Here is a 42,562-nt window from a genome sequence, read left to right as displayed (position 1 = left end):
AGGCCGAACCGCGCCTCGACAGCGTCTACCGTGATATCGAACTGCCCAGCCGTGAAGTGCTGTTCAAGATGGAAAGAACGGGCGTACTGATCGATAGCGCCATGCTGGCCCGACAAAGCCATGAACTTGGCACGGCCATGGTGCAGCTGGAACAGGAAGCCTACGCGCTGGCCGGCCAGCCATTCAATCTCGGCTCGCCCAAACAGATCGGCGAGATCCTGTTCGACAAGCTCAAGCTGCCGGTAAAAAAGAAGACACCCAAGGGCGCGCCCAGTACCGATGAAGATGTGCTGACCGAGCTGGCGCAAGACTTTCCGCTGCCGGCCAAGCTGCTGCAACACCGCAGCCTGTCCAAGCTCAAATCCACCTACACCGACAAACTGCCCTTGATGATCAACCCGCGTACCGGCCGGGTGCATACCAATTATGCCCAGGCAGTCGCAGTAACCGGCCGCCTGTCCAGCAACGACCCCAATCTGCAGAATATTCCGGTGCGTACCAGCGAGGGCCGGCGCATCCGTGAGGCCTTTATTGCCCCACCTGGCTACACCATCGTCAGCGCCGACTATTCGCAGATCGAGCTGCGCATCATGGCCCACCTCAGCGAAGACGCCGGCATGCTGGCCGCGTTTGCTACCGGCATCGATATCCATCGCGCCACCGCGGCCGAAGTATTCGGCAGCGCGCCCGATAGCGTTACCAGCGAGCAGCGCCGCTACGCCAAGGCGATCAACTTTGGCCTGATCTATGGCATGAGCGCCTTCGGCCTTGCCGCCCAGCTGGGTATCGAGCGCAGTGCTGCGCAGCAGTTTGTCGAGCGCTACTTCCAGCGCTATCCCGGCGTGGCTGACTATATGCAACGCACGCGGGAGCAGGCCAAGGCACAGGGCTATGTGGAAACCTGGTTCGGGCGACGCCTGTGGCTGCCGGAAATCAAATCCAGCAACCAGGGCCGCCGCGCCGGCGCCGAGCGAGCCGCCATCAACGCGCCGATGCAGGGCACCGCTGCCGATCTGATCAAGTTGGCGATGATCGCCGTACAAAACTGGCTGGAAAGCGAATCGCTCAAGAGTCGCCTGATCATGCAAGTGCACGATGAACTGGTTCTTGAAGTAGCCGATGCCGAGCTGGCAACGATCAAGGTGACCATACCCGCGCTGATGGCCGGTGTGGCACAACTCAGAGTCCCGCTACTGGCAGAACTGGGGGCCGGGCCCAACTGGGAGGCTGCGCACTGAATGCACCAGCAGAGGCACCACCATGCGGGTTGCCGCGAGACGCTACGAATTCGCGCTGGAGCCCTCAGTTTCACCGGGCTTTGGCGCCTCGCTTCAGAATTCAAGCAATTGTCGCCCGCTTTCGAAGCAAGTCACTTCTATTCTCAGCCTCTGCCTGCACCGGAACTCATCCCTGGCGTTTCACCAAGCTGCATACCCTGCCAATGACCGCGCAACAAAATGGTCGCGCTGCAAGAATAAATGCGCCTATCAATGCAATAGGAGCAGAGCGTGATAGACAATCATGCTCTGGGCGGTGATGGCATGCAGGAATTCAAATACCGTCAGATGCTGCCGGGCTATTGCTTGACGATCTTGCCATCGACGATCTTGGGCTTGCCAAATGCCGGCATGGCAGGGCGAATCAAGGGGTCGCGGAAATCACGCAGCCAGCGGCCAGAATCCGGGTCACGATGCCATTCATAATGCATCAATAATGGCTGCCGCTTTACACCGGAAACCACGGATTGCTCCAATTCCATTTCAAGAGATACAGAAAAAGTGGTATCGGTCTTGAAGCTGATGTCATACAGCTTGATCGACTTGACTGGAATTGCGCCGCGCCAGTAGCCGACATAGAAGTCTTCCTTTACTGCCTTGCGGGTATCCTCATTCTCCAGCGAGTAACACTTGCGCCACTCCCGACGAATATAGGCTTTCCAGAACTCCGTCACAGCCGCTTTGGCATTGGCATATTCCGGATGATTCACCACCTCTGGCGCCGGCGTTTCCCAACGCAGCATTTCATCAACCTTGCTATCGGCGACTTCGATCGCCGTGTCGTCTCGACGCAAGATGGAACATGAACACACCGTACCCAGCAATAAAGCCGAGCAGAGCAAGTGAGCCAAGACTTTCATACGACCTCATCAATTTCAGTATTGATTGTTTCAGCAAAAAAGCTCAACAGGGCAAAAACCCTGTTGAGCCTTGGACTGCCAAAGCAAGAATAAGTGCTAGTTCAGGAATTGCAATGGCGACGGATAGAACACATAGCGACTACCGCCAGATGCGGGTCCGGAAATACCATCAGTCAGGTAGCCGGCAAACAGATCCACCTTCGCATCCTTGAAGAATTGGACCGGAATACCACCACCTGCGGGAATTGCCGCAATCGAAGGAATGGTTGTATTCAAGGGAGCCGAAGCACCTGCAAACGCAATGCCATTTGCCAATGGCGCCCAACCCTTTTTCACGTCAAACAGCCACAGGGAGCCACTGATATTCGCTACCAGAATGGGCGTGCCGGTCGTACATTTGTCAGCGCCATCCGGAGTAATGTCTACCGCCAAAGCCGTGACATTCTGCTTGCTGGCATCGAAGCTTGCCGTTGCCTTAGCCGAGAGGGGCGTCAGTGTGGGCGAACAAGCGGTCACCAGCAGATTCTGGATGTCGGTCTTGTTGCTGCCGGACGAATCAGTAGCCAGGTAATGGACATACAAATCCTTGGTGTTATCCACACCAGCCACCGGCGTCAAGGCTTGGGCTGCCACCAGGGAGGTAGTACCTGTCACCTTCAACTGGGTCCATTTACTATCAGTAATCGGCGTGGTAGGTGCTGCAGCGCTGTTATCCACCAAGGCATAGACGATCGCACTGGCGTTATTGACACCAACAGAGAAATTCACCGTGCTTGCGCGGGTATTGCGATCAGCCGATGCCGAGCCCAAAACCGGCGTGCAACGTGCCAAACCAGTGGCACCACTGCACACGACCGGCGTAGTGCCGATTGCCGTGAAATTCTTGCCCACGCCACTCGCGCCGAAATCGACAGCATAGTAGTGAATGTAATAGCTTTCACCGGTACTTGCAGCGGTTGGAGCCGCAATCAAGGTAGTGAAACTGAATGGTGCCTTGTCTCCAGCAACCAATGTGCCGTTGCCCCATACGGCATTGCCAATCGCTGGCGGTGTTTTATTGGAGCTCAGAATCGCGTACACCTTGGCCAGCTGATCACTGGTAAGGCTAAAGCTGACCTGGGTACCATCAGCGCTAAACGAACCACCCGAAACAGTCAATACCGGAGCATTGGTCGGCGTTGCAGTATTCGGCACTTCAACCGTATCAACGACCGAGAATGCCGCCTGCGTTGTATCTGCCGTGTAGTAGTGCATGTAATAACGCTGCCCAGTTACGCGTGGCGATGACAATGCCAACGACAACTGCGGAGCTGCACTTACGCTACTTTGAGCCCAACCCGCAGGATTGGGATTTTGCGCCGAAGGAACAATGACCGGATTGGACGGGCTGGTATCAACGGTGGCATAAACAATACCGATTTTATCCAGCGTTACCGTGGCATTGACCGAAGCACCATTGGTGCTGAAGCTCGGGCTTGGCCGGGCCGTTACGACCGGCGCCGTCGTGACCGGCGTTACACCACCGGATAGCGGATCGCCACTGGCATCATACGCAAGCGACTCGTATTCGGCCTGAAACATCGATTTAATGGCACTACCACCAATATCGACTTCAATCGACGGTCCACCATAAACATCGACATACACCCAATCACCCTTTGGATTGGCTTGAGTCGCAGAAACCACATCAGTCGAACTGAGGATCTGTAAAACACCGCTTCCTTCTGCGCCCGAAATGATTTCATCGCCAGCAATCAGCTTCTGCATACGCGAGAAACCGTTTGAAGGAATAATCGGAAATCTGGTCGAAAAATCATTCAACTCCGCCACCGTAGGCTGGGTCGCACGTGTGCTCGGTGTTCCTTTACGCATCACAGCCACCATCGGGTAGCTTTGATAGGTGAACATCGGAATGGTCAGTGATACCGTTCCGGCGGGCAGCCAGAATTTGAAAGAGGTCGGAAGAACTGATTCACCCGAAGATGTTGCCCACTGAGCGCCAGAAAATCCGAGTGTATTCTTTGGCTGGAATGCCGTTGCAACGCAAATCTGGTTCCATTCGATCTGCATCGTGCAGCGAATTACCGTTCTCTGAGTAAGGTCTGCAGCAAGATAATTATTGGTATCACGCCAGCCCTTTGTGCTGATTGTGGCAATCTGCCCATTAAGCAGATAGGACTGTGTCTGCGCACGTGGAAAATAGGAATGAATCGATGGATAAATAAGATTTGGCTTGGCCATAGCCAGAGTAGATAGCAGCGCCAGGCCGCCAGCCATTACCGGTGTCGTGTGGCGCAAACTGAATATATTTTTCAACAAGATAATCTTCTCCTAAAAAAAAGAGGACTTTGCAGTCCTCTTGATTTCTTGGCTACACGGCAAGATGCGCCAATAACAACAACGCAACTTGCCGCATTGCCTCAACCAGTCTTAATCGACTTAGTTGCCAGTGTTGGATGGGTAGAACCATTCGAAGCTGCTTACGCCCGAACCGGTCACATTCCAAACCATTTGAGTCACAACTGCAGGTACGCCACCAGCGAACGACAGGTTAGCCCAACCAGCAGTGAAAGCACCGGTCGAAGCGTTGTTCAGCAGACCAGCAAATGCGTTGCCAGTGTTGTCGTTGTTTGCAGCGGCCGACAAGGTCAGGAAACCGACTTCGTCGAACTTAGGAGCAAACGTTGGCTGAGGTGGCGAGGTAACTTGACCAGGCTGGCTGATAGCTTGCTCAGCATTGTCACGAACTACAACAGCACCGACCACTGGAGCATCGGAGGTGTTGTTGAACGGGTACACGCCAACGCCAGCAGCGCCGCCACGAGTCGGGCATTGCAGAGCTGCATTGTCACACTCGTAGGTACGACGGGTCGGGAAGGTTACCGAAGCAATCGACAGACCTTGGGCGCTGTCGTATGGCAGAACCCAGTTGTTACCCCAGATCAGGGTTTCCAGCTGAGCCGTGGTGGTCAGCGAGGACGAACCAGCTTCGCTACCGAAGCCAGTGAACACTTGCGGGCTCAGACGGGCAACGTTGTCGTAGTTAGCGATAGCAGTCATCGGCAGGGCAGCAGCAACGCCAGTAGCGTTGAATACCATGCGAGCCTTACCCGACAGGATGTTCGGGGTGTTGGCTTCAACGAAGTAGCCAGCAGCCAGACCATCGTAAGCAGCCTTCACGGCAGTCTTGGCCAGAGGAGCAGCGCCAGCATTGAAAGCAGCAGCTTCGAACACACCAACGTAGCCAACGGTCTGGTTACGAGCAAACGGGAAAGTTACCGATTCGCCAACCTTCGGGAAGGTGCCATCCGACTTCAGCCAGGAGTCATCGGTCGAAACCACACCAACGCTGCCGCAAGTTGCGTTCAAGCAGGTGGTGTTACCGGTCCAGACGTCGCCCGGGCTCAGATAGATCAAGAAGTCAAGCAATTCAGCGGAAGTCTTTTGGTCGTAATAAACAACCTTAGCAACCGTGGACAGAGTGGTCGAAGTATTGACCACCTTGATTTCGGTATTCCAGCCCTGGCCTGCATTGAACACTGGTGCCAGCAGCAAATCCCCAGTATTACCGATCAGCTCTGTAACAGGTTGTGTGGGCCCTGCAAAAGCACTGGTGGCTGCCAGCAAACTGAGAGCAATAAGGCTCTTTTTCATGGACGCTTTCCTCTTGGTATAAGCAAAAAACAAGTTGAAGTATTACACTCCCAGCCGGCTTCTGATGGTGACCGAATTTGCCGCTGAGGCCCTGCTGGCGCGCCTTTGCAGACGCTGCTGACCCCATCGACTTACAACCACCATCAAGCTCACATGCGGGCCGACAGACTGACTATATCAGCACGATTTGGCCGTTGCAAGCAAGCTCCGCCACTGAATGCGAGGCCCACCGCACTTCCGAGAGGAATCGAACTCGCCTCTTCACCCTCATGATGCGGTCGTACGGCGCTAAGGTAGTTGTGTTGTCGTTCAATGGCAAATTACTCTTTATTGACGGCGCATTAATGCAACAGTCTGATGGCGGGCACATCTATCACCCCGCATATTTCAGTCTGCGAGGCAATTGCCAGCGCCGTATTTTCGGCTTTGCGAGCAATTGGTTTTTCGGCTTGAAAAATTGCGCAGGCCTTTGATTTTTCAGGATGGAAATGACCCTCCCCAACCGGATCGGCGCTGGAAAATTGGGCTGCAACAGCTTCGATGCTAGGATGGCCGGCTGCCAACTGCCACCAGGGTCATAGGATGCTCGGCGACTGTTGTATCGAAGTCTTGCTTGCCACATTCAATGGCGAACGCTATCTGCCTGCGTTCTTGACCTCGCTGGCCCAACAACGTCATGCCAACTGGATACTGCGAGCCCGTGACGACGGCTCGAACGATCGCACCCTGGCCATCCTGGCGGACTTTGCCCGGCAGTTCCCCGACCGGGTCAACATAGACCGCACGATGAAGCAGGGCTCACGCGGTGCTTGCCAGAATTTTGCGACCTTGCTGCGCAATTCAACCGGCAACTACATCGCGCTGGCTGATCAGGATGACGTCTGGTTGCCCGGCAAGCTCGCAGACAGCCTTGCATTGCTGAGGCAAGCTGAACAGCATGCACCAGGGATCCCCATGCTTGTTCATAGTGATCTGACCGTTGTCGACGAACAGCTGGGCCCTCTGTGTGAGTCGTTCTGGAAATACCAAGGCCTGCGCCCTACCCCGGAGGCACTGTCATTCCAACGGCTCCTGGTCGAAAACTGTCTGACCGGATGCACCATGTTGATGAATCGCGAACTGGTCGACCGCGTTGGTACTATTCCACCTTCTGCCATCATGCATGATTGGTGGATCGCTCTGGTTGCCAGTGCTTTCGGCCAGATTCACACGATTGGCACCCCCACCGTCCTGTATCGCCAGCATGCCGGCAACACGATCGGGGCCCAGCCCCTCCATTTGCGTCGCATGGCCTCATTGCTTCGGACCATGCGGCAGTCAGTAGCCCGCAAACAGGGACAAGCCGAACAGTTTCACCGGCAATTTGCCGACTGCTCCCCGACGTTTGCACCGGACGAAGCGGCTGCGTTTTATCGGCTGGCTAGCCTGCCGCCGCTTATACGGCAGGTCGCAGCCATGTCGAGGCGTTATAGAATGTCGGGCTTTTTGAAGACTATCGGCTTGTATTGCGCGCTATAGGCAGCCTCGCCATATAGCCGGCCAGCACGCTCGAGACAGCAGCCGAGCCACTCAGCACCAGCCCTATTTTCCGTTCACAGCGTCGGAATGGTCCGACCCAGGAAAGCATTCGCCATATCACCATGCAAGAACAAGAATTGATGCCCTACCACGCCATTGAATGCCTGGCCGACGGCCCCGCCCTGGTACTCGCCCCCCATCCCGATGACGAAGTATTCGGCTGCGGCGGCGCCATTGCCGCCCATCGTGCGGCCGGGCATGACGTCACCGTGGTACTGATTACCGATGGCGCACCGACCGACGATGCCGCAGAGCGCCAGGCGCTGGCGGATACCCGGCTGGCCGAGAGTACCGAGGCGGCACGGATACTGGGTTGTGACGCACCGATCTGCTGGCACTGGCGCGATCGCGCGGTGGAATACGGCGAGCGCCTGATTGGCCAGATCGCCGCGCAGATCAAGGCGAGTGGCGCCCGGATAGTGTATGCGCCCTCCCTGTTTGAATTTCATCCTGATCATCGCGCCGTCGCCCTGGCTGCCGTCGAGGCGGTGCGGCGCATGGGCGGTGAATTGCTGCTGGCGCAGTACGAAGTGGGCGCCCAGTTTCGCCCCAGCCATCTGCTCGACATCAGCGCACACCGCCAACGCAAGGCCGAGGCCATGCAGGCCTTCACCAGCCAGCTGGCACAGCAGCGTTATGACCAACATGTCAGCGCGCTGAACCAGCTGCGCACCTATACGCTGGATGCATCGGTAGAGGCGGCCGAGGGCTATATCGTACTCAGCGGCGAACAGCTGCAGAACGATCTTTACCAGGCATTCGGCCCGTATCGCCCGGCTGCCGTTCTTGATGGCACGGTGGTCTTGCCATCGCAACAACCCTTGGTCAGCGTACTGCTGCCGCAGCTTGGCGATGATGTGCTGGCACATACCCTTGCTGACCTCAGCCTGCAGAGCTACCGGCATATCGAAGTGCTTGTCGCAGGCGCCGCAAATTGCGCACTCCCCTCGGCAGGCGAGCACCTGCAGCTTGGCCACGTAACAGTGCCGGAGCCATGTAGTCAGGCCGATGCAGCCAACCGGCTGCTGCAGGCGGCAAAGGGCGATTGGCTGATGTATCTGGCCGACGGCCAGCGCCTGGCTCCGGACCATATCGCCAGGCTGCTACAGGCAGCGCTGCAGCAGCCCGACAGTGCCGGCTGCTATGCCGGCGCCCGCCTGATCGATAGCGAGGCCACCCTGGCGAGTTTCAATGAAGCGGTCAGCGCAGACGAGCTATGGCTCCGCCATCCACTGCCGCTACGCAGCCTGCTATTCAGCGCCCGCGCCGCCGCCAAATGTGCCTTTGACCAGCGCTTTGACGCTGCGCCCTGGCGCGACTTCACCATCCAGTTGCTGCAGCACGGCCAATTGCAGTTTGTCGAAGGCATCAGCGCCAGCTTCTGTGCCGGCACGGCTGACCATACCGATGACCAGGAATTGTTATTGCAAAAATGGCTGGCACCGCGTGCCGACGCGCTGGCCATTGTGGCCAGGACGCAGGCCGAGGATGCGAAGCGGCATGCCCTGCTGGCGCGCCCGCAACGCCCCGGCACGCTGGACCAGGCACTGGCAGCCCTGACAGGCGAAATGCAGCATCTGCATGCGCTGGTCTCAGCCAAGGATGTGCATATTGATAATCTGCAGGCGCAAGCCGCCCGTATCGATAGCGACACCCAGCGCTTAAGCACCTTACTGGACAGCAGCCACACCCTGTTGGCCGAGCGCGAGCAACGCTTGGCCGATCAACAAAGCACCATCGCAGCCTTGCAAGCCGCGCTAGACAGCGCAACCGCCCTTTCAAAGCTGCAGCAACGCGATATGAATGGCAGCCTGAGCCGGCAGCGCAGCGAACTGGCCAGCCTGCAGAGCCGCTACCAGGAGGCGACTGCCGAGCTGGCCGATTTACGCAGCCAGCACCACGACACCCAGGTGCATGTGCGCAATCTCGAGCATATCGTCCACCGCCTGCAGGCGGATCTGGACGCCATGACCCGCTCGCGCTCCTGGCAGCTGACCCGGCCATTGCGTGCCGTCATCAATCGCCTGCGCGCCGTCAAGCGCATGCTGGGCCTGGCACGGCGCGCCAGCGCCCGTGCCGGTGGCTGGACCCGGCTGGCTGGCAAGGTCTATCGCATTGCTCGCCTGGAAGGCATGGCCGGCATCCGCCGCCGCCTGGCACCGATGCCGGCTTCGCACGAGGAACTGGCCCTGCCGCCGGGCGACGCCAGCGAAGAGACCTTGTATGAGCGATGGATTCGCGATTACGACCAGCCCGGCCCGATCGAGCTCAAGGCCTTCCAGCAGGAGATGGCCGGCTGGTCGTCGCCACCGCTGATTTCCATCCTGATGCCGGTATTCAATACACCGGATATCTGGCTGAGCCGCGCCATCGATTCGGTGCTGGCGCAGCATTATCCGCACTGGGAATTGTGCATTGCCGACGATGCCTCGACCCAGCCCCATGTCGCCAGCCTGCTGGCGCGCTATGCCAGCCAGGACAGCCGCATCAAGGTGATTCACCGCAGCGACAACGGTCATATTTCCGCCGCATCCAACTCGGCGCTAGCCAGCGCCAGCGGCGACTATATTGCCCTGCTCGACCATGACGACGAGCTGCCGGCCCATGCGTTATTCCTGTTCGCCCGCGAAATCATCGCCCATCCCGATGCCGATGTGCTGTACAGCGATGAGGACAAGATCGGCGAGGATGGCCGCCGCTTCGATCCGCATTTCAAGCCGGACTGGAACCCCGATCTGTTTCTTGCCTACAACTTCATCAGCCATCTCGGCGTGTACCGCCATAGCCTGATCAAGGAGATTGGCGGCTTCCGCCAAGGCTTCGAGGGCGCCCAGGACTACGACCTCGCCTTGCGCGCCATCGAGCGCACCACACCGGCGCGCATCCGCCATATTCCGCATATCGCCTATCACTGGCGGGTGATACCGGGCAGCACCGCCGCCGGTCACGGCGAAAAGCCCTATGCCTACTACGCCGCCAAGCGCGCCATCGAAGAGCATCTGAGCCGTAGCGGCATGCAGGCCGAAGTCGACGAGGCAACACCAGGATCCGGCTACTTCCGCGTACGCCGGGCGCTGCCCAAGCCGGCACCGGCCGTCACCATCATCATTCCGACCCGCGATGGCTTTGATCTGCTCAGCAAATGCATCGACAGCATCACCGAAAAGACCACCTACCCCGACTACCGCATCCTGGTGATCGACAATGGCAGCACCGATCCACGGGTGCTGAACTATCTGAGCGACAAGGCAGCTGCTGGGCGCCTGACGGTGCTGCGCGATGAGCGACCATTCAACTACTCGGCACTGAACAATGCGGCAGTCAAACTGGCTGATACCCCCTTGCTGTGCTTTATGAACAACGATATCGAGGTGATCAGCCCCGACTGGCTGGACGAGCTGGTCAGCCATGCGCAGCGCCCCGAGGTCGGCATTGTCGGCTGCAAGTTGCTCTACCCGAACAATACCAACCAGCACGGCGGCGTCATTCTTGGCGTCGGCGGCGTGGCCGGCCATGCCCACCATGCGCTGCCACGCGAGGCGCCCGGCTATTTCAGCCGCAATCAGGTATGCCAGAACTACTCGGCCGTCACTGCCGCCTGCTCGCTGGTACGCAAGGCCATCTTCGACGAAGTGGGCGGCTTCAATGAGCAGGCCCTGGCGGTGGCCTTCAACGATGTCGACCTGTGCCTGAAAGTGCAGGCCGCCGGCTATTTCAATGTGTGGACGCCGTTTGCGCTGCTGTATCACCACGAATCGGCATCGCGCGGCTTTGAAGATACGCCGGAGAAGCAGGCGCGCTTTGCCAAGGAAATCGACTATATGCTGCAAAGCTGGGCCGATATCCTGCAGGCCGACCCGGCTTACAACCCGAATCTGTCACTGGTCAACCAGGACTATGTACTGGCTTTCCCGCCGCGCCGCTTGCCACACACCGCGCCGACCATCACCACATCCGGCTGATGCCTTGCACTGGAGCGGCCCCGGCCGCTCCAGTCTGCACTACTTGAGACGATCGGCAATCCGTTTGCCCAAGGCAATGCCAGGCCGTTCCACCAACGCATACGACACGATCGACACCAGCAAGGTCAGCGCCAGGCCGAGCAGTGCGCCGGAGAAACCCTCTACCTGACGGACATGACGCACGTACAGCAAAATAGGGAAATGACACAAATAAATCGAGTAGGAAATTTCAGAAATGAAATGCGCCGGCCGGAATTGCCATGGTGGGCAAGCGATGGCAACAATGAATAATGCCGACAGCGCAATTCCGGTGAAGAAAATAGGATTCATGATGGCGAAATAATACGGCCGCAGCACAAACATCAGCATCGCCAGACAGCACATCCCGACCGGATTGAAGGTCTTCAGCCATTCACGCTGCTGATAGATATACGCCCCATACACAAAGAAGCACAGCTGGCCAAGGAAATTGTTTTCCAGAAACAGGAAATGCATGCCTTGATCTTTGGCGATACTCGGAAACACAAAGTCGAACACGCCTTTGCCTGCACCATACACATAGGCAGTCGACAGCAGCGTGGCAGCCACCACCACCTTGAAGTCGATACGCTTGAACAGCAGCAGCAGTAGCGGCAACAAGGCGTACCAGAGCACTTCCACCGTCAGGGTCCAGGTGACATGCAGCACATCCATGCCCTTGAGCGCTTCCGGAAACAGATGCTGCAGCAACACCATATTGCTGATGAAATGCCATGGCTTTGCCGAAATGCTGGCCAGCGTCAGCGCACCGACATAGACCCCGATGCCGACAAAGAACAACCAATACGCCGGGAAGATACGGAAGCAGCGATGGACAATATACTGGCGGATATTGTATTTGATGGCACTGGCAGATATCAGATAGCCGCTGATCAAAAAAAACATTTGCGGGCCAAACTGACCACCATAGTCACCGAAAAACGGCACAGCGCCGCCAAACGTCACCTGGGCGTGATGAATGAATACCGCCATCACGGCAAGACAGCGCAGCAAATCAATATTATTTTGCCCGGACCGGGTAAAAAACATGCCATACCTCACAAATCAAAATCATAAGAAACAAAGCAGATTATCCTGCAAACCAGCCATTGCACTGACAACGCTTTATTGCAGTACAAGGCCGAAGATCAATGCCTGAGCTGCCGTGGCGGCCACGCCAGGGAATAAGGGTCGCCAGTCAAGGTCAGATTGGGGTTGTAGGCCGGGTCATTGTTCAGCAAATTGCCCCAGCGCGCTTTCATGAAGTCGACCTCACGGCTAAAGCGCGCCTGCTTGGCTGGCGTGTCTTCATGGCCACGGCTCTTGGATTCATGGTGATACAGCTCGGCAAATGGCGTCCACAGATTGCGGTAGCCGGCGCGCTGCACGCGCAGGCAGAAGTCGACATCATTGAATGCCACCGCCAGGTCTTCGTCCAGGCCGCCCACCTCGTCGTAGATGGCCTTGCGGATCACCAGGCAGGCAGCAGTGACCGCCGACAGATTCTGGGTGACCACGGCGCGGCCAAAATAGCCGCCATGGCCCTTGAGCAGATTGACATGGGCGTGCCCGGCCACACCGCGGATCAGCAATACGCCGCCATGCTGCAAGGTATCGTCCGGATACCACAGCCGTGCCCCCACCGCGCCGATGCCGGGGCGCAGCGCCTGCGCCACCATCTCGCTCAGCCAGTCAGCATTGATCGCCTCGATATCGTTATTGAGTAGGCAGATCAGCTCGCCGCGCGCCTGCCTGGCGGCGCCGTTGTTCAGCGCCGAGTAGTTGAACGGGCCATCGTCGCGCAACACGCGGTAGCCCGGCTCGCTGGCCAGCTGCGCCATATAGGCCAGCGTTTCGGCATCGTCGCTGCCGTTGTCGATGATGAGGATTTCCCGGTTCGGGTAATCGGTCGCCTTCAGGCTGTCGATACAGGGACGCAACACATCGAGGCCATTGCGGGTCGGGATGATGATGCTGACCAGCGGCGGCTGGGACGGCAAGGCATAGCGGATGCGGTGGAAGGTGGCATTCTCTGCCACCGGCTCCATTTGCGCGCTGATGCCGGTACGCGCCAGATGCTCTTCCAGGGCGCGGCGGCCGGCATTGCTGGCATAGGGCTTGGCTTCGGCGCCCGATGCGGTGCTGTTTGCCAGGGTGCGCCAGTGATAAAGCACGCGCGGAATATGGGCAATCTGCCTGGGCGAGAGACGCTCGATGCAGCGCAGCGCCAGATCGTAATCCTGCGAGCCTTCCAGGCCGATACGAAAGCCGCCGATATCACGCAGCAAGCTGCTGCGATACACGCCCAGATGCGAAATCATGTTCTGCGACAGGAATAGATCAGGGTTCCAGTCCGGCTTGAAATAAGGGTGATGGCGCACGCCGGCTTCATCGACCTTGTCCTCGTCCGAATAGATCAAGCCCAGCTCCGGGTCGCGATTGAGCTCCTTGGCCACCCAGTACAGCGCTTGCGGTGATAACTCGTCGTCATGGTCGAGCAGGGCGACAAATTCGCCCTGTACCAGCTCCAGCGCCGAATTCGATGCCGCCGAGATATGGCCGTTCTGCTGCCGGAACGCCACCTGGATGCGCGAGTCGCGCTGCATATAGTCGCGCAGGACTTTTGCCACCTCCGGGTCGGTGGAGGCATCGTCGGCGATGCATAGCTGCCAGTTGCCATAGGTCTGGGCGCGCACGCTGTCGATGGCGCGGGCCAGCCAGTGCACCGGCGGGTTCCATACCGGCACCAGCACCGAAATCAGCGGCTGGTAGGCCAGCGCTGCCGCCGCCTCGCGCTGCGCATCGAGCAGCGATTCGCTATCCGGATAGTAGCGGCGCAGCCAGCGCTGGTAATCATCCACCTCTTGCTGCAAGGGCAGCCACTTCAGCGCCAAGAGGCCGAAGGCACGCGCCGCTGCCTCGCTCGACACGGTAACCTGGTTACGGCGCTGCGCCTCTACCAGCAGGGGCTGGCGCACCGCCAAGTCGCAGGCATGCTTATGGCGGAAGCGGTTGGCATAGCGCGCATCGGCATCGTGTTTAGCCGGCGAGCGCAAGGTGAGCAGATTGCCGGCCACCCCGGCCTTGAAACCCTGTTTGATGGCGCGAAAGCTGAAATCCGCGCCCTGCATGGCCCAGCCATCGAACTGCGCCTCATCGAACGGCGTGGCCTGCCACACCGCGCGCCGCACTGCCAGCCAACGCTCATCCAGCAGCTCGATATCGGGCGCAATCGGCCGGTCCAGATTGAATACGGTCATGCGGATAGCACCGGTATCGGTCTGATCGGCCACCATGCCGCGCAAATAAGCCTGCCCGCCCAACTCCCAGTCCGGATTCTGCAAGCGGGTGCTGCCGGCCACGCCGAGCAGGTCGAACTGCTGCAGCTGTGCCAGCACAATGCCCAGCATATCGGCGCTAAGCACCGACACGCCTTCATGGCTATAGATCAGCAGCTCGCCCCTGCTGGCTGCACTGCCACGGTTGTATGCCTCGCTGAGCGAGCCGGCATCATCGATCAGCAGGATTTCATGCGGGTGTTCGCCCAGCAATGCGGTGTAGGCCGCCTTGGCCTGCGCGCCCCATTCGGCACTGCGGCAAGCGAGGATCACCGACACCATGGGCTGACCATCAGCCGGCGCAATGGCTGCCGGCGCCGCATCGACCGGACTGGCCTCGGCCAATTGCGCCAGTGCCGCCAGCCTCGCCTGCACGCTGGGTTGATGATCGGGGTTGATCGCCAGCGCCTGGTACCAGTCGTCCAGCGCCGCTTCGATCTGACCGCAGGCCGCCGATGCCGCCCCATGCACCGACCACCAGGCCGCATCGGCAGGCGGGGTGATACGGTCGAGCAGGCGCAGCGCTTGTGCCGGCTGCCCCAGCGCGTTCAGAGTCTGCGCCAGGCCGATGACCGCATCGGCGTGTTCGGGCGACAGCGCCAGTGCGCGCTCGAACGAGGCTTGCGCCGCCGCCAGATTGCCGCTTTGCAGCAGGCATTCGCCGCGCCGGCTATGGGCCAGCGGCAAATCGGGTTGCGCCGCCAGCAGGCGATCGAACACGCCAACCGCCTCCAGATGCCGGCCCAGGCGCCCGAGCAAGGCGGCCAGCGCGCAGGAAGCATCGAGATCTGCTGGCTTGAGGGCCAGCACATGTTGCAAAGCAAAACAGGCTTCACTATGGCGCTGCAGCTTTTGCAGCACGGTGCAGCGCTCCAGCCACAGCTGGACCTGTTCATCGACAGTCAGCGCAGACAGATCGCGTGCACACAGCGCTTGGTAATGAGCATTGAGCCCCAGAACAGTTTGCAGGCCTTGGTAGTACGGCGCCCCATCGGGATTGCGGCGGGCGGATTCCTCCAGCATTGCCATCTGCGCGCTCTGGCCGGACAGCTCGACACCCAATGCAACGAGCGGCGGCAAATCGGCATGCTGCCGTGCAATCGACAACATTTGGCGGTGCATATCCATGAAGCGGGCCTGCAAAAAAGTAAACAGCGGATTTTGCCCAAGCTGGCCGCACAAATCGAGGCTTGTTTTTGCGCCGCACTGACTTGGCTTGACCATCTCGCCCAGTGGACACCGCCTTGGCGCCGGCTGCTATCGATTTCTTCACAGTTTCGCCATGCAGTATTGCTGGCTGCCTGCACATAAACAGGCATTGGTATCGCCGGCACAACACGCGATAATCGCCCCCTTTATCGACGGCGCCCGGCGCGGGCTTGGCCGCCTTGAATACACCCTGATGGAAAGCAGCTCAGTACCCATGCAATCAACTACACGTCTCGCTCACGGCCCCGCCCTGGTATTTGCCACACACGGCGGCGATGAAACCCTGGGCTGCGGCGGCGCCATCCTGTCGCATCTGGCGCGCCAAGAACCGGTCGCCCTGGTCTGCCTCGGTCAGCCACACAGCGCCGCTTCGCCTTTGGCCTTCAGCCAGCGCAGCGACTGGCAGCTGGGCGGCGGGCAGCTGGAGTACGGCGAGGCCTTGATCGAGCGCATTGGTGCCGAGCTGGCCGCGCAATCTATTGCCATTGTCTATGCCCCGTCGGCCAGCGAGCCCGATGCCGCGCGGCGCAGCGTGGCGCTGGCAGTGATGGAGGCCGTGCGGCGCCATGGTGGCGACATCCAGCTTGCCCAATATGAAATTGCCGCCGCCAGCGCGGCCAATCTGCTGCTGGATATCAGCAATGCGCTGCCAGCCAAGCAGGCGGCCTGCCAGCCAATGAGCGCCGATGCCACGCTGGCGCGGCAAGTGGAGCAGACCGCAGCACTCAATCGCTACCGGGCGCTGACCCTGCCGGCACCCGCAACAGCGGCCGAAGCCTATAGCGTGCACACCGCATCAACACTGAGTGCCGCCATCGCCCTGCACGCCGCACGATTGGATGCGCCGGCACACCCTTCCGCCCTGCCGCTGGTAAGCGTGCTGATACGCAGCGCCGACCGCGCAACGCTGGGCGAAGCGCTCGATTCGGTGGCGGCGCAGACTTATCCGCATATTGAAATCGTGCTGGTCAATGTCACCGGTGGTGCCCATAGCCCGCTGCCAACCAGCCATGGCCGCTTCCCGATCCGCCTGGTGGAAACCGGCCAGCCGCTGACCCGGCCCAAGGCCGCCAATGCCGCCATCGACCATGCCCAAGGCGACTGGCTGATCTTCCTGGATGACGACGACTGGCTGGAGCCCGACCATATCGCCAAGCTGGTAAAGGGCTGCCAGCAGCAGCCGGCGGTGCTGGCCAGCTATACCGGCGTGCGTGCCGTCGGCCCGAACAAGGAAGCCAAGGATGAGGTGTGGGATCAAGCCTATGACTCGGCCCAACTCTTCCTGAGCAACTTCCTGCCCATCCACGCCGTGCTGTTTTCCAGCCGCATCAAGCAACTGGGCTGCCGCTTCGATGCCGAGCGCCCGCTGTATGAAGACTGGGACTTCTGGCTGCAGCTATCGCGCCATGGCGACTTCCGCCATATTCCCGGTGTGTCGGCAGTGTATCGGCTCAACCCGGCCATCGGCTCGGGTGCCCATGAAATCGAAACCCGCCGCAGCGATGCCATGCTCAGCCTGCTGCGCCAGTGGTTGCCGCGCGCCAGCAATGAGGAGCTGGCGCGGTTTTCCGATGAATATATGCGCGGCCGCTATGCCGGCCGGCTGGAGGAAAGCCTGGCCAGCGTCGATGCCCACCGCCAGCAGCTGGTACAGGGCATTGCCCAGGCGCAGCAGCAGCTACAGCTGGTGCAGCAGACTGCCGACTTGAGCGCCCAGCGCGCCGACCTGCTGGCCGAAGCGGCCAAGGTACACGAGCATCACGTCAACATTCTCAACCAGACGGTGGCGGAACGCAGCCAGGCGGTCCAGACCATGCAGGGCACCGTCGCCACCCTGCAGCCGCTGATCGACAATCTGCAGCAGCAACTGGCCGCCGCCTGCGAGCAAAAAGATGGGCAGATCCGCAATCTGCAGCTGATCCTGCATTCGAGCATCAGCGAAAAGGATTCGGTGATCGCCAATCTGCAAGATGAAATGCACCGGCAGATTCTCGGCAAGGATGCCTCGATCAGCCATCTGCAGGGCGATATCCAGCAGCTGCAGCTGGAAACGGCGCGAATGGCCGCCATCATCCACCAGCAGCATCTGCAACTGGAAGAGCGCCAGCAGCGCGTCAATGAGCAGCTGGCCACCATCCACCACCAGAACCTGCGCATCGAGGACCTCAACGGCCGCGCCAATGGCCTGCAAGCCGCGCTGGACGCCGAACGCCATGCCCATGCAGTACTGCAGGGCTCGCTATCCTGGCGCATCACCAAGCCACTGCGCTGGCTGTCGCGCAAGCTGCGTGGCTAAGTTTGCTGAACGCCAAAACCCCACACCTTGAACCACAGAGGGCACAGAGGGAGCACGGAGAAAAGCCAGAGATGGGCGGGCCGCCCTCGCCTTTCCTGACCTTGCTGCAAACGCATGGCAGGCAAGAAACACGACGCCCCGGCCGCATGAGCGAACCGGGGCGTTGTGGCCTTGGCAGCCCGGATGGAGCCGCAAGCGCAATCCGGGTTCTGCATCCGCAGGGCACAAGGCCAGGCTGCGGTTGTTTTCAAGGCAAAACCGTACACCTTGAACCACAGAGGGCACAGAGAACACAGAGGGGGCGCGGAGAAGGGCGAGAGATGAGCGGACCGCCCTCGCCTTTTCTGGCTTTGCTGCAAACTCCCGACAGGCAGGTAGGGAGGGTCCCCGAAGGGAACCCGCGCCGAATTCGATTTTCGCCTGCGTTTCCGCGCGGTTTGATGAAGCCAACCCGCCCTGCAGGATTTCAAGCATTCCGATCGATCAATTGCGTTGCTTCACGGAAAAACCGACCCATTGAAAACATTTTTCAGCCTCCCTGCGCCATTCCGGCGTTTTCTGGTAGCCGACTCACTTATCCTGATGTCGACGTCGGTAGCTCAAGTCGTATTGCCCTGGCTGATTGCCTTGAATGGCGGAGCGCGCGATCTTGCTGTTTTCGCATCGGCTGTCGCGCTAATGACCTTTATTGCCATGCCAGCCCTATCGCCACTGGGCGATCGCCTGCCCAAGCAACAACTGGTTATGTTCGGCTTGCTGCTTTACACAATTGAGTCGCTAGTCATTGCGCTACTCGCAACGATTGACCACTACAACATTGCCTTACTGGTCGTGCTCGAGATGGGTGGTGTTGCCTGCTATTCGCTTGTCGCCCCGATCATGTCAAATGCTCCGGCTGATTTGCTTGAGCCGAACACGCTGACACACGCTGTCAGCCTGCAAAAAGGCATTCAATCGCTTGGCCGCCTTGTCGGCCCCGTTGTTGCAGGAGCGGTTATTGCGACATTCGGCAGCAAGGCGGCGCTGTGGCTTCACGCCATATTGCCGCTTGTTGCCATTGCATTTACCCGCAACATTGGCCTGTCCCGATCAGCCAGCAGCACGGCCACTACTCGCCCGCTGCATCGTTGGAAAACCGATCTTATGCGCGGCGCCAAGGCCGTGTGGACCGTGCATATCGAGCGCTATTGGTCCTTAATCAATTTCGTTTCATGGCTTTTTGCCGCGCCCGCGGTGGGCATGCTGGTACCGTTGAAGGTGCATGCCCTCGGGCTCTCTGGTGCTTGGCTCGCCAGTTGTGAGGCTGGCTTGGCTGTAGGTATTCTTGCTGGTTCGTTCTATCTATCCGCAAAGATAATCGCCTGCTGCGGCAGGTATGCCGCTCGAATTGCATCGGGGCTGGCACTGGGACTGTCTTTGGCCGTGGCCGGACTGGCTCAGTCACCCTGGCTGCTGCTTATTGCCTTTGTTGCTTGCGGTCTGGCAAATGCCACGCTATTGCTCGTTGGACTTACGCATCGCATGCTGGCGCGCCCGAAAGCCTTCCGTACACGCATGTCCGGCGCCACGATGACGCTGAATCAGATCGCAGCTGCTGCCGGCCCCGCGCTCGCGGGTCTGGCACTGACACATTGGTCGGTCAACGAAGTCTATGCTGCCTTTGGCGTGCTGACCGCGATAGCAAGCAGCCTGATCATCCTGATAAAGGGTTTCAAACACTTCGTGAACCTTGACCACGAGAGCGTGGATGGATGGTATGGCCGTCAATATCCCGACGTGTTCAGCGAGGAGAATGAGCCAACACAAAGCAAGGTAGCCACACCTGCCTGATGAAAAGAACCACATTCGACGCGCGTTCGCGCAGCGCTATTGCCTTTGTTGCGATAGCCGCCTTGCTCCCATCCAAGGCGGTAAGGTGCGATCCTCGACAAGGTGAAAGCGAAGTGAAGCGCATTGCGCCGATTGAACGATGTCGGCCTTATGCGCCTGCGGCGCGAATGATTTGGAGCGGGTCCCGGCCCGCAGCCGGGGTACTTTCTTTTGCTTCGCCAAAAGAAAGTACCGAAAGAAAAGGCGACCCGACGGCCTCGCCCGGCTTTGCCGGGTTCCCTACGCTCCTCGCCACTTGCGGCCGTGGCCGAACTCGCCCGCTGCGCGGGCTCAGACATGCGGCCCCGGACTGCCCCGCAAGCCGCTGCGGTGCTCGGCGAGAACCGACGGGAATGGGGCGCCGTAGCTAGCCTTGGCAGCCTGGATGGAGCCGCAGGCGCAATCCGGGGGCGGGCTTTTTAAGACAGGGCGGCAGCAGCCAGGTAGGGCGGGGCCCCGAAGGGAACCCGCGCGGAATTCGATTATCGCCTGCGATTCCGCGCGGATTGAAGAAGCCAACCCGCCCTACAGGACTGGGACTCGCAGCAGAAGGTTAATCGACATCGGCGCCATGCCATCTGTTGATATTTCGACATATCGAAATACCAACAATGATTTAAAGACCAAGAAACAAAAGGAATCAAAATGACTGGGAATGAAGTTCTGATTGGCGGAGTCGAAAAAGCTGAAATCAAAATAGTCGATTATGACTCCCTATGGGAAAAGAAATTCGAACTTCACAAGGCGACAATCTCAAGCGCGTTAGGCACCGCAGCCTTGCAGATCGAGCACATTGGATCAACAGCGGTACCCGGCCTGGCGGCCAAACCAATTATAGACATTGTGGTGGTCGTAGAAAACGCCGCGAACGAGTCTACCTACCTTGCAAAATTAATTGAAGTTGGTTATCAGTTAAGAGTAAGAGAACCAGATTTTTTTGAGCATAGAATGGTTAGAACTCAACAGCGAGACGTACACATTCACATATTCAGCAAAGGATGTATTGAAATCGAACGCTATCTTCTGCTTAGGAACTACTTGCGCTCGAATCCAGACAGAAGAGCGGAGTATCAGAAAATCAAAAAAGAATTAGCTGCGCAAGACTGGCCTGATATGAACGCTTACTCAGAGGCAAAAACAGAGATTATTGAACGGCTTATTCATGAGGCACGTCAATCGAGCATGGAAGCCAGGTAAGGCGGGTTCTCGATGGGAACCCGCGCGGAATTCGATTATCGCCTGCGATTCCGCGCGGGTTGATAAAGCCAACCCGCCCTACAGAGCATCGCCCTTCTCTGTGCCCCCTCTGTGTTCTCTGTGCCCTCTGTGGTTCAAGGTTTGGGGTTTAGGCCTGAAGGCTCATCCCCTACGCATCCACCCCGTCAAAGACCAGCGTTCTCGTTGTGCCGGCAGAACGGCATGCCAGAAGCGCTCGGAGCGAAATAGCAGCAGGCGGCCGGCCTGCGGGGCGATGTCGATGGATTCCGCGCGGCCTTCGGTATCCAGCCACAGTCTGAGCTGGCCGCCGTCGGTTTCGCACCAGTCCGGGTTGAGGTAGCAGACCGCCGAGATCACCCGCGCATCATCATCGCGAAAGCGGTCGAGATGGCGCTGGTAGTGGGCACCGACCGGATATTGCGCATAGTGGAATTCGCCCTCGCGAATGCCGAGGAACAGTTCGCGGTTCAAGGCTTGCTGCAGCGCTTCGATACGCTGCCAATACACCTGCTCGGCTGGTGCCGGCTGCTGCGGGTCGAGCCACAGCACGCTGTCGCCGCGAATCTCGTCGCGCACGCTCTGGCTCTCAGCCCGGCCGACGCCGGCGCGGTGGAAAGCACCGGCGGCCAGGCGCCGGCCAGCCTCGTCGCGCAGCGCCGCTACTTCGTCTGCATGCAGAAAGTCATCGCACACCACCCAGCCTTGTTCGGCCAGAGTGTCGATCAGGCCCGGCAGGCGGGCGGTGAATTCGGTGGTCAACAGCACTTATCCTTCCATCGGCGTGCACAGTTCAACCACCGTTCCATCGGGGCAGCGGACATAGGAGACGACTTGCCCCCATGGCTTGGCCGCAGGTGCTGCCAGCTCCTGCGCGCCGGCCGCCAGGGCCGTGGCGTGGGCTTCTGGCACCAAGGCGGTCAGCAGCGCAATTTCCACCCCTAGTGGCAAGGGGGAGGCGCTCGCCGCGATAAAACCGGCTGGAAAATTCATCCTGCCCAGCTCATTGGACGCGAATGCCAAGGTGGTTTCGCCGGTTGCCAGCTCGCCATAGCTTCCCGATTCATGGAGAAAACGCCGCGACAAACCAAAGGCGCGCTCAAAAAAAGCCAGCGATTCCGCCACATCAGGCACATAGATGATGGTGTAGCCAAACTTCACGATACAGTCTCCTTCGTTACGTGTAGCGCCAACGACACGTAGTGCGCCAGCTGTTTTTCCTGAACCTGCTCGATGCCGGTCAACTTGATATGGCGCCGGCCTTTTCCGCTGCCTTCGAGAAATCCGTAAGGGTCCTGAATGCGCGCGCCATGACTGAATTCCACCGAGACATGCGCTCGATAGGCGAATACCCCGGCAAACGGTAATCCTGAGGCGAACAGAATGCCTCCATACTTGAGCTCTTCAGAAAGCGGCTCAATAGTTTGTCGCATCAGGGCCCGCACTGTTTGAACGATCGAATGGTTGGTTTCATTTACCATCCGGATATCGTCTAGCCAAGCCTGCACGGTTGGTCTGGACATCAAGCGCCCCCAAATTAGGCAAAGGTAAGTGGCGAACTACGGGCCGCCGTGAGTTGCGGCGTAGACCGCCCTGGACAAGCCATAATCGGCGCTAGCTCCATTAGAGCCAATCGGCCGCAAGCCCAAGCGCGCCAGCACGGCGCGCGAAGCGGCGTTGTCCTGGCGCACGCCGTGGGCGCAGATCGCCCGGCAGCCGGGCTGGCTGAATGCCCAGCCGATCAGGGCGGCGCCCGCCTCGCTGGCATGACCGGCGCCGCGCCAGGCCGGGGCGATGGCATAGCTTAATTCCACTTCGCCCTCGGCATCGGGCTCACAGCGAAAGCCGGCCAGACCGATGATGGTAGCGCTGGCGCGCTCGACCACCAGCCAATAGCTGCGCCAGGGTAGATTGGCAGCGCTGGCGCGGCGCAGGCGCGGCAGCTTGCCGCGCAGGGCCAGTTCAGTGGCTGCACCGAGCAAATCGTCGGCCACCGCCAAGCCGAGCAGGCAGGCCAGCGCCTCGGGCGACTCGATCAGCAGGAATAATTGTTCCTCGGCCAGGCAGTGCAAGGTCTGCCGGGCTGTTTGCAGTACCAGCATCACTATCGCTCCGCGCGCTCGAAGCGCACCAGCGCGAGGCTGCCGCGCAGATTGGGCAAGAAGGTGATGCGCTGGCCCTGGTGCAGCACCATGCTCGCCTTGACCCGTGCGCCACGTGCGCGCACCAGGTCGTCGAAATCATCCAGCGTGCACAGGTGGATATTCGGCGTGTCGTACCACTGGTAGGGAATGGTCTCTGACACCGGCATGCGGCCAAACAATAGCTGCCAGCGGTTTTCCCAGTAGCCGAAATTGGGAAAGGTAACGATGCCGGTACGACCAACCCGCAGCATTTCATCGAGAATCAATTCGACCTGCTTCATCGACTGGATGGTGAGCGACAGCACCACGTAGTCAAAGCTATTGGCCTCGAAACCGGCCAGGCCCGATTCCAGGTCGCGCTGGATCACGTTGACGCCATTGGCCACGCAGCCGATCACCCCATCCATATCGATTTCCACGCCATAGCCGGCCACCTGCTTTTGCTCGCGCAGGTGCGCCAGCAAGGCGCCATCGCCGCAACCAAGGTCGAGCACACGGGTCTGTGGGGCAATCCAGCTGGCGATGCGCGCCAGGTCGGGGCGGAGGGTAGGGCTTGCAGGATTCATATCATTCACTACGGGTAAGGGTCTGAGGTGGCGCGCAAGAGGCGCCACCGAACAAGCGGGCTTCCAGACGGCGGCCCCAGCGTATGGCCGGTTGCTCGATCCAGTCATGGGAAAAACCAGCCAGCCAGATCGCCAGCGGAATCGAGCTCAGACATAGCAGCACGCCAAACAGCACAGGATGGCCGAGCAAGGCAGGCGCCAGATGGTAGAAGCCGGCAGCGATCGCCAGCATCAGCATCCAGTGCAACAGGTAAAAACTGTAGGACACCAGCCCCAGCCACCCAAGCCAGCGACCCAGGCGGCCCGGCGCCAGAGAAAGCCATTCGGCTGCAAACAGCACCCCGGCCGCACCGACACCGACCAGCAGAAAATACGCAGGGTGCAGCTGCAATAGCGGCTTGGCACTCGCCCCCAGCCAGAGCGCCAACGCCGGCAGCATCGCGGCAAGCGCCAACCAGCGCCGGCGACCGGCCAAGGCAGCAACATAAGGGTGGCACTGCCTGAGCCAGCCGCCCAGCAAAAACATGAAGGCAAACTGGGCAAAATACACCGCGCCCGGCCAAGGTGTGGCGAAATGGTGGAACAACACCCACAGGGCCAATGCCGACAGAAGCACGGCGAGCGGCCACGATTGCAGCATCCGCCAGAACAAATAAATCAGCGGTGCTGCAAGCATCTCTACCTGCAAGGTCCAGCCGACCGGGTTGAGATTATGACTGCCCAGACCGACATCCAGCAGCAAGGCATTATGCAACCACAGCGACCACCAGCCCTGCTCCGCCCGCACCAGCGACCATTCGCCCGGCAGGGCCACGGTGGCACAACTCCACGCAAACAGGGCGCCCAGGCAGATGCTGAACCACCAGGCGGGCAATATCCTGAACAGGCGGCGCACGATGAAACGCCCTGCGACCAGCGACTTGCCGCGCAAGCGATCCAGCGAGGGCAACAGAATATAGCCGCTCAACACAAAAAACAGCGACACGCCGGCCGATCCGTTAAACGGGATGAAAATCGCCAGCAGACTGGCCGGCGAGTCTTTGGCAATCAGCGTGTAAAAACCGAGAAAGCAGTGATAGGCCGCTACCATCAGGGCAGCGATCGCCCGCAGCTGGTCAGCCACCAACTCTCGCGGCCCTTCAGCGGCCGTGACAGGCTTCATGCAAACTCTCCACCGCAAGGTAAACCCGGCCGGAATCCAGCCAGGCAATGACTGTTACACATACGCATCAGACTTTCGTGAGTCCAGCTTGAAACAGCGCTGCTCGAAAGCCCGCCCTGCAGCCATGGCAGGACGCTCGAACCAGCGGAACAAGGGCGCCGCCAGCAACAGGGCGAGCGGGAATGAAGTCAGTAACAGCAAGCCGCTGAAGCGGAACGGGTGCGACGCCAGCGTTGGCGCAATGGTCAGCAGGCCGAGCGCCAGCGCCACCAGGCACAGCCTGTGCAAGAGATAAAAGCCGTATGAAATCTCGCCAAGCTGCGCCAGCCAGCGACTTGCCCGCCCGCTCGGCCAGGGCAGCGACAGGGCTGCCGCCAACACCAGGGTCGCGCCACACCCGCTAGCCAGGAAATAGCCGGGCACCAGCTGGGCCAAAGACTTGCTGCTAGGCAATACCCACAGCATCACGCCGAGCGGCAATACGGCAGCAGCGATGCGCTGGCGCACACCAGCAGTACTGTGCCCATGCAGCCAGGGCAGCAGGTAGTGCAAACCGCTACCCAGCACGAACATGAAGGCGAATTGGAAAAAATACATGCCCGGCAGCAGTGGCGTAAGCAGGTAGCGGTACAGCAAGCCGACGGTCAGGCCGAACAGGGCACAGCGCGCCAGTGGATGGCGGCATAGCGTCCAAGCCAGATAGAGCAAGGGCACGGCCAATAGCTCTATCTGCAAGGTCCAGCCCACCGGATTGAGCTGCACCTGCCCAAACAGCAGGTTCTGCCACAAAAGCGTCCAGCCGGGCTGCAAGGTCAGGCTGGCCGACAGATCGCCCGGTAAGCGCGCGCCAGGAAACAGCAATAACAGCAGCATGCCGATGCCGACCGACAGCCACCATAGCGGCACGATGCGGAACAGGCGGCGCAGCACGAAACGCGGGGCGACATGGCCCTGCTTGCCCATCCGCTCCAGCGAGGGCATCAGCACATAGCCGCTCAGCACAAAGAACAGCACCACGCCGGCACTGCCATTACACAGCGCAAACAGGCCATGAAACAGGGGGGCCGGCAGCACGGCTTGCAGCTGCGCATAAAACGGCAGGATGCAGTGAAATGCCGCCACCATCAGCGCGGCAATGCCGCGTAGCTGGTCGGGCACCCGTTCGCGCGGCGCCGCCTGGTACTTACTCATGTGCCAACCTCATCCGCCACCCGCTTCAGATAAGCATCCATCAGGCGCATATAAGGCTCATCGGTCATCAGGAAAGCATCGTGGCCATGCACCGAGCTGATCTCGGCATAGCTGACCGACTTCTTGGCATCGAGCAGGGCCTTGACGGTTTCCTTGGAGCGATCGGGCGAAAAACGCCAGTCGCTGTCGAATGCCACCACCAGAAAACGCGCGTCGGTGGCTGCCAGTGCGGCCGGCAGGCTGCCGCCGAAATGGCGCGCCGGGTCGAAATAGTCAAGTGCCTTGGTCATCAGCAGATAGGTATTGGCATCGAACACATCGGCGAAGCGGTCACCCTGGTAGCGCAGATAACTTTCGATTTCGAACTCGGTGTCGTAGCCGAACTGATATTCGCCGGACTTGTGCTGGCGACCGAACTTGCCGCCCATGCCGGCGTCGCTCAGATAAGTGATATGGCCAAGCATGCGCGCCAGCTTGAGCCCGCGCCTGGGCAGGACGCCGTGCTGGTAGTAGTCGCCGCCGTGAAAATCCGGGTCGGCCAGGATGGCGTTGCGCGCTACATCATTGAAGGCAATATTCTGCGCGGTAAGCTTGGGCGCCGAGGCAATGGTCAGACAATGGCGAATGCGCTGCGGGTAAGTCACGGTCCAGCGCAGCGCCTGCATGCCGCCGAGGCTGCCGCCGATCACCGCCGCCCAGCGCTCGATGCCGAGCCGATCGGCCAGCCGCGCCTGGGTCTGCACCCAGTCATTCACCACCACCACAGGAAACCGCGAGCCCCAGGGCTTGCCGCTGTCGGGATTCACGCTGGACGGCCCGGTCGAGCCATGGCAGCCGCCCAGATTGTTCACCCCCACCACAAAAAAGCGATTGGTATCGATCGGCTTGCCAGGGCCCACCATGCTGTCCCACCAGCCCGGGTATTTGTCGTCGGGCGTATAGCGGCCGGCCACATGGTGATTGCCGCTCAATGCATGGCAGATCAGGATGGCATTGGAGCGCGCGGCATTGAGCTGGCCGTAGGTTTCATACATCAGCCGATAGCGTGGCAGCACGGCACCGCTTTGCAGGGTGAACGGTTCATCGAACTCGGCACATTGGGCACTGACAAGGCCGACGGATTGGGGGTCCAGCATAAGGGGTGTTTCCGGTTGGAGGTGGCGGAAAAAGCCGCCATTTTACGCGCTTGACTGCGGCCGCGGCATAGAACCTCGCCGCAGAGGCACGCTCCAGCCCAAGAGCAGCAAGATGGAAACCGCGTAGAACATAAACAGGAATGTATGGATCAACAGGGTATCGGTAAGGCCCACCATGACAAAGATCAGGATCAGCGCCTTGCCGGCGCGGCTGACGGCCACAGTCTGCGCATTCGCGACCCGCGACTCGGCACGGGAAAACGCCCGCCAGGGCAGCAGGTAGAGCAATGCTGTTACCAGTGCACCGGGCAAGCCTCCGCTAAGCAGGGCATTGAGCAATTCATTGTGCGCATGACCATGCGCGGCCAGATTGATCGGCCCGCGCCGCGCTTCCACCACATGAATCAGCCAGGGATGAAATCCATCCGGCCCCAAGCCCAGCCAGGGCTGGCTGTACCAGGCTGCCAGCGCTTCGCGCCACATCACCAGCCGCAAGCCCAGAGAGGTATCGGCATTGCCGGCAAGAAACTGGTCCAGATCGGTGCTGATCATGTGCCAGCGCTGCACACCGCTGGGCAGGATGAGCGTGGCCCCCAGCAGCAGCAGACCTGCGCCAGACAGCACCAGCCAAGGACGGCGCCGCCCCAGCCGCCATGCCAGCAGGATGGCTGCGCACAGCCACACCGCGCGCGAACCGGACAACCAGGCCGTGCACAAACCGGCCGCCGCCCCAAGCCAGCCAACCCAGCGCGCCCAACCCTGCTGCCAGCCCGGCGGCTGCGCCAGCAGCGGCAACACCCCCAAAGCAAGGCCCATGGTGCCCCAGCTGACCCAGAAATGGTAACCGCGCGCCCGATCGGCACCGATCCCGTAGACCTCGTAAATCGACTGCCCGGCCATCAGCAAGGCCGCCACGACACAGGCCAGCCACCATACCGACGCCACACGCCGACTGCGCAAGCCGAATACCAGGCCGCCCAGCGCCAGTGTCGCGTCGTACATGCGCTTATGATCAGACGCCACCTGCGGGTTGGCGGCAATCGATGCCGCCAGTGAAGCAGCCAGCAGCAAGAATGGCGCCGCGGCCAGCCCCGCATCGCGAACCTCGGACCACGACGATGAAAAATCCCTGCGGACGGCTTGCCATAGCAATTGCAGCAAGCCGACGATAAAGATCGCCTGGCCGGCGATATGCGACCACTTTGCCGACATGGCCAGCAAGAGCGGCTGCAGCACAATCAGCAATACGGCGAACGCTGCCGCCAGTCGCCCTATCAGGGGCTCTTTGTATTCAGCCATGCCACGGTGACCGTTGCAAACATAGCGCCAGGTATTTGCGCTTGATACTGGTACGGATGCGCCTTGCCGCTATAAAGCGCAAACCATTGATACGCCGCAGCCGCGCCGCAATCTGCGGAAATTCAGCCAGGCGCGCCCTGCCCGGCGGGCTGGCCAGCAAGGCATCGGCCAGATTGACCCAGAAGGCATCGAGCCGTTCCGCGTCAACCACCGTGCCCAAGGTTTCGTCGATCTGCTGCAGCGCCTGCACCTGCTCGGCCAGGCGCGGCCAATCCTGCCGGCACGACAGGCTGCCGGGGCGCTTCAGATAGCAATAGAACGGCGCATCAGCCAGCAGGATATGCGTGGACTGCAGCAACAGCCGCGGCAGCAGCGCCATGTCTTCATACGCCGTCAGCGGCGGAACCGGGTTGTCGAGCAGCAAGGCGCGACTGAAGCACTTGCCGATCAAATGGCCCTGGATATGACGATGCTCAAGAAACAGATCGATGGCCGCCTCGCGCCGGATAGGCCGGCACTGCGGCAGCGCGGCACGGCTATCGAGCACGCTGACTTCGCGCAACGGTGCCAGCAAGGCATCGGGCTGCTGGCTGGACAGCTGGGCGAGCAGCCAGGCCACCGCGCCATCGACATAGGCATCGTCGCTATCGAGAAAGCTGATATAGCGGCCGCTGGCCATGGTCACGCCAAGCTGCCGCACTTTGCCCACATTGCGAAACTCGGCACGCTGCACGCGTAACCATGGGTGCTGGCTGGCATGGGCGGCGGCAATGGCGGCAGTGGCGTCGCTGGAAGCGTCATCAATCAACAGCACCTCTACATTGCCAACGCCAGCCAGCTCGCCAGTCAGGCGCGCCAGTGTATCCTGCAGATAGGCGGCGGCATTGTGGGCCGCGATGATGATGGAAAGCAGCGGCATATCAGTGCCCGACCAGGCTAGCGTATTGCGCGGCCACCGTCGCCAGCGCAAAGCGATCCAGTGCGGCCGACTCAGCCTGCGGTGGCGCTGCCAGCACCCGATCGATCGCCCGCGCCAAACCTTCAACGCTCAGATCCGCCAGACCCAGCGCCAGATTGCCTTGCAGGATTTCATTCGGGCCCACCGGGCAGTTGGTGCTGATCACCGGCGTACCGCAGGCCAGCGCCTCGACCAGTACATTGCCAAAGCCCTCGTAATCGGAACTGAGCACCAGCGCCCGCGCGGCGCGCATAAAGCGATACGGATTCTCTTGAAAGCCAGCGAACTGCACCCGCTCGCTCAAGCCCAGCTCAGCAATCTGTGCGAGTAGCGCCGCACGATCATCGGCGCTGCCGCTGCCCAGCAGCACCAGCTTGCCGGAGTAAGGACTGAGCTTGAATGCCGCCAGCAGCCGATCATGGCGTTTTTGCCGGTTCAGCCGGCCCACATGCAATAGAAAATCCTCGCCATCCAGCGGACAAGCAGCCTGTGACTGGGTGCGGATATCGTCCAGTGCAAATGGGTTGTAAATGGTCACCATCTGCGCCGGGCGAATGCCCAGCGCGCGCACATCATCTTGCAGCGCCTGGCACACCGTGATCAGCTTGCGACCACCATAGCAGTGGCGCAGCTGGCGCAGCTTCAACCTGCGCCGCCAGCCGCGCCGCTCTCCGAGGCTACCCTCGGTCAGCGCGCAATGCAGGCAGAACCAGGCGTTGTTCAGACGTCGCGATGCGGCGACGATCCGGTCGGTCTTGGGCAGATTGGAGATGGCCAGGTCAATTGGCGTATCGCCAAAATGCTGTAGCAAGGCTGCATCCAGTAGCGCCGCGCGGCGCGCTATTTCGCGCAGCTTGCGCAAGGGGCCACGGCCGGTATCGGCCACCACCAGGTAGTCGACGCCCGCCGGTATCGGGTATTCACATACCGCCTGCAGCGACACGATGGTTACCCGCTGCCCGGCCGCAGCCAAGGCTTGCGCCAGCGTCAGCACCACCCGCTCGGCGCCGCCGCCGGGCAGGCCGTCGATCAGCAGGACGATATTGGCCTTGGCCTGCGCAGAAGGCATCCTAGACCACGCTCCCGCGCAGGCCCGACAGCTGGGCCAAGCTCTCGTCGAGGATCAGCAATAGCAACAGCTGCTCGGCCAGCGCTTCGCTGCCGGCTTGATAACGCTGCACCAGCGCATCGATACGTGCCGCATCGAGTTGCTGGTCGGTGAGCGCAGCCAGCCGCAGGCCAAGCCCGGCGCAGCGCGGTGCCAGACTGTCGCGCAGCCAGGTCTGCAGCGGCGGGTTAAACCCGCGCTTTTTGCGCTGAAACAGTTGGAGCGGCGCAAGCTGCGGCATCGCCTGCGCCAACAGCTGCTTGGCCGGCCGGGTAAAGCGCTGCGCATCGGGCAGGGCAAACAGCTTTTCCAGCCACACATGGTCGAGCAGGGGCGCGCGCAGTTCCAGGCCATTGGCCATGGTGCATAGATCGCCCTTTCGCAGGATGTACTCGGGCAGGGCATTGGCAAAATCCACCGCCAGCATCTGCCGGGTCGGCACGCTCTCCTGGCTGTCGCTGGTACGCCAGTAATGCAGGCGCGGCAGGGGGCGGCCAGCGCGCACATAGCGGCGCTGCGCCGGGGTGAGGCCGGAAAAACGCAGGCTGTAGGCATCGAGCCAGCCCATGCCGGCTTCGTCGGCTATCTTTGCCCAGCCTTTTGGCAGCAGGCTGGCGCCGCCCTGCACCGGTAGGCGCAGCGCACCGCGCCAGGCACCCTTGCGATGCTTGGTGTGGCGCTTGTAGCCAGCCAGCACTTCATCGCCACCATCGCCGCCCAGCACCACCGTTACCTGCTTTACCGTCTCGCGAGCCAGCAACCAGGTGGGGAAACTCGATGGGTCGGCAAACGGTTCGTCCAGATCAGCCACAATGCGGGTAAATGTCGCATCGTCCAGATCAGCTGGCACCGGCAAGGGCTGATTGCGCAGGCCCAGCGTGGCAGCAATTTCAGCGGCGTCGGCACTTTCGTCAAACGGCGTGCCGGGAAAAGCCGCAGTAAAGGTGCGCAGCTCATTGTGGCCACCGGCCGCCAACAGGCTGGATACACAGCTGGAATCAATGCCGCCGGACAAGAACACCCCCAGCGGTCGATCGGCTACCGTGCGCAACTCCACCGCCCGCGCCAATTCGCTCAGCGCCTCATCCACCGTGCTGGGGCCGCTGGCTTGCGGCCGCCAGTAGCAACGCTTTTCCAGCGTGCCGCTGGCGAGGTCGTAACTGAGCAGATGGCCGTTTTCCAGCCGCTGCATGGCAGTAAAGATGGTACGCGGCGCCGGGATATAGCGATGGGCCAGATAGGCATCGATGGCATCGGCATCAAAATCACGCGCGTCCTGCGGCAACCAGGGCAGCACCGCCCTTACCGTCGAACCAAAGGCAAGGCCATCGGGGCGGTGGGCATAGACCAGCGGCTTTTCGCCCATGCGGTCGCGCACCAGGAACAGCTTGCCGATACGCCTGTCCAGCAAGGCGAAGGCAAACATGCCGCGCAAACGCGGCAGCAGGCCATCAATTCCCCACGCTTCATAGCCGCGCAGGATGAATTCGGTATCGGAGCGGCTATGAAATACCGCGCCCTGTGCGGCCAGCTTGGCCGCATCGTCGGCCCAGCCATACACCTCGCCGTTGTAGCAAAGCCAGATATCGCCGACCTCGTTCGCCATCGGCTGGTCGGCAATCGGCCGTGGGTCGATGATGGCCAAGCGCGCATGCAATAGCGCCGCCTGTGCTGAGGCATGGTCCGAAACCAGCTGGCCGACAGCATCCCAGGCGCGCATCTGCTGGCCATCCGGGCCGCGCTGGCGCAGGGCGTCCAGCATGGCTAGGCGGGTAGCTGGCGCAATGGCACGTCTGCCGACAAATCCTGCAATACCGCACATCTCAAGGCGCTCCTGTTTCCTGCAGCAGCGCTGCGACAGCCGCCAGCACCGTGCTTTCCGGCAGCTGCGCCAGGCACTCGCTATAGCCGGAGTTGGCACACCCCTTCAGCCCGCAGGGCCGACAAGGCAGATCAGCCGCCACCAGACGATGCGCCACCCGCCACGGCCCCCATTCGTGCACATTGGACGGCCCAAACAGCGCCACCACCGGGGTTTGCAGGGCGGCGGCCATATGCATGGGCACCGAATCCACCCCCAGCATCAAGCGTGCGCCATCAATGGCGGCAGCTAGTTCGCGCAGGCTGAGCTTGCCGACCAGATCCAGCACCCCATGCCCGGCCGGCAACGCTGCCAGGATCGCATCGGCCATCTGGCGCTCGGCCGGGTCGGGCGCGCCAGTCAGGACAATGCGGTGGCCGTCGGTCAGCAGCCGCCGCGCCAACGCCGCCACCCGCTCGGCCGGCCAGGTCTTGTAGGCCCAGCGCGAGCCGGGATGCAGCAGCAGATACGGTGTGCCGCCCATGCCGGCCGCCGCCAGCTCGCCCGCCACGCGTGCGCGTGCATCGGCGCCGGGTAGCAGGACCAGCTGCTTGTCGCACGCCTCGGGGTACAGGCCGATGACCCGCAGTGCATCGAGATTCTGCTCGACGATATGGCGGCGATTGCCCCATAGCGGAAAATACAGATGGCTGAAGCTCTGCTTGAAATGGCGGCTCCATGGCCCATCCATGCCGACCGACCAGCGCGGCTTGATCAACCGTGCCAGGGCAGCGCCGCGACTGGTTTCAGTCAGATGCAGCAACAGGTCGTAGCGGCGGCGGCGCAGCTCGCGCAGCTGGCGCAGCTCGTAGCCTAGCTTCGCTATGCCACCGCCCAGCGCGCGGGTCTTCTTGATGGTGTAAACCTGATCGATATGCGGATTGTCGGCCAGCATATCGCGGGTTTCGTCGAGGATCAGCACATCGACCTCCACACCGGGCAGCTGGCGCTTGAGGCTGGCAAATACCGGCGTGCACAGCAAGACATCGCCATGGTGACGCAGCTTGGTCACCAGCACGCGGCGGATGAGGACAGGATCGAGGCAGGTAGTTTCGATCTTCACGCCGCCTCCGCGCGCTGTTGGCGGTACAGACCGGCATACACGCCGTCGCGTGCCAGCAGCTCGTCATGGCTGCCCACTTCGACGACTCGCCCACCCTGCATGGCGATGATGCGGTCGGCGTTTTCGATGGTGGACAGGCGATGGGCGATGATCACGGTGGTGCGGCCACGCATCAACACATCGAGCGCCGCCTGCACCTGGCGTTCCGACTCGGTATCGAGCGCGCTGGTGGCTTCGTCGAGAATCAGGATCGGCGCGTCCTTGTAGATGGCGCGGGCAATCGCCAGCCGCTGGCGCTGGCCGCCGGACAGGCGGGTGCCATTTTCGCCGATCTGGCTGGCATAGCCCTGCGGCATCGCCACGATAAAGTCATGGGCAAACGCCGCCCGCGCTGCCGCCTCCACCCTTGCCTGATCGACTTCGCCAGCACCATAGGCGATATTGGCCGCCACCGTGTCGTTGAACAGCACCACATCCTGGCTGACCAGGGCAATCTGCTGGCGCAAATTGGCCAGGGTGTAGTCGCGCAGATCATGGCCATCAAGCGTCACCCGACCGCTACTCGGGTCGTAAAAGCGCGGCAGCAAGGTGGCCAGGGTGGTTTTGCCGCCGCCCGAGCTGCCGACCAGGGCCACGACCTCGCCCGGCGCAATGCGTAAATCGATCTGGTTTAGCGCCAGCCGCGCCGGGTCGCCGTAATGAAAGCTGACCTGCTCAAATGCCAATGCGCCTTGGGCACGGCTCACGACCAGCTTGCCCTCATCGCGTTCCAGCGGCGTATCGATCAAGCCAAACACCGTCTCGGCCGCCGCCAGTCCACGCTGCAGCTGCTCGCTCATCTTGCTGATGTTCTTGATCGGCGATTGCAATTGCACCAGCGAAGTCATCAACACGATGAAGTCGGCATTGGTCAGTGCAGCACTGGCCACCCGCTGCTTGGCATAGAACACGATCACCGACACCACACTGGCCACCAACAGCAACATCAGGCCGGAGCTGAGCGCCGAGGTGGAGTCGATCTTCACAAAAGCATGGCGCACTTGCTTGGCGGCATTGTCAAAGCGCGCCTCTTCGTAAACGCGCCCGCCAAACACCTTGACGATGCGCTGGGCGCCGATGGCTTCGTCGAGGATACGGGTCATCTCACCCATCGCCCCTTGCGCCATCAGGCTGATGCGGCGCATGCGCCGGCCGATCAGCGACACCACGATGCCGATGGCCGGCACGATCACCAGGCAGAACAGGGTTAGCTGCCAATCCAGCACCAGCATATTCACCAGCAGAAACACGATGGTGAAGCCTTCCTTGAACAGCACGGTCAGCACCTGGGTGCCGGCCTGGGTGATGGCCGACACATCGTAAGCCAGCCGCGACATCAGCACGCCGGCGGCGGTCTGGTCGAAGCTGGCAACCGGCAAGCGCATCAGCCGGTTGAACATCAGCGCACGCAGATCGTTCTGCACCTTGGTCGCCACCCAGGAGGCGGTATAGGCATTGATATAGGTGGCAAGAAAGCGCACGAAAGCCACGCCCAGCAAGGCCACCGACACGCCCCACACCGGCAGGCTGAGGTTGAAACCCTGCAGCAAGCTACCGAGAAACGGCCGGGTTGCCAGTTTCTGCAGGTAATCGGCATCGATCAGCATGCCCAGCAGATGGCTATAGCTGGCCTCGGTAGCAGCAATCACCACCAAGGCGACGATGGAAAACACCAGCACCCAGCGGTAGGCAAGCGTGTGGCGCAGGATGCGCAGATAGAGTTCGCGGCTGTTTGGCACGGCTTGGTTCATTTGCACGGAAGGCGGCATTGTACCGGCTTCGCTGCGGCGCGGCTGACTGGCAAGCTGGCGCCAGTACGGCCGGCTGGGTCAGCCGTCGGCAATATCCGCCTCGTCCAGCATGGTGCGCGCCTGCTCACCGATACGGGAAATGGCGTCTTCAATGGCCGGCCCCAAGGGATGGCCGGCATTGAGCCGCAGGCAGTTGCTGAAGCTCGAATCCAGGCTGCACAACACACCCGGCACAAAGGACAGGCCGAGCCGTTGGCAGCGACGCAGCAACTCGACCGCATCGATATCGCCAGGCAGCTCCAGCCACAGCATAAAGCCACCGGTGCCTTGGGCGACGCGGGTCCCGGCCGGAAAATGGCGCAGCACCGCCACGCGGTAGCTACGGTATTGCGCGGCCAGCTGCGAGCGCAGCCGGCGCAGATGCAGTTCCAGCCGGCCGCTGGCCATAAAACTGCCAATCGCCTCCTGGATCAGCGCGGCAACCGGCTCGCCATGCACCACCCGTGCGGCATCAAGCACCAGCCGGTGTTTACCGGCGGCGATATAGCCAAGGCGCAGACCGGGGCTGATCAAAAAGCCCAGATCGACGCAATACAGCACATTGTCGTGGCGATCGAACGCCTTCACCGCCCGCGGTCGCTGCGCGCCATGGTGCAGATCGCCAAAGGTATCGACCTCGATCAGCGGCACGCCATGGGCATGGGCCAGCTCGGCCAGCCGCGCTTTTTCGGCATCCGGCATCAGGCTGCCGGTGGGGCTGGGGAAGTTGGCATTGACGATACAGGCCGCCACCCGGTTTTCGCGCAGCAAGGCTGCCAGTGCATCCACCGACATGCCATGAACCGGATGGGCCGGCACTTCCAGCGCCTGCAAGCCATGCCCTTCGAGCTGCTCCAGCACGCGCAGCGGCCCGGGCGTCGGTGCCGCCACCACATCACCGGGCTTTGTCAATACGCGCAGACATATATCCAGCGCCTCGGTGTCACCATGGGTGACCACCACTTCATCGGGGCGGAAATCGCACCCCGCCATCAGTGAGCGACGCGCAATCTGCTCACGCAGGCGCTGCTGGCCGCCATAGCTGCTGTCGTTGAGTATGCTGGTATCGCGCTGCAGCAGCTGGATCAGTTGTTTCTTGATCGCCTGGGCAGGAAACAGCTCGGGCGCCAGCGAGGGTAAGGTCAGCCGGTCGCGGTCATCGCCATGGGCCAGTTCGATGGCCAGTTTGCGGTGGCCCTCCAGCGCAATGGCGGTTGGCAGACCAGCTCTGGCACACTGCGTCGGCTTGCCGAACTGGCGTTGGCGTACATAAAAACCGAGGCGCGGCCGTGCTTCGATCAAGCCATCGTCTTCCAGCCTATGCAGGGCGTGAGTCACCGTCGCCGGGCTGGCATCATGCAGGCTGCACAGCTGGCGCACCGAGGGCAGGCGCTCACCGGCTTGCAAAACACCCGCCTGTATCCGCCCGGCCAGGTCATCAGCCAGTTGTTGATAGCGGGTGATCTGGGACATGCGGGTGGCTCCGGCGGTAGGCTGTGCCTATCATAAACGGACTTTCTGCCAGCCTACCAGCACAGCGGGATGGAAGATTGATCGATACAGGCCTTGTCTTGCCTGGTAAACCCACCGCAGCGCGCAACAAATGCGGCCGATGCAATGAACTGACAAGAAATCGCGAGCGAGCGGCCATGCTGCGAGAACTGAGCCCTGTCCGCCAACACCCCAATGAATACCGACGCCGCTGGTTCAGCTCGAACTATTTCGACTTGATAGTCTGGCTGAGCGAGGACGAACAGATTGCCGGTTTCCAGCTGTGCTACGACAAGCAGGGCAAAGAGCGGGCTCTGACCTGGCTTGATGGGCGCTTGAGCCACGCGGCGGTGGATAGCGGCGATACGCCCGGCCTGGGCGCCAAAACTGCGCCGATACTGGTGCGCGATGGCAAGCCCGATATGGCCCTGATCCTGTCGCGCTTCATGCGCGAATCCGGCAATTTGCCGGCCGAGATCAGCGCAATCGTTGAACGGGTGCTGACGCCAGTTGGCGACGCCGAAAGAAACTGAACAAATCGCGTTTCAACCCGCATCGCCGACCCCGGAAAACCCGGGCCTTGAGCGGGAGTTTGTCACAGCCCCCCTGCCGCTTCGCCTTACACCTCGTCGCGCACACGCTCCTGCAGTGCCGCGCCGAGCGCTTCCAGCGCATCGGCAGGCTGATCCAGCAATAGCAGGCAGGAAGGACCAAGCTTGTGCCACTCCTCGGTCTGGTTCAGCCCGGTCTGACGCTGGTGGAAATACTCGGCCAGCTGGGCCAGGGCGATCAGGCGGCGGCTGGCGGGTGGCAGCGCCGTCGCCCCGCCTTGCAAGAGCAGGAAGTCGTGATGCTGGCGGATCGCCAGGCAGATTTCCTCCGGCAGCGACCAGCTCTGCGCCAGCATGCAGCCGACCATCGCATGATTGGTCGGGATATCCTCTTCTTCCACCGTGGTAAAGCGCCGTTCCAGCTCGGCATTGGCGCGCGCCAGGGTATCGCGATAGTTGGGGAACTTGCGCATCAGTACCGGCATGCCGCAGTCGCGGAACAGGCCGTAGGTGTAGGCATCGTCCGCCTTCACCCCGTCGCTGTTACCCAGGATCTGCGCCAGCAGGCCCGAGTACTCGGCAATGGTGGCCGAGGCATCCCAGAAGCGCTCGAGGCTGGGGCTGGCCGGAAAGGCATTGCGCAGCGCTGCTCCGGCAATCGCCTTGCCGGCGACATTGAGGCCGAGCATGGTCAAGGCATGGGCGACACTGCGGGCGCGGATGCGAAAGCCGAAAAACGGCGAATTGGCGGTCTTGATCAGGCCGGCCGACAAGCTGACATCGGCCGACACCTGCTGGGCAATCCGGTTGAAATCCGGCTCCTCGCGGCGCATTTCGCCAGCCAGCACATCGAGGATGGTGGGGCGCGGCGGAATGCCGATATCGAGCACCGTCTTGGCATAGAGTTCATCGACCGTTGCGCCCTGCTGTATTGATCCGCTGATCTCGGTCGTCATGTCACCCTCACTGCGTCACCGACTGGCGCGCCAGCCAATCCAGCACATCGTCCGAGCTCATCGGCCGGGCATGCAAAAAGCCCTGGATGGCATCGACCCCTGCCGCCTCCAGCGCCTGCAACTGCTCGCGGGTCTCCACCCCTTCGGCCACCACGGTCATGCCGAGCTCACGCCCCAACTGGGTGATCGCCTTCACCACCGCGAACACCCGCATATCGTGCGGCAAGGGCGTGACAAAGGCGCGGTCGAGCTTTAGCTTGCCGGCCGGAATATCCTTGAGGGTGGCCAGACAGGAATAGCCGGTGCCGAAATCATCGATCGACAGGCCCACCCCCATGCTGATCGCCGCACGCAAATTGGCCTGCACCAATTCGGACACATCCATGAACAACGACTCGGTGATCTCCAGCTCGATCAGGCCTGGCGCGGCATCGCTGCACAGCAGGGCCGCATAGAGCGCCGGAGCAAACTTGGGGGCAGTGAGCTGGGCGCGCGACACATTGATCGCCACCTTGGTCGGCACACCGGAATCGGCCATGCGGCGCGCCTGCAAGGCGCCTTGCAGCAGGCTCCACTCGCCCAGGCGAATCACCAGCCCGGTTTTTTCCGCCACCGGGATGAACTGGACCGGCGGCACCAGCTCGCCGTCAAGCTCGCAGCGCATCAGGGCCTCCACCGCCTCGATCCGGCCATCGAAGGCGACAATAGGCTGGTAATGCAGATACAGGCCGCCCAACTCCAGCGCGGCATGCAATTTATGCTCGACCACCAGCTCTTCACGCGCCAGCTTCACGCCCAGGCGGCCGGGCAGACGCTCATCGCCAGACAGCACCAGCCGCCCGCCGCCCAGCTGCTTGGCCTCCAGCATGGCGTGCTCGGCCCTTTGCAGCAGCTCTTCCACCCCTTCGGCATACTCCAGGCAGGCCGCACCGATCGAGCAGGTGGTATGCAGGCTGATCGCGCCCACTTCCATCGGCCGATGCACCAGCGTCAGTACCTCTTGCGCCAGGCCTTCCGCCTCGCCGATATCGTGCTTGGGTGCCAGCAGTAGGAATTCGTCGCTGCCCATGCGGGCAATATGCACGCGGTGTTCAAGCTGGCCACGCAGCCGCTCGCCCATCTTGGCGATTACCGTGTCGCCGCCACCGAGGCCGAGTGATTCATTTACCCGCTTGAAACGATCGAGATTGACCCATAGCGCCGACAGCGGCAGCTGCTCGCGCTTGGCGTGCTCGACTAGGCGCGCTGCATTGCGCAGGCAACCCTGGCGATCGAGAAAGCCGGTAAGAGGATCGATTCCCGCGGTATCCAACGCCCATCTCCGGTTGGACCCCTCCTGAAGTTTGTTTTTTGACCAGCCTGCACAGCGTCGGCCGAAAACTGCGCCGTTTCAAGTACACGCCGCCAGACGTGCAGTGTGCAGATTCACATTCGGGATTGAATAAAAGGCTTCAACGCAAAGGCGCAAAGGGCGCAGAGGACGCAGAGAAAGACATGAAAAACGGCGAGAACTGAAGCCTTATATGGATTGCAGGCGCCCCTCTTTTGATTCTTCTGCCTTTCTTTGCGTCCCTCTGCGAACTCTGCGCCCCAGTGTTGAAAGCCTTTGCCTGGATACTCAAACAATCGACGCAGCAACAGCGGGCCGGCGATTGAACCAGGGGCGTGCCTGTTCCAACTGCCCGGCCAGCGAGAACAGCAAGTCCTCGCGATTGATGGCGGCGACAAATTGCACGCCGATCGGCAAGCCGGCCGCATTCCAGTGCAGCGGCACCGACATGGCGGGCTGGCCGGTCAGATTGGCCAGCTGGGTAAAGGGCATGCGGGCAAAATTGAGTCGCGCCTGCTCATGGATGGCGCCATGCAGCAGCCGGGTGGCGCCAAGGCGGTCGATGGCGCCCACCGCCAGCTTCTGCGCCGCCGGCATGCGCAATTCGCCAATGCGGGTTGGCGGCTGTGCCAGGGTCGGGGTCAGCAATACATCATGGGTCTGATGAAAATGCCCCATGCTGCGCGCCAGGATATTCCAGTCGCGCCGCGCCATCACAAAGTCAGCAGCCGACTGCGACTCGCCCATGCGCGCCAGTATCCAGGTTTCCAGCTCCACATCATCGCGCCGCACCTTGCGACCGAGCAGCCGCGCCAGCCAGCGCAGATCGGCCGCAACCTCGCCGTAATACAGGGTCAGGTAAGTCTCGACCAGCAGCTCATGCGACCAGGGTAGCGCGACTTCTTCCACGCAGTGTCCAAGCTCGGCCAGGGCAGAACAGGCCTGATCCAGCGCCGCCAGGCAGTCAGCGTGTATCGGGGTGTCGGGCGCCTGGCGCACCACGCCGACGCGCAGTTTTCCGGGGGAGGCCAGCACGGCACGGGCATAGGGCATGGCCGGCTCGGCAATGGCAAAGGGCGCGCCGTAGTCGGCACCGGCTATCCAATCGAGCATGGCAGCAGAATCACGCACGCTACGCGACAGTACGCCCTCTTGCACCGCCCCCGACCAGGACTCGGCAAAGTCCGGCCCCTGCGGCACCCGCCCGCGCGAGGGCTTGAGGCCAAACAGGCCGCAGTTGCTGGCCGGAATGCGGATCGAGCCACCACCATCACCACCATGCGCCATCGGCACGATGCCGGCAGCCACGGCTGCAGCGGCACCGCCCGATGAGCCACCGGGCGTATGGTCCGGCGACCAGGGATTGCGGCTCGGGCCGAATGCTTCCGGCTCGGTATAGCCGACCAGGCCGAATTCCGGCGCATTGGTCTTGCCGAAGATCACCAGGCCTGCCGCCTTGAAGCGCCGCACCAGTTCGGAGTCATGATGCGGCACCCAGTGTCGCAAGGCCTTGCAACCGTTGGCCAGCGGCACCCCGGCCAGCGCCGCCAGCATGTCCTTGAGCAAGAAGGGCACACCTGAGAACGGCCCGGCCGGCAGACCGGACGCGGCGGCGATCCTGGCGGATTGGAACAGCGGGACTATCACCGCATTCAGCCGCGGATTGACCGCCTCGCAGCGTGCAATGGCGGCCTCGAGCAATTCGGCCGGAGAGGCCGCGCGGCTGCGCACCAGATCGGCCAGGCCGATCGCGTCGTACTGTTGAAATTCATCCATCCGAGCGTTTTAGCTCAAACCGGTCGACGCGCCAATAGCCGCCGGCGGCTGCGTCCGTCAGTCGGCCCCTCGGCTGATCGACAGCCTTACAAATGTTTACTGCCTATAAATCGACGGTTAACGATTCACGCGTACTTTTATGCATCTTGCATCGTCCGCTTGAACCTTTTCGGGAGACCGGCATGAAACCACCAGGATTCACCCTCAAGCTGCTCGCACTCTTGCTGTTTGGTCCCGTACTTGCTGCCGGTCGCAGCGAGCAATTCGATGTCAAGGCCGACTATAGCGGCGCACCCAATGCACTCACCCTGTCCGCCACCATCCGCCCGGCTGCCAGCGATCTGGGCCAGACCGGCAGCTATTTCGTCGCCGCCCAGCTTGGCAGCCAGCTCTTGTTACTGCAGCCCACCGGCTGGGTACCGTTCGATGGCAGAACCATAGGCGCAGCTGCAAGTGCCCCGCTGGCGCTACGCTCCTTCCCGCTGTTGGGCGGCAACGATGTATCGGCACTCGAATGCGCCTCCGTCATTGCCGGCTATGGCAAGGATGCTGGCGATATGCTCGGCAATGGACTGTATCGGACCATCTACCAGATTCCGGCGCAATTGCCCCACGCCTCGCCACTGCCCTGCAGCGCGATGGCCGATGCCGATGTGGCGCGCTTTCTCGAACAGGCAAGCTTTGGTCCGACCGACGCCAGTATTGCCGATGTGAAACAGCGCGGTATGGCCGGCTGGATCGACTACCAGATGAGCTTGCCGAAAACCGGCTACACCCCGGCCGGTGGCGGCGACTGGCCCTATGTGCCCGAGTCTCAAGCGGCCTCATGCACGAGTGATGGCAATTCGGCCAGCCCTGCTTCCAT

General features: G+C 61.2%; 32 protein-coding genes. 8 read left to right on the top strand and 24 right to left on the bottom strand.

The annotated features are described in order from the left end of the window. The coding region (locus ACE3OH_RS00780; RefSeq protein ID WP_374347216.1) for a DNA polymerase at positions 1-1,238 on the top strand (1,238 nt) is incomplete at its 5' end. Between the two features lie 338 nt (positions 1,239-1,576). Here ACE3OH_RS00780 and ACE3OH_RS00775 read toward each other — a convergent pair. The 4 genes from ACE3OH_RS00775 to ACE3OH_RS00760 form a co-directional block, all read right to left on the bottom strand. Beyond that, complete coding sequence (locus ACE3OH_RS00775) at positions 1,577-2,137, bottom strand: hypothetical protein (RefSeq protein ID WP_374347213.1); 561 nt, start codon at positions 2,135-2,137, stop codon at positions 1,577-1,579. Between the two features lie 96 nt (positions 2,138-2,233). After that, positions 2,234-4,456 (bottom strand): hypothetical protein, encoded by a 2,223-nt coding sequence (locus tag ACE3OH_RS00770; RefSeq protein ID WP_374347211.1) that lies wholly within the window; start codon positions 4,454-4,456, stop codon positions 2,234-2,236. Positions 4,457-4,576: 120 nt separating this feature from the next. Beyond that, positions 4,577-5,791: a hypothetical protein gene (locus ACE3OH_RS00765; protein WP_374347209.1), complete on the bottom strand. Its 1,215-nt coding sequence runs from the start codon at positions 5,789-5,791 to the stop codon at positions 4,577-4,579. A gap of 341 nt (positions 5,792-6,132) precedes the next feature. Beyond that, positions 6,133-6,354, bottom strand: a complete 222-nt coding sequence (locus tag ACE3OH_RS00760) for a hypothetical protein (protein WP_374347207.1) — start codon at positions 6,352-6,354, stop codon at positions 6,133-6,135. Positions 6,355-6,373: 19 nt separating this feature from the next. Between ACE3OH_RS00760 and ACE3OH_RS00755 the strand changes: the two genes are divergently transcribed. Beyond that, positions 6,374-7,309, top strand: a complete 936-nt coding sequence (locus ACE3OH_RS00755; RefSeq protein WP_374347205.1) for a glycosyltransferase family 2 protein — start codon at positions 6,374-6,376, stop codon at positions 7,307-7,309. A gap of 122 nt (positions 7,310-7,431) precedes the next feature. Beyond that, the gene (locus tag ACE3OH_RS00750; protein WP_374347203.1) at positions 7,432-11,331 is read left to right on the top strand and encodes a glycosyltransferase; all 3,900 of its coding nucleotides are present in this window, start codon (positions 7,432-7,434) and stop codon (positions 11,329-11,331) included. A gap of 39 nt (positions 11,332-11,370) precedes the next feature. Here ACE3OH_RS00750 and ACE3OH_RS00745 read toward each other — a convergent pair whose 3' ends face one another. Next, positions 11,371-12,342: an acyltransferase family protein gene (locus tag ACE3OH_RS00745; RefSeq protein ID WP_374347218.1), complete on the bottom strand. Its 972-nt coding sequence runs from the start codon at positions 12,340-12,342 to the stop codon at positions 11,371-11,373. 155 nt (positions 12,343-12,497) lie between these two features. Then, positions 12,498-15,815: a glycosyltransferase gene (locus ACE3OH_RS00740; RefSeq protein ID WP_374347201.1), complete on the bottom strand. Its 3,318-nt coding sequence runs from the start codon at positions 15,813-15,815 to the stop codon at positions 12,498-12,500. Between the two features lie 295 nt (positions 15,816-16,110). Here ACE3OH_RS00740 and ACE3OH_RS00735 point away from each other — a divergent pair, with 295 nt between their 5' ends. The 3 genes from ACE3OH_RS00735 to ACE3OH_RS00725 all read left to right on the top strand — a co-directional run bounded on the left by ACE3OH_RS00735 (position 16,111) and on the right by ACE3OH_RS00725 (position 21,258). Further along, the gene (locus tag ACE3OH_RS00735; protein WP_374347199.1) at positions 16,111-18,192 is read left to right on the top strand and encodes a glycosyltransferase; all 2,082 of its coding nucleotides are present in this window, start codon (positions 16,111-16,113) and stop codon (positions 18,190-18,192) included. A 516-nt stretch (positions 18,193-18,708) separates the two neighbouring features. Continuing rightward, positions 18,709-20,022, top strand: a complete 1,314-nt coding sequence (locus ACE3OH_RS00730; protein WP_374347197.1) for an MFS transporter — start codon at positions 18,709-18,711, stop codon at positions 20,020-20,022. Between the two features lie 684 nt (positions 20,023-20,706). Further along, on the top strand, positions 20,707-21,258 hold the full coding sequence (locus ACE3OH_RS00725; protein ID WP_374347195.1) for a GrpB family protein: 552 nt from the start codon (positions 20,707-20,709) through the stop codon (positions 21,256-21,258). A gap of 162 nt (positions 21,259-21,420) precedes the next feature. Here ACE3OH_RS00725 and ACE3OH_RS00720 read toward each other — a convergent pair whose 3' ends face one another. From ACE3OH_RS00720 to ACE3OH_RS00650, 15 genes are all read right to left on the bottom strand, one after another. Continuing rightward, entirely contained in the window at positions 21,421-22,044 is a 624-nt protein-coding gene (locus ACE3OH_RS00720; RefSeq protein WP_374347193.1) for a 2OG-Fe(II) oxygenase, read from the bottom strand. After that, a complete protein-coding gene (locus ACE3OH_RS00715; RefSeq protein WP_374347190.1) occupies positions 22,045-22,437 on the bottom strand; it encodes a VOC family protein in 393 nt (130 codons plus the stop codon). After that, positions 22,434-22,799, bottom strand: a complete 366-nt coding sequence (locus ACE3OH_RS00710) for a DUF1801 domain-containing protein (RefSeq protein WP_374347187.1) — start codon at positions 22,797-22,799, stop codon at positions 22,434-22,436. Before ACE3OH_RS00710 ends, ACE3OH_RS00715 begins: the two co-directional genes overlap by 4 nt. Positions 22,800-22,835: 36 nt before the next feature. Next, positions 22,836-23,378: a GNAT family N-acetyltransferase gene (locus tag ACE3OH_RS00705; RefSeq protein ID WP_374347184.1), complete on the bottom strand. Its 543-nt coding sequence runs from the start codon at positions 23,376-23,378 to the stop codon at positions 22,836-22,838. Between the two features lie 2 nt (positions 23,379-23,380). Next, positions 23,381-23,986, bottom strand: coding sequence for a methionine biosynthesis protein MetW (gene metW, locus ACE3OH_RS00700; RefSeq protein WP_374347182.1), 606 nt, complete (start codon positions 23,984-23,986; stop codon positions 23,381-23,383). A gap of 1 nt (position 23,987) precedes the next feature. After that, complete coding sequence (locus ACE3OH_RS00695) at positions 23,988-25,148, bottom strand: acyltransferase family protein (protein WP_374347180.1); 1,161 nt, start codon at positions 25,146-25,148, stop codon at positions 23,988-23,990. A gap of 54 nt (positions 25,149-25,202) precedes the next feature. Further along, positions 25,203-26,339, bottom strand: a complete 1,137-nt coding sequence (locus tag ACE3OH_RS00690; RefSeq protein ID WP_374347178.1) for an acyltransferase family protein — start codon at positions 26,337-26,339, stop codon at positions 25,203-25,205. Beyond that, positions 26,336-27,475 carry a homoserine O-acetyltransferase gene (locus tag ACE3OH_RS00685; protein WP_374347176.1) on the bottom strand — a complete coding sequence of 380 codons (1,140 nt, stop codon included), beginning with the start codon at positions 27,473-27,475 and terminating at the stop codon, positions 26,336-26,338. The genes ACE3OH_RS00690 and ACE3OH_RS00685 overlap by 4 nt, the downstream gene beginning before the upstream one ends. A gap of 42 nt (positions 27,476-27,517) precedes the next feature. After that, positions 27,518-28,774, bottom strand: coding sequence for an O-antigen ligase family protein (locus tag ACE3OH_RS00680; protein WP_374347174.1), 1,257 nt, complete (start codon positions 28,772-28,774; stop codon positions 27,518-27,520). Continuing rightward, on the bottom strand, positions 28,767-29,693 hold the full coding sequence (locus ACE3OH_RS00675; RefSeq protein ID WP_374347172.1) for a glycosyltransferase: 927 nt from the start codon (positions 29,691-29,693) through the stop codon (positions 28,767-28,769). Before ACE3OH_RS00675 ends, ACE3OH_RS00680 begins: the two co-directional genes overlap by 8 nt. Position 29,694: 1 nt before the next feature. Further along, positions 29,695-30,801 carry a glycosyltransferase gene (locus ACE3OH_RS00670; RefSeq protein WP_374347170.1) on the bottom strand — a complete coding sequence of 369 codons (1,107 nt, stop codon included), beginning with the start codon at positions 30,799-30,801 and terminating at the stop codon, positions 29,695-29,697. Position 30,802: 1 nt separating this feature from the next. Then, positions 30,803-32,662, bottom strand: a complete 1,860-nt coding sequence (gene asnB / locus ACE3OH_RS00665) for an asparagine synthase (glutamine-hydrolyzing) (protein WP_374347168.1) — start codon at positions 32,660-32,662, stop codon at positions 30,803-30,805. Between the two features lies 1 nt (position 32,663). Further along, positions 32,664-33,764: a putative lipopolysaccharide heptosyltransferase III gene (rfaQ, locus tag ACE3OH_RS00660; protein ID WP_374347166.1), complete on the bottom strand. Its 1,101-nt coding sequence runs from the start codon at positions 33,762-33,764 to the stop codon at positions 32,664-32,666. Beyond that, entirely contained in the window at positions 33,761-35,542 is a 1,782-nt protein-coding gene (gene msbA, locus ACE3OH_RS00655; protein ID WP_374347164.1) for a lipid A export permease/ATP-binding protein MsbA, read from the bottom strand. The genes rfaQ and msbA overlap by 4 nt, the downstream gene beginning before the upstream one ends. Before the next feature lie 90 nt (positions 35,543-35,632). Continuing rightward, a complete protein-coding gene (locus ACE3OH_RS00650) occupies positions 35,633-37,066 on the bottom strand; it encodes a PLP-dependent aminotransferase family protein (RefSeq protein WP_374347162.1) in 1,434 nt (477 codons plus the stop codon). A gap of 176 nt (positions 37,067-37,242) precedes the next feature. On the opposite strand from ACE3OH_RS00650, the gene ACE3OH_RS00645 reads away from it, so the two are divergent. Continuing rightward, positions 37,243-37,617: a hypothetical protein gene (locus ACE3OH_RS00645; protein WP_374347160.1), complete on the top strand. Its 375-nt coding sequence runs from the start codon at positions 37,243-37,245 to the stop codon at positions 37,615-37,617. Between the two features lie 86 nt (positions 37,618-37,703). Here ACE3OH_RS00645 and ACE3OH_RS00640 read toward each other — a convergent pair whose 3' ends face one another. From ACE3OH_RS00640 to ACE3OH_RS00630, 3 genes are all read right to left on the bottom strand, one after another. Beyond that, positions 37,704-38,591: an HDOD domain-containing protein gene (locus ACE3OH_RS00640; protein ID WP_374347158.1), complete on the bottom strand. Its 888-nt coding sequence runs from the start codon at positions 38,589-38,591 to the stop codon at positions 37,704-37,706. A 7-nt stretch (positions 38,592-38,598) separates the two neighbouring features. Next, the gene (locus ACE3OH_RS00635; protein ID WP_374347156.1) at positions 38,599-39,903 is read right to left on the bottom strand and encodes a putative bifunctional diguanylate cyclase/phosphodiesterase; all 1,305 of its coding nucleotides are present in this window, start codon (positions 39,901-39,903) and stop codon (positions 38,599-38,601) included. 306 nt (positions 39,904-40,209) lie between these two features. Then, on the bottom strand, positions 40,210-41,697 hold the full coding sequence (locus tag ACE3OH_RS00630) for an amidase (RefSeq protein ID WP_374347154.1): 1,488 nt from the start codon (positions 41,695-41,697) through the stop codon (positions 40,210-40,212). A gap of 182 nt (positions 41,698-41,879) precedes the next feature. Between ACE3OH_RS00630 and ACE3OH_RS00625 the strand changes: the two genes are divergently transcribed. Further along, positions 41,880-42,562: hypothetical protein (locus ACE3OH_RS00625; protein ID WP_374347152.1), on the top strand; the 683-nt coding region annotated here is incomplete at its 3' end.

The organism is Chitinimonas sp. (assembly GCF_041904975.1).
Taxonomy (GTDB): Bacteria; Pseudomonadota; Gammaproteobacteria; order Burkholderiales; family Chitinimonadaceae; genus Chitinimonas.
This window is presented reverse-complemented; position numbering and strand designations above follow the sequence as displayed.

Bases quoted from the DNA above. Each gene is read 5' to 3' on its own strand.
- ACE3OH_RS00775 (WP_374347213.1), bottom strand. From the start codon at position 2,137: ATGAAAGTCTTGGCTCACTTGCTCTGCTCGGCTTTATTGCTGGGTACG.
- ACE3OH_RS00765 (WP_374347209.1), bottom strand. From the start codon at position 5,791: ATGAAAAAGAGCCTTATTGCTCTCAGTTTGCTGGCAGCCACCAGTGCT.
- ACE3OH_RS00755 (WP_374347205.1), top strand. From the start codon at position 6,374: ATGCTCGGCGACTGTTGTATCGAAGTCTTGCTTGCCACATTCAATGGC.
- ACE3OH_RS00750 (WP_374347203.1), top strand. From the start codon at position 7,432: ATGCAAGAACAAGAATTGATGCCCTACCACGCCATTGAATGCCTGGCC.
- ACE3OH_RS00745 (WP_374347218.1), bottom strand. From the start codon at position 12,342: ATGGCGGTATTCATTCATCACGCCCAGGTGACGTTTGGCGGCGCTGTG.
- ACE3OH_RS00740 (WP_374347201.1), bottom strand. From the start codon at position 15,815: ATGGATATGCACCGCCAAATGTTGTCGATTGCACGGCAGCATGCCGAT.
- ACE3OH_RS00735 (WP_374347199.1), top strand. From the start codon at position 16,111: ATGCAATCAACTACACGTCTCGCTCACGGCCCCGCCCTGGTATTTGCC.
- ACE3OH_RS00725 (WP_374347195.1), top strand. From the start codon at position 20,707: ATGACTGGGAATGAAGTTCTGATTGGCGGAGTCGAAAAAGCTGAAATC.
- ACE3OH_RS00710 (WP_374347187.1), bottom strand. From the start codon at position 22,799: ATGTCCAGACCAACCGTGCAGGCTTGGCTAGACGATATCCGGATGGTA.
- ACE3OH_RS00705 (WP_374347184.1), bottom strand. From the start codon at position 23,378: ATGCTGGTACTGCAAACAGCCCGGCAGACCTTGCACTGCCTGGCCGAG.
- metW (WP_374347182.1), bottom strand. From the start codon at position 23,986: ATGAATCCTGCAAGCCCTACCCTCCGCCCCGACCTGGCGCGCATCGCC.
- ACE3OH_RS00695 (WP_374347180.1), bottom strand. From the start codon at position 25,148: ATGAAGCCTGTCACGGCCGCTGAAGGGCCGCGAGAGTTGGTGGCTGAC.
- ACE3OH_RS00690 (WP_374347178.1), bottom strand. From the start codon at position 26,339: ATGAGTAAGTACCAGGCGGCGCCGCGCGAACGGGTGCCCGACCAGCTA.
- ACE3OH_RS00685 (WP_374347176.1), bottom strand. From the start codon at position 27,475: ATGCTGGACCCCCAATCCGTCGGCCTTGTCAGTGCCCAATGTGCCGAG.
- ACE3OH_RS00680 (WP_374347174.1), bottom strand. From the start codon at position 28,774: ATGGCTGAATACAAAGAGCCCCTGATAGGGCGACTGGCGGCAGCGTTC.
- ACE3OH_RS00675 (WP_374347172.1), bottom strand. From the start codon at position 29,693: ATGCCGCTGCTTTCCATCATCATCGCGGCCCACAATGCCGCCGCCTAT.
- ACE3OH_RS00670 (WP_374347170.1), bottom strand. From the start codon at position 30,801: ATGCCTTCTGCGCAGGCCAAGGCCAATATCGTCCTGCTGATCGACGGC.
- asnB (WP_374347168.1), bottom strand. From the start codon at position 32,662: ATGTGCGGTATTGCAGGATTTGTCGGCAGACGTGCCATTGCGCCAGCT.
- ACE3OH_RS00650 (WP_374347162.1), bottom strand. From the start codon at position 37,066: ATGTCCCAGATCACCCGCTATCAACAACTGGCTGATGACCTGGCCGGG.
- ACE3OH_RS00645 (WP_374347160.1), top strand. From the start codon at position 37,243: ATGCTGCGAGAACTGAGCCCTGTCCGCCAACACCCCAATGAATACCGA.
- ACE3OH_RS00640 (WP_374347158.1), bottom strand. From the start codon at position 38,591: ATGACGACCGAGATCAGCGGATCAATACAGCAGGGCGCAACGGTCGAT.
- ACE3OH_RS00630 (WP_374347154.1), bottom strand. From the start codon at position 41,697: ATGGATGAATTTCAACAGTACGACGCGATCGGCCTGGCCGATCTGGTG.